General features: G+C 69.5%; 60 protein-coding genes, 3 tRNA genes, 1 pseudogene and 1 riboswitch (1 of these 65 running past the window's edge). Of the genes and pseudogenes, 33 read left to right on the top strand and 31 right to left on the bottom strand.

Going from position 1 to position 53,294, the window contains the following annotated elements; genetic code table 11:
• Positions 1-292: 292 nt before the first annotated feature.
• Complete coding sequence (locus ACYVAP_RS01665) at positions 293-577, top strand: GlsB/YeaQ/YmgE family stress response membrane protein (RefSeq protein WP_498859259.1); 285 nt, start codon at positions 293-295, stop codon at positions 575-577.
• A gap of 94 nt (positions 578-671) precedes the next feature.
• Here the strand turns inward: ACYVAP_RS01665 and ACYVAP_RS01660 are convergent, their stop codons facing one another.
• From ACYVAP_RS01660 to ACYVAP_RS01650, 3 genes are all read right to left on the bottom strand, one after another.
• Positions 672-2,075 carry a GntP family permease gene (locus ACYVAP_RS01660; RefSeq protein WP_498859258.1) on the bottom strand — a complete coding sequence of 468 codons (1,404 nt, stop codon included), beginning with the start codon at positions 2,073-2,075 and terminating at the stop codon, positions 672-674.
• 77 nt (positions 2,076-2,152) lie between these two features.
• Positions 2,153-2,923 (bottom strand): Rossmann-fold NAD(P)-binding domain-containing protein, encoded by a 771-nt coding sequence (locus ACYVAP_RS01655; protein ID WP_498859257.1) that lies wholly within the window; start codon positions 2,921-2,923, stop codon positions 2,153-2,155.
• A gap of 190 nt (positions 2,924-3,113) precedes the next feature.
• Positions 3,114-3,890 carry an IclR family transcriptional regulator gene (locus ACYVAP_RS01650; RefSeq protein WP_498859256.1) on the bottom strand — a complete coding sequence of 259 codons (777 nt, stop codon included), beginning with the start codon at positions 3,888-3,890 and terminating at the stop codon, positions 3,114-3,116.
• Between the two features lie 108 nt (positions 3,891-3,998).
• Here ACYVAP_RS01650 and ACYVAP_RS01645 point away from each other — a divergent pair, with 108 nt between their 5' ends.
• Positions 3,999-4,727: a hypothetical protein gene (locus tag ACYVAP_RS01645; RefSeq protein ID WP_498859255.1), complete on the top strand. Its 729-nt coding sequence runs from the start codon at positions 3,999-4,001 to the stop codon at positions 4,725-4,727.
• Positions 4,728-4,751: 24 nt separating this feature from the next.
• On the opposite strand, the gene ACYVAP_RS01640 is transcribed toward ACYVAP_RS01645, so the two are convergent.
• Complete coding sequence (locus ACYVAP_RS01640; protein ID WP_498859254.1) at positions 4,752-5,414, bottom strand: IMPACT family protein; 663 nt, start codon at positions 5,412-5,414, stop codon at positions 4,752-4,754.
• A gap of 145 nt (positions 5,415-5,559) precedes the next feature.
• Here ACYVAP_RS01640 and ACYVAP_RS01635 point away from each other — a divergent pair, with 145 nt between their 5' ends.
• Both ACYVAP_RS01635 and ACYVAP_RS01630 read left to right on the top strand, forming a co-directional pair.
• Positions 5,560-5,688 carry a hypothetical protein gene (locus tag ACYVAP_RS01635; protein WP_498859253.1) on the top strand — a complete coding sequence of 43 codons (129 nt, stop codon included), beginning with the start codon at positions 5,560-5,562 and terminating at the stop codon, positions 5,686-5,688.
• A gap of 81 nt (positions 5,689-5,769) precedes the next feature.
• Positions 5,770-5,842 (top strand) — tRNA-Lys (locus ACYVAP_RS01630).
• 214 nt (positions 5,843-6,056) lie between these two features.
• Here ACYVAP_RS01630 and ACYVAP_RS01625 read toward each other — a convergent pair.
• The 7 genes from ACYVAP_RS01625 to ACYVAP_RS01595 all read right to left on the bottom strand — a co-directional run bounded on the left by ACYVAP_RS01625 (position 6,057) and on the right by ACYVAP_RS01595 (position 11,727).
• Positions 6,057-6,524: an HD domain-containing protein gene (locus ACYVAP_RS01625; RefSeq protein WP_498859252.1), complete on the bottom strand. Its 468-nt coding sequence runs from the start codon at positions 6,522-6,524 to the stop codon at positions 6,057-6,059.
• A 10-nt stretch (positions 6,525-6,534) separates the two neighbouring features.
• On the bottom strand, positions 6,535-6,981 hold the full coding sequence (locus ACYVAP_RS01620) for a hypothetical protein (RefSeq protein ID WP_498859251.1): 447 nt from the start codon (positions 6,979-6,981) through the stop codon (positions 6,535-6,537).
• A gap of 26 nt (positions 6,982-7,007) precedes the next feature.
• Positions 7,008-8,132: a tyrosine-type recombinase/integrase gene (locus ACYVAP_RS01615; RefSeq protein WP_498859250.1), complete on the bottom strand. Its 1,125-nt coding sequence runs from the start codon at positions 8,130-8,132 to the stop codon at positions 7,008-7,010.
• Positions 8,129-8,314 (bottom strand): helix-turn-helix domain-containing protein, encoded by a 186-nt coding sequence (locus tag ACYVAP_RS01610; RefSeq protein ID WP_181869305.1) that lies wholly within the window; start codon positions 8,312-8,314, stop codon positions 8,129-8,131. Before ACYVAP_RS01610 ends, ACYVAP_RS01615 begins: the two co-directional genes overlap by 4 nt.
• Positions 8,289-9,764: a replication initiator gene (locus tag ACYVAP_RS01605; RefSeq protein WP_498859249.1), complete on the bottom strand. Its 1,476-nt coding sequence runs from the start codon at positions 9,762-9,764 to the stop codon at positions 8,289-8,291. The genes ACYVAP_RS01610 and ACYVAP_RS01605 overlap by 26 nt, the downstream gene beginning before the upstream one ends.
• Entirely contained in the window at positions 9,761-11,200 is a 1,440-nt protein-coding gene (locus ACYVAP_RS01600) for a hypothetical protein (protein WP_498859248.1), read from the bottom strand. Before ACYVAP_RS01600 ends, ACYVAP_RS01605 begins: the two co-directional genes overlap by 4 nt.
• Positions 11,201-11,307: 107 nt before the next feature.
• Positions 11,308-11,727, bottom strand: a complete 420-nt coding sequence (locus ACYVAP_RS01595) for a plasmid replication, integration and excision activator (protein WP_498859247.1) — start codon at positions 11,725-11,727, stop codon at positions 11,308-11,310.
• Between the two features lie 101 nt (positions 11,728-11,828).
• Between ACYVAP_RS01595 and ACYVAP_RS01590 the strand changes: the two genes are divergently transcribed.
• Entirely contained in the window at positions 11,829-12,566 is a 738-nt protein-coding gene (locus ACYVAP_RS01590; RefSeq protein WP_498859246.1) for a hypothetical protein, read from the top strand.
• Between the two features lie 44 nt (positions 12,567-12,610).
• Here ACYVAP_RS01590 and ACYVAP_RS01585 read toward each other — a convergent pair whose 3' ends face one another.
• Complete coding sequence (locus tag ACYVAP_RS01585; protein WP_498859245.1) at positions 12,611-13,027, bottom strand: hypothetical protein; 417 nt, start codon at positions 13,025-13,027, stop codon at positions 12,611-12,613.
• A gap of 462 nt (positions 13,028-13,489) precedes the next feature.
• On the opposite strand from ACYVAP_RS01585, the gene ACYVAP_RS01580 reads away from it, so the two are divergent.
• Complete coding sequence (locus ACYVAP_RS01580) at positions 13,490-13,717, top strand: hypothetical protein (RefSeq protein ID WP_498859244.1); 228 nt, start codon at positions 13,490-13,492, stop codon at positions 13,715-13,717.
• A 128-nt stretch (positions 13,718-13,845) separates the two neighbouring features.
• Positions 13,846-14,400, top strand: coding sequence for a dihydrodipicolinate synthase family protein (locus ACYVAP_RS01575; RefSeq protein ID WP_498859243.1), 555 nt, complete (start codon positions 13,846-13,848; stop codon positions 14,398-14,400).
• Between the two features lie 701 nt (positions 14,401-15,101).
• On the opposite strand, the gene ACYVAP_RS01570 is transcribed toward ACYVAP_RS01575, so the two are convergent.
• Together ACYVAP_RS01570 and ACYVAP_RS01565 are read right to left on the bottom strand one after the other, a co-directional pair.
• On the bottom strand, positions 15,102-16,082 hold the full coding sequence (locus ACYVAP_RS01570; protein WP_443421544.1) for an arsenic resistance protein: 981 nt from the start codon (positions 16,080-16,082) through the stop codon (positions 15,102-15,104).
• Complete coding sequence (locus tag ACYVAP_RS01565; RefSeq protein WP_498859242.1) at positions 16,079-16,528, bottom strand: MerR family transcriptional regulator; 450 nt, start codon at positions 16,526-16,528, stop codon at positions 16,079-16,081. The genes ACYVAP_RS01570 and ACYVAP_RS01565 overlap by 4 nt, the downstream gene beginning before the upstream one ends.
• Positions 16,529-16,719: 191 nt before the next feature.
• Between ACYVAP_RS01565 and cmtR (ACYVAP_RS01560) the strand changes: the two genes are divergently transcribed.
• From cmtR (ACYVAP_RS01560) to ACYVAP_RS01530, 7 genes are all read left to right on the top strand, one after another.
• The gene (cmtR, locus tag ACYVAP_RS01560) at positions 16,720-17,079 is read left to right on the top strand and encodes a Cd(II)/Pb(II)-sensing metalloregulatory transcriptional regulator CmtR (protein ID WP_103384713.1); all 360 of its coding nucleotides are present in this window, start codon (positions 16,720-16,722) and stop codon (positions 17,077-17,079) included.
• The gene (locus ACYVAP_RS01555; RefSeq protein ID WP_498859846.1) at positions 17,037-19,043 is read left to right on the top strand and encodes a heavy metal translocating P-type ATPase; all 2,007 of its coding nucleotides are present in this window, start codon (positions 17,037-17,039) and stop codon (positions 19,041-19,043) included. Before cmtR (ACYVAP_RS01560) ends, ACYVAP_RS01555 begins: the two co-directional genes overlap by 43 nt.
• On the top strand, positions 19,040-19,687 hold the full coding sequence (locus ACYVAP_RS01550; RefSeq protein WP_498859241.1) for a DsbA family protein: 648 nt from the start codon (positions 19,040-19,042) through the stop codon (positions 19,685-19,687). Before ACYVAP_RS01555 ends, ACYVAP_RS01550 begins: the two co-directional genes overlap by 4 nt.
• 88 nt (positions 19,688-19,775) lie before the next feature.
• On the top strand, positions 19,776-20,303 hold the full coding sequence (locus ACYVAP_RS01545) for a vitamin K epoxide reductase family protein (protein ID WP_498859240.1): 528 nt from the start codon (positions 19,776-19,778) through the stop codon (positions 20,301-20,303).
• 67 nt (positions 20,304-20,370) lie between these two features.
• The gene (locus ACYVAP_RS01540) at positions 20,371-20,970 is read left to right on the top strand and encodes a TlpA family protein disulfide reductase (protein WP_239376765.1); all 600 of its coding nucleotides are present in this window, start codon (positions 20,371-20,373) and stop codon (positions 20,968-20,970) included.
• A complete protein-coding gene (locus tag ACYVAP_RS01535; RefSeq protein ID WP_087484033.1) occupies positions 20,967-21,809 on the top strand; it encodes a cytochrome c biogenesis CcdA family protein in 843 nt (280 codons plus the stop codon). Before ACYVAP_RS01540 ends, ACYVAP_RS01535 begins: the two co-directional genes overlap by 4 nt.
• Positions 21,810-22,151: 342 nt before the next feature.
• Positions 22,152-22,979 (top strand): C40 family peptidase, encoded by an 828-nt coding sequence (locus ACYVAP_RS01530; protein ID WP_498859239.1) that lies wholly within the window; start codon positions 22,152-22,154, stop codon positions 22,977-22,979.
• A gap of 95 nt (positions 22,980-23,074) precedes the next feature.
• On the opposite strand, the gene ACYVAP_RS01525 is transcribed toward ACYVAP_RS01530, so the two are convergent.
• Together ACYVAP_RS01525 and ACYVAP_RS01520 are read right to left on the bottom strand one after the other, a co-directional pair.
• Complete coding sequence (locus ACYVAP_RS01525) at positions 23,075-24,007, bottom strand: cation diffusion facilitator family transporter (protein ID WP_498859238.1); 933 nt, start codon at positions 24,005-24,007, stop codon at positions 23,075-23,077.
• Positions 24,007-24,381 (bottom strand): ArsR/SmtB family transcription factor, encoded by a 375-nt coding sequence (locus ACYVAP_RS01520; protein WP_498859237.1) that lies wholly within the window; start codon positions 24,379-24,381, stop codon positions 24,007-24,009. Before ACYVAP_RS01520 ends, ACYVAP_RS01525 begins: the two co-directional genes overlap by 1 nt.
• A gap of 166 nt (positions 24,382-24,547) precedes the next feature.
• Here ACYVAP_RS01520 and ACYVAP_RS01515 point away from each other — a divergent pair, with 166 nt between their 5' ends.
• Complete coding sequence (locus ACYVAP_RS01515; RefSeq protein WP_498859236.1) at positions 24,548-25,213, top strand: copper resistance CopC family protein; 666 nt, start codon at positions 24,548-24,550, stop codon at positions 25,211-25,213.
• Positions 25,214-25,275: 62 nt separating this feature from the next.
• Here ACYVAP_RS01515 and ACYVAP_RS01510 read toward each other — a convergent pair whose 3' ends face one another.
• The 3 genes from ACYVAP_RS01510 to cmtR (ACYVAP_RS01500) all read right to left on the bottom strand — a co-directional run bounded on the left by ACYVAP_RS01510 (position 25,276) and on the right by cmtR (ACYVAP_RS01500) (position 28,564).
• Complete coding sequence (locus ACYVAP_RS01510; protein ID WP_498859235.1) at positions 25,276-27,168, bottom strand: cytochrome c oxidase assembly protein; 1,893 nt, start codon at positions 27,166-27,168, stop codon at positions 25,276-25,278.
• A gap of 437 nt (positions 27,169-27,605) precedes the next feature.
• Positions 27,606-28,208, bottom strand: coding sequence for a cadmium resistance transporter (locus tag ACYVAP_RS01505; protein WP_193866805.1), 603 nt, complete (start codon positions 28,206-28,208; stop codon positions 27,606-27,608).
• On the bottom strand, positions 28,205-28,564 hold the full coding sequence (gene cmtR / locus ACYVAP_RS01500) for a Cd(II)/Pb(II)-sensing metalloregulatory transcriptional regulator CmtR (RefSeq protein WP_006590980.1): 360 nt from the start codon (positions 28,562-28,564) through the stop codon (positions 28,205-28,207). Before cmtR (ACYVAP_RS01500) ends, ACYVAP_RS01505 begins: the two co-directional genes overlap by 4 nt.
• 178 nt (positions 28,565-28,742) lie before the next feature.
• On the opposite strand from cmtR (ACYVAP_RS01500), the gene ACYVAP_RS01495 reads away from it, so the two are divergent.
• Positions 28,743-28,831 (top strand) — tRNA-Ser (locus ACYVAP_RS01495).
• 373 nt (positions 28,832-29,204) lie between these two features.
• Here ACYVAP_RS01495 and ACYVAP_RS01490 read toward each other — a convergent pair.
• Complete coding sequence (locus tag ACYVAP_RS01490) at positions 29,205-29,633, bottom strand: arsenate-mycothiol transferase ArsC (protein ID WP_498859234.1); 429 nt, start codon at positions 29,631-29,633, stop codon at positions 29,205-29,207.
• Between the two features lie 23 nt (positions 29,634-29,656).
• Positions 29,657-30,748 (bottom strand): arsenic resistance protein, encoded by a 1,092-nt coding sequence (gene arsB, locus ACYVAP_RS01485; RefSeq protein WP_498859233.1) that lies wholly within the window; start codon positions 30,746-30,748, stop codon positions 29,657-29,659.
• 81 nt (positions 30,749-30,829) lie between these two features.
• Between arsB and ACYVAP_RS01480 the strand changes: the two genes are divergently transcribed.
• The 5 genes from ACYVAP_RS01480 (at position 30,830) to ACYVAP_RS01460 (ending at position 35,555) form a co-directional block, all read left to right on the top strand.
• Positions 30,830-31,195 (top strand): ArsR/SmtB family transcription factor, encoded by a 366-nt coding sequence (locus tag ACYVAP_RS01480; protein ID WP_498859232.1) that lies wholly within the window; start codon positions 30,830-30,832, stop codon positions 31,193-31,195.
• Between the two features lie 26 nt (positions 31,196-31,221).
• Positions 31,222-31,653: an arsenate reductase ArsC gene (locus ACYVAP_RS01475; RefSeq protein WP_498859845.1), complete on the top strand. Its 432-nt coding sequence runs from the start codon at positions 31,222-31,224 to the stop codon at positions 31,651-31,653.
• A 753-nt stretch (positions 31,654-32,406) separates the two neighbouring features.
• Positions 32,407-33,789: a hypothetical protein gene (locus ACYVAP_RS01470; RefSeq protein ID WP_498859231.1), complete on the top strand. Its 1,383-nt coding sequence runs from the start codon at positions 32,407-32,409 to the stop codon at positions 33,787-33,789.
• A gap of 322 nt (positions 33,790-34,111) precedes the next feature.
• The gene (locus ACYVAP_RS01465; protein WP_498859230.1) at positions 34,112-34,294 is read left to right on the top strand and encodes a hypothetical protein; all 183 of its coding nucleotides are present in this window, start codon (positions 34,112-34,114) and stop codon (positions 34,292-34,294) included.
• 232 nt (positions 34,295-34,526) lie between these two features.
• A complete protein-coding gene (locus tag ACYVAP_RS01460) occupies positions 34,527-35,555 on the top strand; it encodes an acyltransferase family protein (RefSeq protein ID WP_498859229.1) in 1,029 nt (342 codons plus the stop codon).
• Between the two features lie 16 nt (positions 35,556-35,571).
• On the opposite strand, the gene ACYVAP_RS01455 is transcribed toward ACYVAP_RS01460, so the two are convergent.
• Positions 35,572-36,480, bottom strand: a complete 909-nt coding sequence (locus ACYVAP_RS01455; RefSeq protein WP_498859228.1) for a hypothetical protein — start codon at positions 36,478-36,480, stop codon at positions 35,572-35,574.
• Between the two features lie 148 nt (positions 36,481-36,628).
• Positions 36,629-38,635 (bottom strand): alpha/beta fold hydrolase, encoded by a 2,007-nt coding sequence (locus ACYVAP_RS01450; protein ID WP_498859227.1) that lies wholly within the window; start codon positions 38,633-38,635, stop codon positions 36,629-36,631.
• 100 nt (positions 38,636-38,735) lie between these two features.
• Between ACYVAP_RS01450 and ACYVAP_RS01445 the strand changes: the two genes are divergently transcribed.
• From ACYVAP_RS01445 to ACYVAP_RS01435, 3 genes are all read left to right on the top strand, one after another.
• Complete coding sequence (locus tag ACYVAP_RS01445; protein ID WP_498859226.1) at positions 38,736-39,218, top strand: hypothetical protein; 483 nt, start codon at positions 38,736-38,738, stop codon at positions 39,216-39,218.
• Between the two features lie 148 nt (positions 39,219-39,366).
• Entirely contained in the window at positions 39,367-39,993 is a 627-nt protein-coding gene (locus ACYVAP_RS01440; RefSeq protein ID WP_498859225.1) for a hypothetical protein, read from the top strand.
• Between the two features lie 154 nt (positions 39,994-40,147).
• Positions 40,148-40,240: riboswitch (TPP riboswitch) on the top strand.
• Positions 40,223-41,635, top strand: a complete 1,413-nt coding sequence (locus ACYVAP_RS01435; protein ID WP_498859224.1) for an MFS transporter — start codon at positions 40,223-40,225, stop codon at positions 41,633-41,635. (Overlaps the previous riboswitch by 18 nt.)
• 110 nt (positions 41,636-41,745) lie before the next feature.
• On the opposite strand, the gene ACYVAP_RS01430 is transcribed toward ACYVAP_RS01435, so the two are convergent.
• Positions 41,746-42,021 carry a hypothetical protein gene (locus ACYVAP_RS01430; RefSeq protein ID WP_498859223.1) on the bottom strand — a complete coding sequence of 92 codons (276 nt, stop codon included), beginning with the start codon at positions 42,019-42,021 and terminating at the stop codon, positions 41,746-41,748.
• A gap of 42 nt (positions 42,022-42,063) precedes the next feature.
• Here ACYVAP_RS01430 and ACYVAP_RS01425 point away from each other — a divergent pair, with 42 nt between their 5' ends.
• The 4 genes and pseudogenes from ACYVAP_RS01425 (at position 42,064) to ACYVAP_RS01410 (ending at position 45,503) form a co-directional block, all read left to right on the top strand.
• On the top strand, positions 42,064-42,531 hold the full coding sequence (locus ACYVAP_RS01425; RefSeq protein ID WP_498859222.1) for a GNAT family N-acetyltransferase: 468 nt from the start codon (positions 42,064-42,066) through the stop codon (positions 42,529-42,531).
• A gap of 263 nt (positions 42,532-42,794) precedes the next feature.
• Positions 42,795-42,998 carry a cold-shock protein gene (locus ACYVAP_RS01420; protein ID WP_498859221.1) on the top strand — a complete coding sequence of 68 codons (204 nt, stop codon included), beginning with the start codon at positions 42,795-42,797 and terminating at the stop codon, positions 42,996-42,998.
• Positions 42,995-43,690: pseudogene (locus ACYVAP_RS01415) on the top strand (hypothetical protein); the annotation flags it as partial. The gene ACYVAP_RS01420 and the pseudogene ACYVAP_RS01415, both read left to right, overlap by 4 nt.
• A 79-nt stretch (positions 43,691-43,769) precedes the next feature.
• Positions 43,770-45,503: a bifunctional 3'-5' exonuclease/DNA polymerase gene (locus ACYVAP_RS01410; protein WP_498859220.1), complete on the top strand. Its 1,734-nt coding sequence runs from the start codon at positions 43,770-43,772 to the stop codon at positions 45,501-45,503.
• Positions 45,504-45,542: 39 nt separating this feature from the next.
• On the opposite strand, the gene ACYVAP_RS01405 is transcribed toward ACYVAP_RS01410, so the two are convergent.
• Positions 45,543-46,229, bottom strand: coding sequence for a DNA alkylation repair protein (locus tag ACYVAP_RS01405; RefSeq protein WP_498859219.1), 687 nt, complete (start codon positions 46,227-46,229; stop codon positions 45,543-45,545).
• Positions 46,230-46,307: 78 nt separating this feature from the next.
• Between ACYVAP_RS01405 and ACYVAP_RS01400 the strand changes: the two genes are divergently transcribed.
• Together ACYVAP_RS01400 and ACYVAP_RS01395 are read left to right on the top strand one after the other, a co-directional pair.
• Positions 46,308-46,604: a Dabb family protein gene (locus ACYVAP_RS01400; protein ID WP_498859218.1), complete on the top strand. Its 297-nt coding sequence runs from the start codon at positions 46,308-46,310 to the stop codon at positions 46,602-46,604.
• A gap of 133 nt (positions 46,605-46,737) precedes the next feature.
• A complete protein-coding gene (locus tag ACYVAP_RS01395; RefSeq protein WP_498859217.1) occupies positions 46,738-47,838 on the top strand; it encodes a Gfo/Idh/MocA family protein in 1,101 nt (366 codons plus the stop codon).
• A 125-nt stretch (positions 47,839-47,963) separates the two neighbouring features.
• On the opposite strand, the gene ACYVAP_RS01390 is transcribed toward ACYVAP_RS01395, so the two are convergent.
• From ACYVAP_RS01390 to ACYVAP_RS01375, 4 genes are all read right to left on the bottom strand, one after another.
• Positions 47,964-48,116: a hypothetical protein gene (locus ACYVAP_RS01390; RefSeq protein ID WP_168198050.1), complete on the bottom strand. Its 153-nt coding sequence runs from the start codon at positions 48,114-48,116 to the stop codon at positions 47,964-47,966.
• Positions 48,117-48,267: 151 nt separating this feature from the next.
• A complete protein-coding gene (locus ACYVAP_RS01385; protein WP_498859216.1) occupies positions 48,268-48,537 on the bottom strand; it encodes a hypothetical protein in 270 nt (89 codons plus the stop codon).
• 102 nt (positions 48,538-48,639) lie between these two features.
• Positions 48,640-49,464, bottom strand: a complete 825-nt coding sequence (locus ACYVAP_RS01380) for an aldo/keto reductase (protein WP_498859215.1) — start codon at positions 49,462-49,464, stop codon at positions 48,640-48,642.
• Between the two features lie 89 nt (positions 49,465-49,553).
• Positions 49,554-50,768, bottom strand: a complete 1,215-nt coding sequence (locus tag ACYVAP_RS01375; protein ID WP_498859214.1) for an MFS transporter — start codon at positions 50,766-50,768, stop codon at positions 49,554-49,556.
• A gap of 169 nt (positions 50,769-50,937) precedes the next feature.
• Here ACYVAP_RS01375 and ACYVAP_RS01370 point away from each other — a divergent pair, with 169 nt between their 5' ends.
• Both ACYVAP_RS01370 and ACYVAP_RS01365 read left to right on the top strand, forming a co-directional pair.
• Complete coding sequence (locus ACYVAP_RS01370) at positions 50,938-51,399, top strand: MarR family winged helix-turn-helix transcriptional regulator (RefSeq protein ID WP_498859213.1); 462 nt, start codon at positions 50,938-50,940, stop codon at positions 51,397-51,399.
• Positions 51,400-51,465: 66 nt separating this feature from the next.
• On the top strand, positions 51,466-52,290 hold the full coding sequence (locus tag ACYVAP_RS01365; protein ID WP_498859212.1) for an alpha/beta hydrolase fold domain-containing protein: 825 nt from the start codon (positions 51,466-51,468) through the stop codon (positions 52,288-52,290).
• Positions 52,291-52,357: 67 nt separating this feature from the next.
• Here the strand turns inward: ACYVAP_RS01365 and ACYVAP_RS01360 are convergent, their stop codons facing one another.
• On the bottom strand, positions 52,358-52,849 hold the full coding sequence (locus tag ACYVAP_RS01360; RefSeq protein ID WP_498859211.1) for a hypothetical protein: 492 nt from the start codon (positions 52,847-52,849) through the stop codon (positions 52,358-52,360).
• A 218-nt stretch (positions 52,850-53,067) separates the two neighbouring features.
• Positions 53,068-53,143 (bottom strand) — tRNA-Arg (locus ACYVAP_RS01355).
• Positions 53,144-53,216: 73 nt separating this feature from the next.
• Between ACYVAP_RS01355 and ACYVAP_RS01350 the strand changes: the two genes are divergently transcribed.
• Positions 53,217-53,294, top strand: partial view of a nitrilase-related carbon-nitrogen hydrolase gene (locus ACYVAP_RS01350; protein WP_498859210.1) — the 5' portion only. 1,359 nt of this gene lie beyond the right edge of the window; the window shows 78 of its 1,437 coding nt (coding positions 1-78); the start codon lies at positions 53,217-53,219; its stop codon lies off the right edge, out of view.

Raw genomic sequence — 53,294 nt, 5'->3', positions numbered from 1 at the left:
CAGGATGCGACCGGGCGCCGCCCCCGTGCCACCCGCCGATCGAGCCGTTCATCTGCCGTTCACCTTCCACGTGCGGGGATGCCCGCGGGAGTTCGCGAGATCACACGCGCCGTCTCCGCGCCTGCCGGCGTCGGCCCTCCCGCGCGTTGCACAGGAGGGGTGCGCTCTACCGCGCGGTCGCGATGACCGGCGTGTCCGTCCGAACTCCAGGTATTCCGGCTCGTCGGAGGGCACCATGAGAACGGAGGCGTCTGCGCCTCCGCCCTTCCCCCGAACGTAAGGAGAGAACGACATGGGTCTCATCGGCCTGATCATCTCGTGGCTCATCATCGGCGCCATCATCGGGCTGCTCGCCCGCGCCGTCATGCCGGGCAAGCAGGCCATGGGCCTGGGCATGACCATCGTCCTCGGTGTCGTCGGCGCCGTCGTCGGCGGCTTCATCGGCAGCCTCTTCGGCGGTGACGGCATCTCGGGGATCATGAACAACCCCTGGAGCGTCGGCACGATCCTGCTCGCCGTGGTCGGTGCGATCGTCGTCATGGCGATCTACGGCCTGGCCACGCGCAACCGCGCCTGATCCTCCCCGCGCCGGCCCGCGCCGGCGCGGAGGACGTCGAGGCCCGGGACCGATCCTCCGATCGGTCCCGGGCCTCCTCCGTTCCGGGGGCGGGTCAGGCGACCGAGGCGACCCCGAACAGCACGAGCGAGAGCGCGAAGCCGACGACGGCCATCGCGGTCTGGATGAGGGTCCAGCTGGCGAGGGTCTGCTTCATGGAGAGGCCGAAGAAGCGGGAGACCAGCCAGAAGCCCGAGTCGTTGACGTGAGCGACGCCCACGGAGCCCGCGGACATCGCCATGACGATCGCGACGACCTGCAGGGCGTTGAAGTCCCCGGCGGCGACGACGGCCGTCATGAGGGAGGCGGCGGTGGTCAGCGCGACCGTCGCCGAGCCCTGCGCGATGCGCACGATCTGGGCGATGAGGAAGGCCGCGACGATCACGGGCATGCCGAGGCTGTTGAGCGAGCCGGCGACCGCGTCGCCGATGCCCGTCAGGCGCAGCACGCCGCCGAACATGCCGCCCGCGCCGGTGACGACGACGACGGAGCAGATCGGGCCCAGGGCGGAGTCCTGGATCTTCTCGATGAGGGTGCCGCTCTTCCCCGCGCCCCAGCCGAGCACGACCATCGAGACCAGCACGGTGATGAGCAGGGCGATCGGGGTCTCACCGAGGACGCGCAGCACCTGCACGACCGGCAGGGCCTTGAAGGCGTCGGGGTCGTCCTTCGTCGCGGCGAGGGTGTTCAGGCCGGTGTTGAGCAGGATCAGGACGAGCGGCAGCAGCAGCATCGAGATGATCGCGGGGACCGACGGGCGGGACTCGAAGCCCGTCTCCTCGGAGTTCGAGTCGAGGATCGTGGGGACGGGCACCACGAGGCGGTCGCCGACGACCTTGCCGGCGAGCGGCGCGACGGTCGCCCAGATGATGAGCGCGAAGACGAGGCCCACGAGCAGCACGAGGCCGACGTCGGCGCCCATGATGTTCGAGGCGGCGACGGGGCCGGGGTGCGGCGGGGAGAAGATGTGCATCGCCGAGAACGCCACGGCGCTCGGGAAGGCGATCGAGAGGAACGAGGCGCCGGTGCGGCGGGCCACCGCGTAGATGATCGGCATCATGACGACGAGGCCGGCGTCGAAGAAGATCGGGAAGCCCATGAGGAGGCTGGCCACGGAGAGGGCCATGCCCGCACGGCGCTCGCCGAACAGGTCGATCATCTTCTCGGCGAGGACCTGGGCGCCGCCGGAGGCCTCGATCATGCGGCCGAGCATCGCGCCGAGGCCCACGAGCAGCATGACGTTGCCCAGCGTCGAGTTGAAGCCGAAGCCGATCGCCTCGAGCAGGCGGTTGGCGGGCACGCCGGCGACGACGGCGGTGAGCAGGCTCGTGATGAGCAGGGCGAGGAAGGCGTGCATGCGCAGCGCCATGATCATGACGAGCAGGCCGGCGATCGCGGCGGCGGCGAGGATCAGCAGACCGCCCGTGCCGAGATCCCAGTTCAGGACGAGATCGTCCATCGTCGGACTCCTTTGTCGGGGTGAGGGGTGAGGGGTGAGGGGTGTGGTGGGACGCGGAGGCGAGGGCCTCTGGGGGATCAGATGACGGCGGTCATGCCGCCGTCGACATACAGGGTCTGGCCGTTGACGAAGGCGGCCGCGTCGGAGGCGAGGAAGACGAGCGGGCCCACGAGGTCCTCGGTCGCGCCCCAGCGGCCGGCGGGGGTGCGCCCGGCGACCCAGGCGGAGAACTTCTCGTCGGCCACGAGGGCGGCGGTCAGCTCGGTCGCGAAGTATCCGGGGGCGAGGGCGTTGACCTGGACGCCGTGGGGCGCGAGATCGGCGGTGAGGCCCTTGGTGAGCATGACGATGCCGCCCTTGGTGGCGCTGTAGGCGGCGATCGAGGGGCGTGCGAGCTGGGACTGCACGGAGCCGATGTTGATGATGCGGCCGGAGCCGCGGGCGATCATGCCGGAGGCGGCGCGGCGGGCGCACTTGAAGGCGCTCGAGAGGTTCGTGGCGACGAGGTCGTCCCAGTCCTCGTCGGTGAACTCGGTGAGCGGGGCGCGGCGCTGGATGCCGGCGTTGTTCACGAGCACGTCGAGGGCGCCGTGCTCCGCCTCGAGCGCGGTGAGGGCCGCGTCGATCTGGGCGGTGTCGGTGACGTCGAAGGCGGTCGCGAGGGCCGGGGTGCCGGTCGCGGCGGTGATCGCGGCGGCCTCGGCGGTGGTCTGCTCGAGGCTGCGGCCGTGGACGACGACGGTCGCGCCGGCGGCGGAGAGCCCCTCGGCGAGGGTCCGGCCGATCCCGCGGGTGGATCCGGTGACGAGGGCGAGACGGCCGCTGAGATCGAAGGCGGCGACGGACATGGGGCGGCTCCATTGGCGAGGCGATGTCGGTGGTGCTCGTCGACGGGTGACGAGGACCGGCGCCAGACTACGGCACCCGGTCCTCCCTGAAGAACACGGTTCAGCATCCTGAACCGTGAGGCAGTGCGAGAGAGGTCGCCCGCATCCTCGCCCGGAGGAGCGGCGGAGGCGGGGGAGACGGGGAGAGTGCTCAGCGGCGGCGCGAGGCCGCGCCGAGCGGATTCGTCAGCGCCGCGGCCACGCGCCGGACCGCCGCGGAGATCCTCTCGATGCGCGCAGGGTCGAGCTCCGCGGAGGGGATCGCCGTGCCCACGGCGAGCATCGGATCGGCCGGGTGCCACGGCGGCAGCGGCGCCGCGATCCCGGTGACGCCCACCGTCGAGGCGCCCTCGTCGATCGCGACGCCCCGCTCGCGGGCCTGATCGATCTGCGCGCGGATCGCCACGGCGGAGGTCGACGTGCGCGCCGTCAGCGCCGGGATCTCCGTGCGGGCGAGGACGTCCTCGACCGCCGCCTCCGGCATGGCGGAGAGCATCGCGAGGCCCGTCGCGGTGAGCACGAGCGGCAGGCGCGTGCCCAGCGGCGAGCCGAGGCGTCGCTCGCGCCCCTCGTAGCGGACGAGGTACAGGGTGTCGAGGTCGTCGTGCGCCGCGATCTGCACGAGCTCCCCGGCGAGCTCCGCCTCCTCCTCGACCACGGGGAAGAACTCCCGGATCTGGTGGAACTGGAGGGCGAACTGGCCGCCCAGCTCCGCCGTGCGCATGCCCAGCACGTAGCCGCCCTCGACGCGCCGGATCATCCGGCCCTGCTCGAGGGCCGCGCACAGGTTCGAGGTCGAGGACTTCGCGATCCCGAGCTCCCGGGCGATCGTCGTCAGCGTCATCGGCTGCGCGGGGGAGGCGCCGAGCACGGTGAGCACGCGCAGGGCGCGGCTGACGGCCGGGGCGGGATCCTTCACGTCGGGCATCGGTGCCTCTCTCTGGGGTGGGGACTGCAGGGATCCTAGCGGCGGGAGGGCCATGTCCCCGGACCGTGCGGCCCGTCCCGGACCGGGCCGCCCCGATACCGTGGGGGCATGGCCGCCCGCCGACGAGCCCCCGCCCCCGAGGAGCAGCTGGAGCATCTGCGTGATCGCTTCGGCCTCGACGCGCGCCCGGGGGCGAGGCCCCTGGCCCACCGCGAGCACGCGGACCCGGCGCTCGCCGAGGCCCTCGAGGTGCCCTACTACGCGTGGCTGTACAACGCGAACGTCGTGCCCCGGGAGGCGCACGCACAGCGCGGCCGGCTCGAGGGGGCGCTCGCCGTGGACGTCGGCGTGCCCTGGCGCCCGGGCGTGACCGGCGCCGCCGCCGCGATCGAGCGGTCCCAGCTGCTGGCCCGCGTGCTCATGGCGCAGTTCGAGGCGCCCGGCGCGGTCTACTCGATCCAGGCCCTCGCCTGGGAGGAGGAGGCCGCCTCCGGGACGCTCGTCGTCGAGGTCGCGAGCGGCCGCGGCAGCGGGGACAGCCTCGCCCGGGTCGAGGACGGCGACCTGGGGCCCGTGCTCGAGGCGGTGCTCGACGCCGTGCGACCGCCCGGCACCGCCTTCGCGATCTCCCGCGACCCCGTGGACCTGCGCGACGAGCCCGCCTCCCACTGGCGCTGGGTGCACCCGGTGGTGCCGGAGGAGCGGATCGAGGAGTTCGCGACCCTCGCCCGGGACGCGGCCTTCGAGGTGCTCACGCTGCTCGTCGGCTCCGCGGCGGGATCCTGCCGGCCCCTGAAGACCGTGCCGGACTGGTACGTCGACGTGCCCGGGCTCTGAGGCGCGGGCTCTGAGCGGCAGGCGTCAGGCTCCGGCGAGCGGGACGTCGGCGAGGCGCTTCCCGGCCTCCTCGACCCGTGCCCGGCCCGCGGACCACCGTGCGGCATCGGCCCGCAGCTCTTCCAGCAGGGACGGCTCGACGAGCACCGTCAGCACCGCCGTGCGGGACCCGTAGACGGTGGGCTCCATCGCGGCGCCGTGCGCGTCGGCCCAGGTCCGCACAGCATGCTCCCCCGCGCCCGCATCGGCATGACCCACCTCGATCCGCACGACGCTCAGCGTGGTGCGGCGCCGCAGAGTCGCCGCGGCGACCGCCTGCTCCACGCCGGCCGTGTACGCACGCACCAGTCCGCCCGCGCCGAGCTTCACCCCGCCGAAGTAGCGGATGACGATCGCGAGGGTGTCCGTGAGCTCCGCGTGCAGCAGTGCCTGCAGCATCGGCATCCCCGCCGTGCCCGACGGCTCCCCGTCGTCGCTCGAGCGGTGCACGACCGCCGCGGTCTCCGTCTCCCCGATCACGAGGGCCGTGCAGCGGTGCCGGGCGGAGGGATGGTCGCGGCGCGCTGCGAGGATCCGCTCGTCGGCCTCCTCCACCGAGGTGACGCGATGCAGGCGCGTGAGGAACCGGGACCGCTTCTCCACGAGCTCCGTCTCGACGTCGGCGGCGAGGACCAGCGGATCAGGCACGGTGACCGGCTTCAGACATGGTGGTGAGTCTAGGACGGGCGACAGCCTGGGCAGATCCTGGACGGTCCGATGAAGGAGCCCTCATGACCGCCGCGTACCCCGGTGCCCCGACTGCGCTGGCAGCCCCGTCGCCCTCGGCCCGCCGGTGTCCATCGGCGGCATCTTCAGCGGCATCGGCGGCGTGCTGCTCGCCGTGCTCGGCGGCATCCTCGGCTTCCTGCTGCTCCTCGCGAGCATCATCTGGATGGTCGTGCAGCGCGGCCGCACCGCCTGACCGGCCCCTGCCCGCACCGCAGGCCCGTGCCCGCCACGGCCCGTCCCGCCGCTACGATGGGACGGCCCGCCTGGCGGGCACGGGCCTGTAGCTCAGTCGGCAGAGCATCGGACTTTTAATCCGCGGGTCGAGGGTTCGATCCCCTCCGGGCCCACCCTGGTCAGAGCGACTTTCTAGGTTCCGACCTTTGCTCCGAAGTTGGCGATGATAGCAACGCTGACAGCAACGCGGCTGAGCGTGCTGCGCTGGACGCGTCGTGACAGCAGCCGTGCGGCATCGGCCCTTGTGACGGTCTGGACGAAGGAACCCCATGCCCTTCTGGACATGGGGTTCCACTCTCCGCATGAGGTGTGCGCTCGAGGAGTCGACTATGAGGTGACTCCCATGAGCATCGCCCAGGACTCGGCGTACTTGGCGGAAAGCCGGTATCGAGTGGACGACGGGAGCCGGAAGGCGCGGTCTGGGTCGCAGTTCTCCGCGAGGTCAGCTGCCTTCACGACTCGGGCAATCCTGTGCTCACGGATGCGTGCAAAATAGTCGGCACGTGAGGTGCCGTCGCGCTTGGTCAGGCAGTCGACTGCGTCGAGGATGCGATCCGGCATGCCGTGACTGCGCAGATCTTCGAGGGTGACTTCTGAGTCTTCGACGACATCGTGCAGCCACCCGGCGGCAACGCAGTCGAATCGGTCCTTGGCCGGGGCCATGTATAGTGCGCATTCCGCGACGCGTTGTGGGTGGGCGATGTAGTCCTCGCCCAGCTTGTCCGTCTGCCCCTCATGTGCACGCCGGGCGATGGACTGTGCACGTGCAACAAGGTCGAGTCCTTCGAGTTCCAATTTGCCTCTCCTAGTCGATGGGTGGGGTCGGGGTGGCAGCTTCGACGGCGCTGACCCAGGTAGCGATGCCCAGCGTCGAGAGTTCGTAGTAGCCGTCGATCAGAACGGAGCACTTCGTCGCTGCATCGGGGGCAGGGGAGCCCTGATCGATCAGGTAGCGGTACACCACTGCGCTCTCGCCGCCCTCTGATTGAGCCGCGGCAAGAGCTTTCGGGAGGGCGACGTCGAGCTCGTCGTCAGCGTCTAACCACAGCATGCGCCGTTCTTCGTCGTACACCACGGCCATGAACTGCGGGTTGGTCGAGGACTCCGAAGGGAAGCGGTCGACCCAGAAGGCTGGATAGGGGAACTCCGACCAAGGTCCGTCAGAACGACTCGGGCTCCCGAGGATGGTGGCGTCGGTGGGGTCTGATCTCATCTTCGATGTTTCCGCTTTGCTGTTGACAGTGGGGCGCATGTGGTGTATGTACCTCCTTCTGGAGGCTACCGGAAGAGCGCGTCCATCCGCTGCGCGGACTCGTCCTGCAGCGCCGGGATGACGTGCGAATAGGTGTTCATCGTGACCGCGATGGCGGAGTGACCCAGAAGTTCCATGACGACGCGCGGAGCGACACCCTCTGCGAGGAGCAGGGACGCGCAGGTGTGCCGGAGGTCGTGCAGCTTGACCCGGCGCAGCTTCGCCTTCTTCAGGAGCGCCTCGAACGCCCGGTTCACGTTGCGCGGCTCGATCGGTGTTCCCGCCTGGGACGTGAACACGAGCGTCGTCGGGTCCACGGGCAGCCCGAGCGAAGCAAGCTTCACTCGTTCGGAAGACTGGTGGCGTCGCAGAGCATCGATGCAGAAAGACGGCACCACGACCCGACGGCGCGAGGTGTCCGTCTTGGGGCTCTTCAGCCGCAGCTCGCCCCGAGAGCGCTGAAGGGACTGCACGACCCGCAGGCGGCCGTTCTCGAGGTCGACATCGCCCCACCGGAGACCGAGTGCTTCCCCTCGGCGCAGCCCGAGCCCGATATAGAGGGTCCACAAGGCTTCCCGGTCGTGCCCCTTTGCCGCTCTCAGGAGCTGCTTCGCCTCCACCGGGGTCAGCGGTTCGACCTCCTGTCGTGCAGGATTGGAGACCACGACGAGCTTCGCCACGTTCCTCGGGACGAGGTCCTCGCGCATTGCGTGCTGGAGTGCCGAGCGGATGATCGCGTGGATCTGCTTGACCGTGGCCGCGCTCTTGCCTTCGCGGCTCTTCGCGCCGAGGAACTCCCGCAGATCTGATGCGGTCAGCTGACCCAGCGGCTTGGAGCCAAGTGCGGGGACGATGTGGTTCCGGATGTAGCCCTCGTACGTCTGATAGGTCGCCGGGCTCAGCCGCGGTTCCTGGACGTCGCGCATCCAGGACTCCAGGAAAGCCTTCACAGTGAGCCGCCCAGGGGTCGCGGCGATGCCCGACCGAGACGATTCCTGCATCTTCGCCAGCTTCGCACTGACCTCCTTGCGGGTCTTCCCGTACGCCGTCTTCCGCCGACGAGTGCCGTCCGGGGTCAGGACGTACGCCGCACCAGCCCACCGGCCGTCCTTGCGCCGATAGATGCTGCCCTCACCGTTCGCGCGGCTCATGCGACCACAGGGGCCGGTTCGAGGCTCTCGACGTACGCGAGAAGATCAGCGGCCTTGACCAGGCGGGAGCGACCGAGCTTGACGCTGGGCAGCTCGCCGCAGCGCATCAGGTCGTACACACGGGTCTTCGAGACGCTGAGCCGATCAGCGACCTCGTCAGCGGTGAAGCAGAGCTTCTCCATGATTCTTTCCTTTCTCGTGGAGTCGACGGGCGGCGCAGCGAGAGTCCTTCCACTCGCGTGCTGCGTCGGCGGCGGAGCGGGCGAGCTCGGCATCGCCGGGAGTGAGCCAGCCCTGTCCGACGAAGCGGAACTCATTGATCACGACGGTGTGCTCGGTGACGTCGAACGAGTCAGCGGTCCCCGAAGAGCCTGCGGACGTCTCGAGCCGTTCGCGGTCGCGGTGGTACTTGCGCCGCACATCGCGGAGAGTGCCGAGGGTCGTGGAGAACCGGCGGGACTTGCTCGCGAAGTGACCGCGGAAGCCGAGGGCATCAGCCCACTTCCCGAGCAGCGCGTAGGGGCTCGCGAATCCGTCGGCGAGGAGCGCCCGCCCACACAGCTCGAGGCAGGTCTCCCGCAGGCGCTTGAGGTGCCGATTCGGTGCGCCCTCCGCTGCGACATCACCAGCCGCCTTGGTGGCGTACTTGGCGAGGTAAGCCGCAACCATCTCGGGGGAGACGTCGCCACCATCGTCTGTGTGTCGCTGGACGGGGCGCGCATCGACCTGACGGCCGAAGCGGAGAGTACGAGCGCAGTCATTGCCGTCGACCGGCGCTGAATCGACCTCAACGCCCTGCGCGGCTTCGAGACAGCGCTCAGCAAGCCACGAGGCGGGGGCGTCGATTGCGGGGGAGGGGAAGGGCTCCTGGTCCGTCGGAGCCCCATCGAGCCGGACAAGTGCATGCAGGTGGATCGCGCCGCGCTTCTGGTACTCGCCGACCTTGGCGAACTGCACGCGAAGGAGATCCCTCGAGGCCTTCTCGCTCATGCCGAGATGAGTCGCGACCAGACGGCGCAGGCGGATCGTGAAGCGCCGCCAGAGTTCGGGGCAGTGCCACTGCCAGACGGTCTGCCCCTCGTAGTCGTAGCAGTCCGGGCACAGTGGCTGCCCGATCCGGGCGTCGTCGGCATCGTGGTGCTCGGTGCAGCGGCGAGGGCGACCGTGCTCGCACAGGCCCGGCGCAGCGTTGACGGTGCACTGCCGAGGCTGAGCACCGGGACGAGTCGACGAGTGCACAGTGCCGAACGACGGTGCGGTCAGAGTGAGGAACACCAGCGGGTGCGTGGAGACGCTCTCCGGGACCCCCTTGTCCCCGCCGGAGACCCCTGCGGAGAGGAGGTGCCACATGTCGCCCTGGTACTCATGAGAGCACGAGGGGCAGCGGGAGGCCCGCCGGTTGCCGCAGCGGACGTAGAGAACGCTGTCAGGGAGGTCGCGGCTGTCGAACGTGTGGAGGTGCTGGCCGGACCTGCGATCGAAGGTGCGCGCCTGACCGAAGAGGCGCACCGGGCGGGAGCAGAACCCGGTCGAGGCGGCCTGCTTGGACCAGTCCTCGAAGCCGTCGGAGAGCATCCGTGTCAGTGCGGTGGGATCCTCGACGTCGAGGGTGTAGAGATCGGGGTCGATCACGATGCGGCTCCCTCCGAATCCGACTTGCTCCGAGCGCGAGCCCGTGAACTCCGAGGCTTCTCCGTGGGCTCCGGGACGACGACGGGGATCGTCGACGGGGCAGGGAACTGCTCGGCCGCTGCCCGGATCAGGTCGTCATCGACGAACGCAGCGCGCACGCGCATCGGCTCCGAGCCGTCTTCCGGGACCACATAGCCGATGCCCGGAGAGGCGAGCGGAATCTTGTGACAGAGGGCCCCAGATGCCACTGCACCGTCACCAAGGACCATCGAGGTCTCCTCGCGATCCCGCAGACGAAGCCCGACCATCTGGGTGAACAGGCCGCGGTTGGGGATCGTTTCCTTCCGGGGATCCTGGAGGCAGGCAACCACGGTGTAGCCGACGGCGCGCCCCTGGGAGCAGAGCAGCGACATCGCGGTGCGAGCGCGGCTCTTGAGGTCGCGGTCCTCGATGTACGACGTCAGCGCGGCCACCTCGTCGATCAGCACGACGACCAGCGGTTCATCGGCACTCGCGGTGTGCTGGCGGGTATGACCGGCCATCCGTTCGAGGCGAGCACTCATCGCCTCGACGGCGTCCTCGAGCACCACCACGGCTTCAGCAGGCGTCACGGCGTAGCGGGTGAACAGATCCTTGCCCATTCCCAGCTCGACGCCGCCCTTGAGGTCGATCCCGTGTACCTGTGCTTCGCCGCGAGCGATGGCGGGAGCGAGGCCGATGGTGACGCCCCAGACGAGCGATGCCTTCCCGGAGCCCGAGGAACCGGCCACGAGGGTGTGTGTGCCCGCGATACGAAGCCACCAGTCGTCGTCTCTGGTGTCGATGCCCATCCAGACCGAGCGGCTGTCCCAGGGATCTTCTGCTTCCGGGAGCCCGCGGTAGACGACCTCGGAGAGGGCATCGCCGTACGTGAAGATCAGCGTGGGGGAGAGGTCTCCTGTCACGCGAATGTCCGTGGCGCCTGCCGTCGTGCGGAGGCGGTCCGCGACCTTCTGGAAGTCCTCAACGGTCTGGCCAGTGAGCAGTCCGGGCACGACGGCGAGCTCGTTGCGAGTCCACCGCTTACTCACGATGGTGGGGCAAACGAGGCGCTTCTGCCCCTCACGGTCAGTGCTGGACGACGTCAGTCCGCACTCCTCCATCAGCAGCGGCCATGACTCGAGCAGGTCGAGCCACACGGACCGGCGCGTCAAAGGGTGCGAGATGGCCCGGTAGTAGGTGTGGGGCTGGAACCGGGCCCAGAGTGCGAAGTACAGCGCGATGGCTCCGACGACGGCGAAGGGCTTCCAGCTCCCGAGCAGGTCGGCCGAGAGCCAGGTGAACATCGCGACGATGAACCAGAACCGGTGGAACCAGCGCACGTGGCCCCAGAAGCCCGTGAGAATCCACCTCAGCTCGGCGAGGCCGAAGCGGAAGGCGAGGGAGGCGGTGTGCATGGATCACGCACCCCCGAACGCCAGCTGCCAGCCGAGCGGGATGACCTGCCAGAGCAGGATCCCGATCGCGGCAAGGTTGAGCAGACCCATCGCCTTCCGCTCCATGATCACGCCGCCTCGGTGCTCGAGGTGCGAGCGGACGCCTTCGCCTCGGCGAAGCCCGTGGCCCTCAGCGAGTACGCGATCTTCGGGAAGTTCCCGTTCTGGTCGACGTACGGCGTGAGGGTGAGCCCTTCGAAGGCGACGGCGCGGAAGGGGCCTGTGGCCGGCCCCTTGGGCGGCACCGGCTGGTGATCGGAGGAGACCTTCACGGTCACCTCGGCCTGACCCTTCCGGCTCTCGGGGTCCGGATCCAGAACCCGGACCTGCCAAACGCGCAGGCCAGAGACCTTGTCACGGACCTGAGGGTCGACCTCACCGGCCCTCTTCTTGTCGAAGTCCTCGGCGGCGGTGACCTCGCCGATCATGTACGCGCCCTGGGGGAACACGTCCTCCATCTGGACGGGGAAACGAGTCTGCACAGCCATGGTTGGCCTCCTTGGGTTGGGATCAACTGCACGACCAGTGAACACACGTCACGTGACTGCTGTCAAGTGACGGATGTGAACAAGGGTGCTAGCCTCATGCCATGAGCGAGGTGATGCAGGGGCTGGCCAGCCCAGAGGGCGACGAGTTCGCGATCCCAGCCGCGGTGAAGCAGCTGGTTATCAACCTTCAGCAGCGCTCCGAGGCGGCGCTGGGGCACCGCCGAGAGAAGTTGGCCAGCGTAGAAGGTGACGAGCCGTTCGCAGTTGAGGTAGTCGCTCTCTCCACCTACGCCGAAGAGCTCCTGAAGGCATCTCGGACCGTCGTAAATGCATACGCGCACGCCATCGCTAACCCGCGCCCCAGTTTGCAAAGGCTGGCATTCGCGCAGGAGATCACGCCAAGCAACTTGCGTCGACGGTATACATCTGCCCATGTGCTGGGCGTAAATGAGCTCCTACAAGAGAGCCCTTCCATCGATGTTATCCAGTGCGTCTTCCCAGTCGTCGCCGATATGGACCTCAAGGGAATCTCCGAGAAGGTCGACCACGAAGTTTCCATGCGACTCGAACTTCGTGCTGCCTGCATGGCCGGGAGTCTGGATCTGCTCTCGAAGGTTCTAAGCCCGGAGCGGGCGCGTGAAGTACTACTCCGCGAGGGACGCGTGCCTCCCCACTATGGCCCAACTGGCTCGGATGGAGACTTTGAGTTTGAGCGCGTGCCGCTGGGGAGGATTGGCGGGGAAGTCGTCATGAGCGCAGCCGCCGACCTTGGAGCTGAATACGTCGAGTACGCCCGGCGGGAGCTTGCCGCGTACGACCGCGTGTCTGCTGATCGCTGATCGACCTGTCGGTTTGGTCTTCGAGCTACGTCGCTAGCTCGGGATCAACCGCTGTGTGAATCCTGCGTCAGAGCACGTGCGGCACCGGCAACGGCTACGAGCCGCCCGACGCGAATGGCATTGATAGCGGTGTCGTCGTCTAGCCAGGGGTTCGCTCCGGTGAACCAGGCGCGCGCAACCTCTGCACCCTCGGCCTCAGCGACCATCCTCCAGACATCGTGTGCGAAGCAGAGGCGCTTCGAAGCATCAGGCCCAGGCTGCGGGCCATCATGTCCTGCCCACTCTCGAGCAGTCATGGAATCCGAAGCTCCGGCCAGCGCTGCGACGAGCGTGACACCGAGCGAGCCGTTGAGCCGCCGGACGATCTCGCGCACCCCGACGTCGCAAACGTCGTCAAGGGTGCCGAAGGCATCGTCACGGTCACGGGCGGCACCGAGCGGTCCCACTTCCGATGTACTCATCTCGTCCTCACTGCCGATCAGCCTGGTAGGAGAAGCGTACTCCGCAGCGTGTCGAAGCCGAGGCCGTGAGAACTTTCCCTACTCCTTCAAGCGGCGGCTTCGCCGCCGATCGCCGAAGTAGCGTGCGGTCGAGTCCTCGCTACGCTGCGGGCCGACCGCACGCTGCTCCGGCGATTGCTTCGCCCCGCTGTGACCAGGTCCGTGGCTAGCTTGATGCCATGGAACAGAGTGAGTATCCGCTAGAGGCCTACTGTGACGACGGAATCCTCTGGTCGGACCGCAAGCATGGAGACGGTTCACGGGGCGCCGATGGCAGCGTGCCAAGGATGGCGTCATGGCTCCGATTAACGGCAAACCGAATGTACGGTTCACGACCCTTGCCATGAGAGAAGCTCTCGCGGCAACCCGCTCCTCGCAGAGCTGTTCCGAGGAACCGGCGGAATCGAGGAGAGCATCGACAGGGTGCCGCCCGGCGACGAGCACTACTCGGACTTCGTCGCAGTACGCGCCGCGCTCGACGACGCCCACGAGGCCGTCGCCCGCGCCATCGAGAACGGAGGCCCGGACGCTGCAGTGACGGCCGCGACCCAGGCGGTGCTGCTCTCGGAAAAGCTTCCCACGGTGCGGCGACGCATTGCCGCCCCCGCATCCCGTCCGACCTCCGATCCCGAGACAGGGAACCAGGCCTGAACACGGTCACCATGGCAAATCACTGCGAGCGACGCCCGACCACTCTCGCGGCGGGAGAGGCCGATATGGCGCAAGCCAGAGTATGCACTGATATCGATTTTGATAGACCAACTCTGATCGGAAAAAGTATGTTCATTGGCATCAACGCCTTCCCGCTCACTCCTCTGCGGAAGGACTCCCTCGATGAGGCTACGTTCGCGCGATTGATCGAAAGTTTGGCCTCGGCCGGGGTCGATTCAATCACCGCGCTTGGGTCCACGGGGTCCCACATGTACCTCGATCGCGACGAGTGGCGTCGCACGGCAACCCTGGTCGTCCAGCACGCCGGCAACATCCCGGTCATGGTCGGCACCGGGGCGCTGCGTACCTCCCAGGTCCAGCGTTTGGCCGACGACGCGCAGGAAGCCGGCGCAGGAGCCGTCCTTCTCGCTCCTGTCACCTATCAGCCACTGGGAGACGATGAGGTATTCGGCTTGTTCGAAGCAGTTACCGCCGACCTGTCGGTGCCGCTAGTGGTCTACGACAACCCCGGCACCACCCACGTCAATTTCTCGAATGATCTCTACGCACGGATCGCCTCCCTGCCCCAGGTGGCGTCGATCAAGATTCCCCCGTCTCGACAGATCCCACTGAGGCACTTGCTCGCGTCCAGGAAGTCCGCGAGCACCTGCCCTCCTCGGTGACGGTGGGCATTTCTGTCGACAGCTCAGGGGCCGCCGGCCTGAAGGCTGGCTGCGATACTTGGTACTCCGCCCTCGCCGGTACGCTCCCCGCGCCCGCGCTGACGATCACCCGCGCTGCCCTCGAGGGTGACCACGCCGCCGCGACCGCCGAGTCCACGCGCCTGAAACCGCTATGGGACCTGTTTGCCGAATACTGTAGCTACCGAGTCACAGCAGACATCGCCGAGCACCTGGAGCTCGTCGCACCCGAGAGCCTGCCCAACCCGGTACTAGGCCTCAATGCCACCTCTCGGACGCACCTAGCTTGCGTTATCACCGAGCTCGACCTTGCGCGCTGACGGAGGCCCTCTCCGAGTCTTCGTCCCCTGGTCGAGCTAGGTACGACATCTAGGCAAGGAGCAATCGTCAGCATGTGCTGACCAGGTAGTGATCGCCGGCCAGTATCGAGTCAGAGTCACTTGCCTACCTCGTGATGCATCTGGCAACAATGCCCAGAGTGCCGGGGGACGGTATCGTTCAGTTGAGAAATATTCTCGCGGCCGACCCTCGCGCGAAGGTGTTCGGATCTCGTGCCGCAGGTGCACGGTTGGCCAGGGAGTAGGTCTTCCGGATGTCCTGTTGAGGTGTTCGGCGCTGCATGGCAAACAGGTCTGTCACGAAAGTCCCGGCGGGGACAGAGCGCTCAAGTTCGAGGCAGTCGGTTACGGGACGGCCGTTTCTTTGGTCCCCGGGACGATTGCGGGCACGATTCGGACGAGGATGACCATGGCGATGAGTTCGACCAGGGTCTGGGTGACAACTGCGAATGGCGCGATCGCAAATGCGTCTGGGAGGGCCAGTGCGAGGGGAAGGACGACCAGGGAGTTGCGGGTGGAGACGGAGAACATCACCGCCCGCGTCGATGGCGTATCCAGCCTCGTGGCTCTTGAGGCAACCGCACCGATGAGAACAGCCCCAACGACGAATCCGGTGTAGAGGGGGAGGAGGCGTGCCAGGGTCCCGATCTGCGAGCCGACCGCAGCGATCTGGGAACCGATCACGGTCGCGAGGGTGATCATCATCAGCGGAACCATGGCCCGCGCCATTGCGCCTTCGATGGCTCGGCCCGACTGGTGACGGCGCGCCAGCGCCTGCACGGCCGTCGCCGCGGCCAGCGGCACCACGATCAGCAGCACGAACGCTTCCACAAACGGGGCCACGTCGATCACGCCGACGACCTCGCGGCCCGCGAAAACGAACAGGTACAGCGGCAACAACGCCAGTTGGAGGAGCATCAGCAAGGGCGCTGCTGCCAGCAGTTTCGCGTGCGCTCCGCCAGCCAGGCCTGTGAAGACGATGACGTAGTCGATGCATGGGGTCAGCAGCACCAGAAGCACGCCGAGCAGGAGCCCTTGGTCGTCCGCGACGAACCGTGATAGCGCCCAGGCCAGCAGCGGCACGATCGCGAAGTTCGCCACGAGCACGGTGCCTAAGAACCTCCGGTCGCGGAATGCCTGGCCGAGTTCGACCAGGGGCACGCTCAGGAACGTGGCGAACAGCAGCAGCATCAGCACCGGCTCGATGGAGTGCTCCAACGTCGGCGCGAGCCCTGGCGCAGCCAGTCCAAGTGTGGCGCCGGCTGCGATAGCGGCCAGGTACAGGGTGATCTGGTGGGTGTCCCACCAGGAGACAAGGCGATTCACAGTCGGGGATCTCCTTCGTGGGCGTTACGGGAGGTACAGGGCTGGTGGCGGTCATCTAGGAGGATGCATTCGCTGCGGCACGCGGCGCCGCTGTCCGGGCATGCGGTGACGCGCTGGTTCGCAGAGTCGAGTTGATTCCGCAGCCGCTGTAGCGCCGCGAGGTGCTCATCGACCTCTCGGAGGCGGTCGGCCAGCCGGGGAGCCAGGGCCTCACGGACCTGCGTGCAGGTTTCCTCCTCGACCACGACCAGCAGGCCCGCGATCTCGGTGAGCGGCAGTGACAGGGCTTTGGCCGCCTCGATGAAGGCCAGGCGCTCTAACACGGTGTCGTCATAGGACCGGTACCCGTTGGCTTCCCGGCGGGCCCCAATGAGACCGATGGTGTCGTAGTAGCGCAGCGTGGTCGCGGGAACACCCGACCGGGCTGCGACCTCGGAGATTCGCACCACCGAAGGCTAGACCTTCCAGTCGACTCGAAGGTCTAGCTCTATCGCTGTGACCTACATGATCGTCCTGCCCTGCATTGACGGGGACTGATGCACGGTTACGCACCGGCAGCAGTGGAGAGGCCGGTGCGGGAACCCTGGCTCCGGCCATGATCTTCCATAGTGGTCAGCGACTACTGTATGGTCAGCCTGTGCTGACTATTGCTTCTCGTTTGGACATCATGAACCGCCTGGGCCGTGCGATGGCAGATCCGACGCGGTCACGAATCTTGCTGACACTTCTGGAGGCTCCGAGCTATCCAGCAGTGCTCTCACGCGAGCTTGAGTTGACGCGGTCGAACGTATCGAACCATCTAAGTTGTCTACGGGACTGTGGGATCGTGGTCGCCGAGCCGGAGGGACGGCAGACCCGGTATGAAATCTCCGATCCGCACCTCACCGCGGCCTTGAACGCGCTGGTCGAGGTGACTCTCGCGGTCGATGAGAGTGCCGTGTGCCTCAATCCTGCTTGCCCGGTCCCGGGCTGCTGCGATGCGGGGGCTCTCGCGTGAGCGCGGTGACGGATCCGCAGGTGAACAGCGTCGACGTCGACGATCACGACGACGGTGACGGGCCCTGGTGGAAGGACCGCGAGGTGCTCCTTCCCGTGCTCTCCGGGATCGCGTTTCTTACTGGCCTCCTTTGTGAGTGGTCCGGCGCGGAGATACCCGCCCTTGCGTTTTTCTGGAGTGGCCTGCTTCTCGGCGCCTCAACGTTCACGCCCGGCGCGATCCGGGCACTGCTCAAGGGCAGGCTCGGCATCAGTCTGCTGATGACGATCAGCGCGGTCGGTGCGGTGATCCTGGGCTACGTCGAGGAAGCCGCGGCACTGGCGTTCCTCTACTCGATCGCCGAAGCGCTGGAGGATAAGGCGATGGACCGGGCCCGTGGCGGGCTGCGGGCCCTGTTGAAGCTGGTCCCCGACACCGCGTCCGTCTCCATCGACGGTGCGTGGACTTCGATCGCCGCACGGGAGCTGACAGCGGGTCAGGTGATGCTGGTGCGCGCCGGTGAGCGGATCGCGACCGACGGGATCGTGCGCTCAGGGCACAGCAGTCTGGACACTTCCGCGATCACCGGGGAGTCGATTCCCGTCGAGGTCGAACCTGGCGATGCGGTTTCGGCAGGGGCGATCAACAACGCCGGAGCTCTCGAGGTCGAGGCGACCGCAGCAGGGACGGACAACTCGCTGACCACTATCGTGGAGCTGGTCGAGCAGGCCCAAGCCGAAAAGGGCGACCGCGCCCGTCTCGCCGACCGCATCGCCCGCCCTTTGGTTCCCGGGGTGCTGATCCTTGCGACCTTGGTCGCGCTGATCGGATCGATACTCGGCGATCCGGAGTTGTGGATCACCCGCGCACTGGTGGTCCTGGTCGCCGCATCGCCGTGCGCGCTAGCGATTTCCGTACCGATCACCGTGGTCGCGGCGATCGGCTCGGCCAGCAAGTTCGGGGTGGTCATCAAGTCCGGTGCGATCTTCGAACGCTTTGGCGGCATCCGCCACGTCGCTCTCGACAAGACAGGCACCCTGACTCGTAATCAGCCGACCGTCACCGCCGTCCTCACTGCCGATGCAGTCGAAAGCGAGGTAGTGGCCTGGGCGGCCGCGCTCGAGCAGCACAGTACCCACCCGCTGGCAGCCGCGATCACCGCCGCTGCACCCGAAGCACCGAAGGCGACCGAAGTGACGGAGCTGGCTGGTCAGGGAATCCAGGGAGTCGTCGGCGGAGCCGTGATCACGGTCGGAAGCCCGCGCTGGCTGGCATCGGGCGCCCTCGCGGAGCGAGTAGAGGAACTCGAGACTCAGGGCATGACCGTGGTCATCGTGCACCACGAGCATGAGCCGGTCGGGGCGATCGGAGTACGCGATGAGCTGCGGCCGGAAGTTCCCGAGGTGATCCGCACCCTCAGCGAACGAGGCATCGGGATCACCATGCTCACCGGAGACAACCTGCGCACCGCGCAAGCCCTCGCAACCCAGGCCGGGATCAGCGACGTCCGGGCCGCGCTGCGCCCCGAGGATAAAGCTGCCGCGATCAGCGAGCTCTCCCGCACTGCTCCGGTGGCGATGATTGGTGACGGCATCAACGACGCCCCAGCACTGGCCGCCGCGGACATCGGGATAGCGATGGGCGCCACCGGTTCGGATGCAGCCATTGCGTCGGCCGACATCGCATTCACCGGGCACGACCTGCGCCTCCTCCCGGCCGCCTTCGACCATGCACGTCGTGGACGGCGCATCATCACCCAGAACATTGCCCTGTCGCTGTTGATCATCGTCGTGCTCCTCCCCCTCGCACTGAGTGGAGTCCTCGGTCTCGCTGCGGTCGTCCTGGTCCATGAGGTCGCCGAGGTGGCCGTCATTGCCAACGGAATGCGCGCCGCCCGGACACGCAGCCACTCCGCTGCGCAGGAGTCACCCAGCCACGTCCGAGACGATTTGAGAAAGCCGACGACCACAGGAGGACCCGCATGAGCAGGAGTGTCAAGCTCACATTGGGGCTGATCGCCGTAGCCGCCCTGGTCTTCGCGGGGTTCGTGATCTTTCTCGACCCCAAGGAAGATCAGACGGCACCCTCGGAGGCCACGGGAACCGCGACGGGTCAGCTCGTTCGAGAGGACAGCCCGCGGCTTTCGGAAGGTGGCGAAGCCGTCTTCGTGGAGTACCTCGACTTCGAATGTGAAGCCTGTCTATCCCTGTATCCCGCGGTCGAAGAGATTCGTGCCGAATACGGCGACCGGGTGACCTTCGTGGTCCGCTACCTGCCCTTGCACGGCAACTCCGTTGAAGCCGCCAAGGCGGCTGAGGCCGCCGGAGAGCAGGGCGAGTTCGAAGCCATGTACAAGGCGCTGTTCGACAACGCGGCCGAGTGGAGTCACCAGGAGACGTCCCAGCGGGAGGCGTTCTTCGGGTATGCCGAGGAGCTCGGCCTCGACATGGATCGCTTCGAGCAGGTCTACGACGATCCCGCCACCCTCGAGCGCATCGAGCAGAGTGCTGCCGATGCCGAGGCGCTCGGTGTGACGAGCACTCCCACCTTCTTCGTCGACGGGGAGCGCCTGGAGCCCACCCGCGTCGAGGACCTCACGGACCCGCTCGATGCCGCACTCGAAGGCTGACGGCCCGGCCGCCGGGACGGCTCGGGATTCGAGGGCGCCGCGCGGTCTCGGAATGCTCTTCACCGTCATCGGCGCAGTTGGCTTGATCATGGCCGTTGTGCTGCTGGTCGAGAAGATCGCTCTGATCGAGGACCCCAGCTACGTCCCCTCGTGCAGCCTCAATCCAGTGCTCTCCTGCGGCTCCGTGATGGACACCCCGCAGGCCTCAGCTTTCGGCATCCCGAACCCGATCCTCGGCATCGCCGGCTTCGCGGCCGTTCTCGCCCTCGGATTCGCGTTCCTCGCCGGCGCCCGTGTGGCGCGCTGGATGAGTGTTCTCATCCAGGCAGGCGTGACCTTCGCGGTGCTCTTCGTGCAGTGGCTGATCGGACAGAGCCTGTACGAGATCGGGGCACTGTGCCCCTACTGCATGGTTGTGTGGGTAGTGACCATCCCGCTGTTCTGGTTCACCACTCTCCACCATCTCCGCGCTCTGGCAGAGACCTCCACTCCGGCCGTGCGGCGGGCGGTCCGTCTCGTGATCGAGTTCCGCGTCCCGCTCCTTGTGGCCTGGTACCTCGTGATCCTGACACTCATCGCCGTGAGGTTCCGGGACTACTGGTCCACGCTGTTCTAGACACGGAAGAACCCGCATCCTGCCCCTCTCACCCGTCCCCTCTCGATCACCTTGAAGGAGCGAGCACATGCGCGCCCACCCCCGGCGACGGATTCTGTACGCCACCGGTTTCATGGCCGCTACCGGTCTGTTCACTGCCTGCGGCAGCACTGACACCGGCGATCGCTACGACTCCGAGGACGCCGGATACGTCTCCGGCAACGGTGTGACCACAGAGATCGCTCCCGCCGATCGCACAGAACCCGTCGAGTTCACCGGGACCAGCTACGACGGTGCACGATTCGACTCCAGAGACCACTGGGGATCGGTGCTGGTGGTCAACGTCTGGTACGCCTCCTGCCCGCCATGCCGGGTGGAGGCACCGGATCTGCAGGCCATCCACGAGGAGTACGCCGACCAGGGCGTCTCATTCATCGGGATCAACGTCCGCGATTCGGCAGGGCCCGCCGGGGCCTTCGAGGAGACCTACGGGATCACTTACCCTTCGCTGCCGGACTCGGACGCAGAGATCATGTACCAGCTGCGCGGCCAAGTCGCACCCAACGCGGTCCCCACTACTCTCGTCCTCGACCATGACGGCCGCGCCGCAGGCCGGATCTCTGGAGCGATCGACCCCTCCATCCTGAGAGCGATGCTCGATGCCGTTCTCGCCGAAGGAGCCGCGTGAGCGTCAATGGACTCGCGGAGACGTTCCAGTCGATCGCCCTGTCCGGGTCTCTTCTGCTGGCCATCACCGTCGCCGCTGTCGCTGGCCTGATCGCGTTCCTCTCGCCGTGCGTGCTGCCGATCGTGCCGGGCTACCTCGGTTATGTCTCCGGGCTTGCCGGACAAGGACTGAAGACCACCAAGCTAACCCGGCAAACGCCTGAGAATACCGGGACGGCGCGACGACAGGGGACCCTTTTCCGAGAGGGAACTGGGAGAATGTTGGGTGGGAGCTTGCTGTTCGTCGCGGGCTTCGCGGTGGTATTCATGGCGCTGGGCGGGTTCGCTGGCGCGGTGGGATATCTCCTTCAAGCGCACGCAGTATGGATCAATCGGGTCGCGGGCCTCATCGTTATCTTTATGGGGCTCATTTTCATGGGCATGTTCCCTCGATTGACAGGAAATGTCCAGGTGTCCAGGAGACGCCCTGATGCGGGCCTTCTGGGGGCCCCGTTGATGGGCTTCGTCTTCGGGCTGAGCTGGACACCCTGCATCGGCCCTACCTACGCCGCGATCATCGCGCTATCCCTCGACGCCGGCGCCGACGGAGGTTCTGCGGCTCGGGGCGCGATCCTGGCCCTGGCGTACTCGCTCGGACTGGGCATCCCCTTCGTCCTCAGCGCCCTGCTACTTGACAGGGCGATGGGCGTGAGCAGGGCACTTGCCCGCCATCGCCGACTCATCGGAGTCCTATCCGGGGCGCTGCTCATCGCGATCGGCCTGCTGCTACTCACGGGAGTGTGGGCCTCATGGATGGATCAGCTCCAAGGCTCCATCGCCACATTCCAGCCCGTCGTCTGAGCCTCACGAAGGCGTTCTCTCTTGCCGATCTGCTACCGGTGACCGACACGGGCCCGTCCACCTCGACTGCGACTCGTGACCTCGGCCCCATTGCGGCACCGGGGTTTGGTCAAGAGACGGTGTGACCCCGAGGCCCATGGGACGAGAGTGTTCAAGAGAAGGAGAAATCGTCGGTCGGGGTCGCTCATGGCGCTATTGGGAGGGTGTTTGGGTCGGTACGTTGGTCCCACCGGTAACGAGGTACGAGATTCCTTCCCGACGCGTCCTCTGCTGTCGACGTTGCCGCGACCAAATGCCAGACGACCCCGTGGATACATGCGGGGATATTCACGGAGTACATTCATGGCCACGAGCAATTCCCATCGCGCGGCCGGCCGCGCAGTCACCCCCCTTCGACACAGCGGACGCGCCCTGCGTGGCACCGGAGGTGCCGCCGTCCTCGGCACCGTCCTGCTCGGGTCCGCCTTCGCTGGTGGTGCGGCCCAGGCAGCACCCGCAGCTCCTGCGACCGTGCCGTCCGCGGCCACGCAGGCCGCCGCGCCTGCTGCTCCGGCGCCGACGCAGGCACTGCACTCTTCCGAGAAGCTTCGCTGGGGATCCCAGGGTGCCTCGGTCGAGCAGCTCCAGTCCGCGCTGAACGATGAGGGTTCCTCACTCGCCGTCGACGGGAAGTTCGGTCCGCGTACCCATGGCGCGGTGAAGGACTACCAGCAGGCCAACGGCCTGCAGGTCGATGGCGTGGTGGGCCCCGAGACGCGCGGCTCCCTGAACGGTTCGGCCCCCGGTGTCGGTGGTGGTGGTGCGTCGGTTCCTGCGCCCGCATCCTCCTCGAGCAGCACCGGGCAGGCGATCGTCGACGCCGCACGGACCCAGATGGGTGCTGCCTACTCCTGGGGCTCGAGCAACCCGGGTGTGAGCTTCGATTGCTCCGGCCTGACCCAGTACGCCTACAAGCAGGTCGGCATCGACCTTCCGCGCACCTCCGGCCAGCAGGTCGACGCCGGCACCCAGATCTCCAAGTCCGAGGCGCAGCCCGGCGATCTTGTCGTGTGGCCCGGCCACATGGGCATCTACGCCGGCGGCGACAAGGTCGTCGATGCAGGACGCTCTCCCGGCGCGGTCACGGAGCGCACCATCTGGGGCAATCCCACCTTCGTCTCCTTCCGCTGAGCCCAGCGACCACTCGCGGCGCGCACCCCACCATCGAGGGGTGCGCGCCGTTTTTGCTCTCGCCTGCGGTCAGGAGGCGATCGGATCCGTGGGTGCTAAGTGTGCAAGGGACGTTCGGATTCACCTCGATGTACGGACGGGCTCTCCAGTTGGATCGTGGCGTGCTCGAACGCTATCGGGAAGTGCGTCCTGACGCAGACATGGACCTCTTCGAGGATCCGCAGTGCATGGGCCGATTCGAAGCACTCCTCCCCGACGACGACGTGCGCAGAGAAGATCGGCAGATTGCTCCCGATCGCTGAGGCGTGCAGGTCGTGGACGTCCTGGACGTGGTCGAGCGCGAGGATGTGCTCACGCACCTGATCGAGATCCACACCCTTCGGGGTGTACTCCATGAGGATCCGGAGCGTCTCGGCCATGATGCGGAACGCGCGAGGCACGATCAGTGCGGCGATGAACAAACCGGCCAGCGCGTCGGCCTGTTGGAATCCGGTCAGCTGGATCACGATCGCGGCAGTGATCACGCCGAGCGAACCGAGAGCGTCATTGAGGACCTCGAGGAACGCGGCACGCATGTTGAGGCTCGAATCCTTGCCTCCGGCCAGGATGAGGATCGCGGTGATGTTCGCGACCAGGCCGATCACACCGAAGATGAGCAGCTCACCCGAGGGGACGTCCGGGGGGTCTGTCAGTCGCGAAATGCCCTCGACGGCGGTGTAGGTGCCGACCACGATCAGGAGCGTAGCCTGGGCCAAGGCTGCCAGTACCTCGATGCGAGCGAATCCCCAGGTTCTACTGCTGCTGGCCGGGCGCAACATCATGGTCGCCGCAATCAACGCGACCAGCAGACCGGAGGCGTCGACAAGGGCATGCGCCGTGTCCGTGAGCAGAGCAAGACTGCCGGTGACGACGCTCCCGATCGCTTGCGCGAGCACGATGACGGAGGTGATGGCGAAGGCGATGGCGAGTCGCGTCCGGGCCGTGCTCGGCCCGCTACCGCCGTGCGAATGGTCGTGTCCTGAGCTCATCAGAGGCCCCCGTCCTCGAGGTTCTCGTGATCGCGGTGGTTCTTCAGGGACAGGGTGGTCCCGGAGGTGCCGAGCAGGTCGTCAGCCGCCTCGAGTAGGTCGCTCAGTCGGGGCAGATCGGTGAGAGCGAACCACGATGCGCGGCCTTCAGTGCGCGCGGTGACCAGACCACAGTCGCGCAGGCACGAGAGATGCTTGCTGACGGTCGACTGGGCAAGGTGCATGTGTTCGACAAGGTCGCGAACTCGATGCTCACCGGTCGAGAGGTGCTGGAGGAGAGCTAAGCGTGTGGGTTCGGCGAGAGCATGGAAGAGCGCGGCATGACTGTCTGCCACCTCGAACTGCGGCTCGGCCGGGATCGCATCAATCGTCATACGGCTATGATATCGTCGTGTGGGGTTCTGTAAAGGGGTGGGACTGGAAGAGTCGATCCTGGGAGATGAGCGAAGGGGTCGCTCGTGGCACGTCGCTACACTCGATGCGCCCCGGTCACGAGGACAAACCGGCCCGCACGAGAGGCCACCCCAGGAGGAGACGTTCATGACGGCAGACACGACAGCTGCTCGCGGAACCACCGGGACGGCGGTGCGGATCATGCTGGCCAGCCTGGTCGGGCTGCTCGCCGCCGTACTGATCCCGCTGGCGGTGCCCGCATTGTTGCCCGCAGCGTCGGCACACGACACCTTGACCTCTTCGAACCCGGCAGCAGGCGAAAGCCTCGAACAGGCTCCCGAGGCGCTCGAGCTCACCTACAGCGATGAGGTTCTCAACCTCTCTCCGGCCGTGCGACTGACCACCTCCGCCGGCGAGGAGATCTTCACCGAGACACCCGCCGTGTCCGGCAACACGGCCACGATCGACCTGCCGCCGCTGCCCGCCGATGACTATCAGGTCTTGTGGCGTGTCGTCTCCTCGGACGGCCACCCGATCGAAGGCACGGTCGACTTCACAGTCACAGTCGGTGCCGAGCCCACGGCCACAGCGGACTCCGAATCGGAGGAGCCGAAGGAGAGCGAGGAGCCGACCGCCGGGACGGACGAACCGAGCACGGAAGACACCGCTGCCGAACCGGCAGAGGCTCAACAGAGCGAGGGCGGCCTTCCTCTCGGTATGATCCTCGGCGGCCTCGCTCTGCTCCTACTGCTCGCCGCGATCGGTGCGATCATCGTCCGCCTGCGCCGCAGCCCCGGTGACAACACCGACTGACCATCACGAACCCGATCAGGACAACGCATCACGGCACGCCGCGGCGAGCAACAGAACCCGGCTCAGTACCGCGCTGAGGCGGAACGACCTACGGAGAGTCCTTCGCTGCTCCGTCGCGATCGCGAGATGACCGCGCCGTGCAGGACTGCCAGCGTCAGAACCAGCGCAAGCAGGACCCGGCCACCAAGCCTTTGATCTCCGAACGCATCGGGGCCCCAGGTCCGCCCCATGACTGCGAACCAGTCGGGCTCCACGACCGGGAGCGCCAGCACCAGCAGAAGCGCCAGCCCAGCAAGAAAGCCGGCCCCCACAACCAGGGCCACCCAGCGCTCCCGCCCAGCGACCATGCCACCACCCAGCGCCCTACCCTGGAATGGCAGCGCCACAGCAGCACCGGCCACCACAGCGGCAGTAAGCACGACCAGTCGGCCGGGCGCGGTATGCAACCCCGCGCCGAGCGCCGGGGTCAGGTAGATCGCTGCAAATCCCGCCGCGCCGAGCAGCGCCAACACCGCCGGGTGAGCGAGCCACCGACCCGCACGGGAGCGAGGCTTCCAGTCGACGAGCTCGCGCAGTCCCGCCGAACCGTCCGACCGAGGAGCGATCCGATCCCGCACGAGATCACCGAAACGCCCGGCAACCAGTAGAGGCACTGCCACCAGAGCAAGCAGCGCGTGCTGGCTCAGGTGCACGGAGAACTGCACCGGCGCGTACACGCCCGGTGCCCCGTTCGTCACCCAAAAGATGACCACGCATCCCGCTACCCACGCCGAAGTCCTGGCCACGGGCCAGCGTCGCCCGCCAGTGCCCGTCAACGGGCGGCGCAGGTGCACCCAGAGGTAGATGACCGCGAGACCGAGGGCGAGTGCCATTCCGGCGACGTCCACACGCCAGGTCGTCAGCAGCGTCGCCAGCTCAGGCGGAGCAGGCAGTGGATAGTCGGTCAGCGCCTCAGCCGTCGAGGTGACCGGCTCAGGCTCGTCCGGCACCGGAGGCGCCGTGTTCGACAGTGCGGCAGCGAGTCCGGTCGCCGCCGCGATCAGGAAGACTTCCCCCGCGGCGAGCCACAGGAAGTCTCTCCGGCGATCCGAGTCCCGCAGCCGGCCCAGTACCCGTCGGCGCTGCCACCAGCCAGCGCCACCCAGCAGCACCAGCAACACCGTCTTCAGCACGAGCATCCACCCGTACGCGGTGGTCACAAGGTCCAGAGGCGCGGAGAGCCGGACCAGGGCAGAGGCGATACCGCTGGCGGCCAACGCCCCATAACAAGCAAGCGCCAGGACGCTGAACCGTTCGGCGACATCCCTCAGTCGTGCTCCGAGCCGGCCCGCAACCAGCACGAGCAGCGCGAGCCCACCCAGCCACACTCCGGCAGCCACGAGGTGCACGATCATCGCGCTCGTGGCCGCCTCATGGGAGGTCTGCCCCGAGGCGTGGCCCGTCATCGACTTCGTCACCAACGCCGCGAACACCAGACTCAGCGAGATCAGCAGCCCCGTACGGGACCTCACGACGATCAGCATGGTCGAGGCAGCGGCGACGAACACCGCCCCGGCAAGCTGGTATTGACCGAGCTCAAGCCGTGTGATGTACATCAGGAGATCGGAGCCGAACCGCGGGGAGAAGGGTGCCTGGCCCGCCGCCAAAGCGTAGCCAAGCACCATCCGTACGACCAGCAGCGTTGACCACACCATTCCCAGGCCCATACCGATATCGAGCGTCCGCTCGTACGCTGGATGGAACCGAGACACGGCAGCGTGTTCCTGATCAGCCTCCGACGCGGACGGCTCCGCACGGCGGGGCAGCACGACGAGCGCCAGCACGAGGCACGCCACGGTCGCGGCACCGACCACATCACCGATGGCATCGACGATCGGCAAACCCCACCGCACCACCGGGCCGGCATCGACGAGCTCCATCGAGACCGGTGCTCCCGCCATGGCGGCCGCGATCACCGTCCAGAGCAGAGCCCACGGGGCCGCAGCACCCACGATGAGGATTCTGGTGCGAATCGAGCTCACCAGCTCGCCCCGCATCGAATCCCGGAAACTGCTGCGCCGACAGGCGAGGCGGCCGTCTCGGCGTCGTTGTCTGCCACTCTGTTCGCCGCACGGGAAGCAACCCGGCGCGTACCGATCCTCAACATGCTGCCCAGTCTCCCGTTCACTGTTGCGCCAGCTACTCCACTAGCCCCGGTCAGGCTAGCCATCGACCGGTGCGCGCTGGAACTCAGACGAGCTCACCATGAGCAAGCCCTCCCCGTTGAACGGTGGGAACTCGTCGGGGCTCAGATCCGGACTCCGCTCGGACGATGCCGACGCGACGAAGTGTCCCGGGTCCAGGTTCCGGGACCGATCTATCGAGCCCGGGACCTGTGTTTGCTTTAGCTGAGTCAGAGGCCGAAAGCTCCGCCACTGACAAGGATGACGATGCCGAGACCGATAAGAACGATGGGGAAGAGGATGTGCTCCCAGCGTTCGAGGACTTCGGCAATCGGTGGGCGAGTGGCGACGAACTTTGCCAGGGCCACCAGGACCGCGACGAGGGCGAGGAAGACGATGCAGTAGGCGACTACGGCGAGAGGTTCCACGCTGAGGAAGACAGGGGTGTACACGCCGATGTTGTCGCCGCCGTTGGCGAGGGTGACGCCTGCGACTGTCCACACGCCGACCTTTTTGCCGGCGACCTTGGCCTCGTCGTCGTCATCGTCGTCGTCTCCGCGCCAGGCCTGCCACGCGGCCCACAGGCCGAGGCCCAGAGGGATGAGGCCGAAGTACGGGATGGCTGCCGAGGGCAGGAACGCTCCGGCGCCGATGGTCACCAGGACCGCGGCACCGAGGATGCCGGCGAACCCGAGGTATTGGCCGACCAGAATGCGGGCGGTGGTGCCGCGCTGGCCTGCCCCTCGAGCGAAGAAGAGGGAGAGCACGATGATGTCGTCGATGTTGGTCGCTGCGAACAGGCCCATCGCCTGTAAGACCGAGGTGAGGATCATGCGCCCTCCCCAGCTGCGTCGCATCCGGGGAGCGAGCAGGCAGGGTCGATGCACGGGGCGTCTTCGTCCACTGCCAGGGTGGCATCGACCAGTGCCGTCAGGGCCTGCGCCAGGTGCGAATCGGCGATCTCATATCGTGTCCGGCGACCTTCGGGCTCGGAGACGACGATCCCGCAATCGCGCAGGCATGCCAGGTGGTTGGACACGTTCGGGCGTGTCAGGTCCAGATCTCGGGCCAGTTCCGCCGGGTAAGCGGGATGGTCGAGCAGGGTCAGGATGATCCGGGATCGAGTGGGGTCGGCCAGTGCGCGACCCAGGCGGTTCATCACGTCGAGACGCGAAGCAATAGTCAGCATGCTCTGAACTATACAGCGCGCACTGAACACTCGGTCCCAGGCGTCAGGCCAGACTTCATGCCCGCAAGGGGAGACAGTGCGCCAGTGCGAACTATCCGCACATCGAGGCGGCTGCGGATCTGACAGCAGTGCTGACAGCAACGCGCTGGTGTCTGGTCGGTTCACCCGAGTCGCACCGGGGCCATGACCTGCGAAAACGTGTTCGTTCGCGCATGTCCAGGCGGACTTTTAATCCGCGGGTCGAGGGTTCGATCCCCTCCGGGCCCACCCTGCTCGAAGCCTGTCGTCGGCGACATGGCCGCGTCCTGTGGGGAGTCGACGGGAACTTGGTCGCACACCCGGCCCGTATGGCAGGGAGTGCCTGCCGGCTGCGTCCGCGGGACGAGCAGGGTGTACACGGTGCGAGAACCATGTCGGCGACCCATCGGTGTCGAAGCGCGGTCTCGCCCGCGCGAGTGCCCAGGCGGAGGCGCTGGTAGACGCCGCTCTATTGACTGTTCCGCCATTTGGGGAAAGGAGCCGAGAGCCGCGTTCTCAGAGGTGGGCGGTAGTCGCCGGGCCGATGGGACCAGGGTCGATGACGACCAGGGAGGCGAGTTCGATGCGGTGGCGAGGTAGGGCCGTGTCGCTGCGGACGTGGTCAGTTCGCGGTAGGGGTGAGGTCGTTCAGGAGTGCACGGACGCGGGCGTCGATGTCGTCCCGCACCAGGCGCATGCGCTCCATCCCTTCGATGCCCCTCAGGGAGGGCTCATCGGTGTGCCAGGTGGTGACCGGCGCGGTCATTCCGTCGACGGGTTCGATGACGGCTTCGCCGCCGATGACGATCACGTGGTCGACGCTGCGCAGCAGCTCGGAGGTGACCGGCTGCGGGACGGCGGAGGACATGTCCGCACCGACTTCGGCGATCGCCTCCGCGGACTGGGCATTGATGGCGGTGCCGGGGCGGGTGCCGGCGGAGTGCACCTCGACGGCATCTCCGGCGTGATGGCGCATGAGGGCGGCCGCCATCTGGGACTTGCCGCCGTTCTTCACGCACACGAACAGGACTGCGGGGCGTTTCGCGGTCATGGTGACTCGATCTCTCTGCTGGTTCATCGGGTGGGAACGGTCGCGTCGCCGGGGAAGAGCCGGCGGCCCATCGCGAGAGCGACGTAGACGAGGGCGACGAGGACCGGGACCTCGATCAGGGGGCCGACGACACCGGCGAGGGCCTGGCCGGAGGTGACGCCGAAGGTGCCGATGGCGACGGCGATGGCGAGCTCGAAGTTGTTGCCCGAGGCGGTGAACGCGACGGTCGTGGACTTCGCGTAGTTCAGGCCGATCACCCGTCCGAGCAGGAAGGACCCCAGGAACATGACCACGAAGTAGACCAGCAGCGGCAGGGCGATGCGGGCCACGTCGCCCGGGGCGGAGAGGATCGCGTCGCCCTGGAGGGCGAACAGCAGCACGATGGTGAACAGCAGCCCGTATAGCGCCCACGGGCCGATCCTCGGGAGGAACCGCTCCTCGTACCAGGTCCGGCCCTTCGCCCGCTCCCCGAGGATGCGGGTCAGGAACCCGGCGACCAGAGGGATCCCGAGGAAGATCAGCACGCTGAGGATGATCGCGCCGATCGAGAACTCAGCCGACGTGGTCGGCAGCCCTAGCCACGACGGCAGCGCCTGGAGGTAGAACCAGCCCAGGGCACCGAAGGCGATCACCTGGAAGACGGAGTTGATCGCGACCAGCACGGCGGCAGCTTCGCGATCACCGCAGGCGAGGTCGTTCCAGATGAGGACCATCGCGATGCAGCGCGCGAGACCAACGATGATCAGGCCGGTCCGGTACTCCGGCAGGTCGGCAAGGAAGATCCACGCGAGGCCGAACATGAGGGCCGGTCCGACGAGCCAGTTCAGCACCAACGAAGTCACCAGCAGGCGTCGGTCAGCTCCGATTCGCCGGGTCTCGTCGTAGCGGACCTTCGCCAGGACCGGGTACATCATCACCAACAGCCCGAACGCGATGGGCAGGGACACGGACCCGATCTTCACCGCCTCCAGTGCGGTGTTCAGGCCGGGGACGAACCGCCCCCGCAGGAGTCCCACAGCCATGGCGGCCAGGATCCATACCGGGAGCCAGCGGTCAAGGAAGGACATCTCCTTCATCACGCGCGGCTGCTCCACGTCCTTGGTGGTCGTACTCATCAGACCTCGGCACCTTCCATCGACGGTTATCGATGAGTACGCTATGTTCCACATCGATAACTGTCAATGTAAGGTGAGGGCATGACCACGACGACCGACGCCACAGCCACCGGATTCGCGGCGAGGACCGGCTCTGGCGAGTGCTGCACGCTGTCCGCAGGCCCTGTCGACACTGTCGACGCCGAGCGGATCGCCTCCCTGCTGAAGGCGCTGTCCGACCCCACGCGCCTCCGGCTCCTGTCCCACGTCGCCGCCCAGGGCTGCGAGTCGGTCTGCGCATGCGATCTCACCCAGCCGCTCGGCATCAGTCAGCCCACCGTGAGCCACCACATGAAGAAGCTCGTCGACGCCGGCCTGCTCACGCGCGAGCAGAAGGGCCGCTGGGCCCACTACTCCGTCGTCCCGTCAGCCTTCGCCGAGCTCCGTGCGTTCCTCGACATCGCCTGAACCTCACCCCCGGTCGGGAGGCTCCCCTGACCGTTCGCCCCAGCGTCGTGTTCGTCTGTGTCCACAACGCCGGTCGATCTCAGATGGCAGCCGGGTGGCTGAGGGAGCTCGCCGGGGACCGCATCGAGGTCCCCTCCGCCGGGTCTGCGCCCGCCGCCTCGATCAACCCCGCAGCGGTGGAGGCCATGGCGGAGGTCGGCATCGAGATCTGCCGCCAGACCCCGATGATCCTCACTCCCGATTCCGTCCAGGCCTCCGACGTGGTCATCACCATGGGATGCGGCGACGCCTGCCCCTACTACCCCGGCAAGCGGTACGAGGACTGGAAGCTCGAGGACCCAGCCGGCAAGGGCGTCGCGGAAGTCCGCTCGGTGCGCGACGAGATCCGTACCCGCATCGAGGAGCTCATCGGCAGCTTGCTGTCCCGCGAGCCACTCGACAGTCCAGTCCAAGGTTGAGGAAAGCCGAGCGCACGTGTGACGAGGGCTTCTGGAGACACCATCCCCAAGGAACAGATGCCGACTCGTCTCGAACACCTCTCGACAGCAACGCTGCCAGCGACGCGATGGTGTCCGTCGCGCTTCGGGTAGCAGTACCAGCCCTCTGACCTGCTTGTACACGCTCTGCGGCCGATGCTCTGGCGGACTTTTCATCCGCGGGTCGTGGGTTCGATCCCCTCCGGGCCCACCCTGGTCACGCCGCGATAACGGGGTCCGCGAGCGGCGCATCGGCCCGCTCCGGACTGGTTCATGGCGGGAAAAGACTGGTCATCGTGTCCATGATGACCAGTCTTTTCGGGGGAGGCCCTGGCCCTGCCGCCCTCGATCCGCGCCCGGCCCCGTCCCGCGACGATGATCGAGTGCGACCCGGCTGTCTCGACGGCGCAGGCGCTTGCCCAGTCCCCATCGCCGAACGGCCGGTCACCCGGCCTCAGGAGCGTCCCCACCCCCGGATAAACTCCCGCTCGGGGGTACATCACCGCGCCCAGAAGAGTCAGGCACGTGAGAGGGACGCAGATGTCGGAGTGGAATCAGCCCTATGGGGGCAACGGGAGCCCGGCGCAGCCAGGCGGGGGACAGCCGGGACAGTCGCCCGGGCAGCACGGCGCACCGATGCCCAGCGCCTCGGCGCCCAGTGCCGCAGTGCCCAGCGATGCGGAGCCGCAGACCGCTTGGCAGCCGGCGCCCGGGTCGCACCTGTTGACGGAGCAGGTGGGCGAGACCCTGAGGAAGATCGGCATCGGGAACCCGCTGCCCACCTTCATCGCCGGGGCCGTCGCCTACATCGTCGCGCTGCTGGCCTCGCTGCTCGTCATCGCCTCCGCCGTCGCCGCCGCGCTCACCGTGAACACCGACGACGTCACCGGCGGCACCCTCGACCCCACCGGCGGCAGCACCACGCCCCCGAGCACCGACGGTGCGCTCGAGTCGATCGTGGGACTGCTCGGGATCCCGTTCCAGCTGGTCTCCCTCGCCTCCTTCGGCTCCTACGAGATGCAGTTGGATCTCGGGTTCTTCGGCAGTCTGACCATGAGCTGGCGCGGTCTCCCGCTGCTCATCACGATCGCGATGGTCGTCGCCGGCTTCGTGCTGGCGCGCCTCGCGCAGCGTCGGTGGAGCAGCAACGGCGTGCTCGGCGCGGCCCTGTGGTCCGGCATCTCCGGTCTGGGGGTCGCGATCACCGCCGTGATCATCGTGCGCCTCACCGCGTTCTCCTACGCCGACGAGTCCCTCGGGCTGTCGCTGTCGATGCATTCCGCCGGGGCGGACATGTTCTTCGGGACCTGGGCGCTGATCACGGTGCCGCTGTTCCTCGGTCACCTGGCCGGGCTGACGAAGCCGCGCTGGTGGCCGCTCGTCGCGGACCTCGCCGCCGGATTCCGCCTCGCCCTCGTCCACGCGCTCGCCTTCGCGATCCCGGTCGGGATCCTCGGAGTGATCGGCGGCGCGATCGGCCTCACCGTCGACGGTGACGGCGACTCGGTCCTGCCCCTGCTCCTCTCCCTCCCCATCTGGGGGCCGACGGCCCTCGCCCTCCTGCCCGGGCTCGGGATGCTGGTCGTGCCGGTGCGGGTGAGCGCACAGGGCGACGTCGAGAGCCTCGGGCTCAGTCGCAGCGGAGAGTACGTCCGGTTCTACGACCTGCCCTGGTACGTGTGGGTCCCGATGGTGCTGATCGCTCTCGTCGTGCCGCTCCTGATCGCCGTGCTGTGGAATCGCGACCGCGAGATCGAGAAGGGGAACGTCATCGCCCTGGTGGCCTCATGGGCCGCCCTCCCGCTCGCCTACATGGCCTCGTCGCTCGTCCTGCTCGGTCTGGTGTGGACGAGCGCGCAGGCGCACATGGGGATGATGGGCTCGATCGCGATGCACATGGGCCTCGCCCTCTGGATGCCCCTGCTCGCCTTCGTCATCGGCGCGGTGATCGAGGTGGTCTCCCGATTCGGCGCACCGTACGTGGACCGCTTCGTGCCGGGGTTCCTCGTGAACTGGTTCCGCCGCTCCGCGCGGGCCCGTCGCATCGAGCGGGGATCGGGCGAGGGACCCGCCGCACCCGGGACCTCGCAGCCGGCGCCGTTCTTCCCTGGGGTGTGAGCGCCGACCCTGCCGACGGGCACCGCGGCGTTCGTGCTGCTCCTGCTGCTCGAGCGGGCCGGCAGCCCGCCGTGCGGCGTGCGGGAGCTGCTCGTCCCTCCCTCCCGAACGCCCTGCGGGGCCCCCGGGAAAACCTGCACATGGAGGTTTCCGATGGGTCACAAAAGCGACGATGACCTGGGGTAGTGTTTCAAAGTGGTGAAGACGGAAACCTTTACCTGGGCGTTCACCCCAGGGACCCGGGACGTGAGTACTATCCGTCCAACCGGAGACGCCAGATCGTGAACGAGAGTCGGCAGCCGGCGGAGGAACCGGAGAGATCATGAACCATCCCGCACTCGAGCTGTCCGACCTGGACGCCGACGCGCTCACCCTGCATGCCGACCCCACAGGGATCTGGGTGACGTGCACCAGCGGGGAGTCGGAGGTGACCGTCGGCCCGATCCCCGCACGCACCCTCACCGATTGGATCGTTGCGGTCGCCGGCCCTCCCGTGATCGCCTGATCGGTCGCGGTCGCGGTCGCTGATCGGGAGTGCAGGAGACTGCGCGACGCGCACGGGCCGTCCAGGGGGCGGCATGGCCGAGGTGGGGGCCGTCGTGGCCCACAGCGAACGGGCGACGCTGCGGTCCGGGCACTGCCTGTGAGGGGCCGGCACGCCCGGGAGGACCTGGCGCGACACGCCGTGGCGACGTGTGGGGAGGCCCGTAAGCCCGTGGGCCGTACCGTGGACGACCATGTCCACCCTCGTCGCCGATCGCGCCGTCGATCTCGTGCCCGTGCCGCATGCTCGCCACCGCTGGATGGACCTCGTACGGGGAATGGCGATCGTGCTCGTGGTCCTGCTGCACCTCGAGATCCTGCAGGGGATCTGGGACGGCGACACGCCGAGCGCGCTCGTGGTCCTCGCCCAGGCGGCGACCCCGTTCCGGATGCCGATGCTGCTGTTCGTCTCCGGGATGCTGCTGCCCCGCTCGCTGAAGAAGCCGCCGGGCCGCTTCCTGGAGGGCAAGGCCCGCAACCTCCTGTGGCCGTGGCTCGTGTGGTCGCTCGTCCTCGGCGCCACCCAGCTGTTCGAGTCCTCCGCCGAGCCGCTGTGGTGGATCAACGGGATGTACACGTGGTTCCTCATGGCGCTGCTGAGCTACTACGTGGTGGGCCTGCTGCTGAAGCGCGTGCCGCCGGGCTGGGTCGCGATCGCGAGCATCGTGGTGTGGACGGCCGCGCCGCTGCTGGGCGTCTCCCCGGACCTGGACGGGCTGCGCCCGGACAAGTTCGTCTACTACGCGGCGTTCTTCTTCGCCGGTGCGGCGCTCGGCCGGACCCTGCTCACGCGGAAGGTCCCGCTCACGGTGGCCGTGCCCGGGATCGTCGTCGCGATGATCTGGGCGGTCCTCGCCGTGCGGGCGGACGGCGAGCCGCAGATCCCCGTGCTCGACCAGGTCGTCGTGATCATCGGGATCCTCGGGGTGATCGGGGTGATCGGGGTGGCGCAGCGTCTCCCGCGCGTCCGCCCGGTGCGGGCGCTCGAGTGGATGGGCCGCAGCTCGATCGTCATGTACGTCGTGCACCTGCCCGTGCTCGAGATCCTCACCCGCTACCTGCCGCTGCCCGACGGTCTGCCCGGCGCGCTGATCCTCGGGACCGTCACCCTCGCCGCCTGCATCGGCGCGGTCCGCCTGCGGCCGCGCACCCCGTGGCTGTACGTGCTTCCCGAGGGCCTCCGCCTGCCGGCGCCGCGCCGGGCGGCCACCGTCACCGGCTGAGCGTTCGCCTGCGCGCTCAGCCGGTGACGGTGCGGATGCCCACCAGGAGCCCCTGGTCGTTGTCCGCGTAGTTCCCCGGGGCGACCACGAGCGGGTACGAGGTGCCGTCCTCGGTGGTGCCCGTGCAGTCCACCGTGTCGAAGGCGGCGAACTCCTTCGCGCTCATCCCGTCCTCGCAGGTCACCTCCCGGAAGCCGGCATCCGTGAGCGGCACGTACGCGTTCTTTGAGGTGAGCGTGTCCTTCGTGGCGTCGGCGAGCTCCTCGGCGGTGCGGTCCTGCGCGCCGAACATGGAGCCCACGCCGACGCCGGTGAGCACGGTGCCGTTCTCGAGCAGCTGCTGGGAGCCGTCGGTGAGCTGGTCCGTGCTCACGAAGAGGATCGACTGCGTGCTCTCATCGGGGAAGCCTTCCTCGGCGGGGACGGCCGCCGCGTAGGCGGTCCAGGTGATGGTGTCCGCCGTCGGCGCGTCCCCGCTGGGCGGTCCCGAGCAGGTCGCGGCGTTGCCCTCCTCCATCAGGAGGTCGCCCTCGCAGGTGGCGTCGGCGCCGAGGTCGTCGGACAGCGTCGTGGCGAGGTCCGTCGCGGGGACCTCCGGTGCGCCGTCCGTGTGCCCCGACGGGTCCTCCGGCACGTCGAGCACGAGCAGGATCGACACCCGGGTCGATGCATCGCCGACGCCGCCCCCGGTGGTCGCTGTGCTGTCGGAGGTGCCGGTGCCGGTCGTCTCCTCCGTCCTCGTCGGGGACGTTGTCCCCTCGGCCGTCGTCCCCTCGGTCGTGCTCTGCTCCGCGCTGACCGCGCCGCCGTCCGATTCCCCGGCGCCTGCCTCCTCGGCCCCGCCGCTGCTGCAGGCGGCGAGTCCCAGCAGGGCCGCTCCGGCGGCGAACGACAGCGCAGTGCGCGTGATATGCCGCGTGGACATGGATCCCCCTCCCGCGACGTTGCGAGGGGCGCCGTCCGCGCCCAGCGGTCGCGCCGTCGCGTTCCGGGATCAGCATCACAAAAGGGTCAAGGGAAGGTCAAGAACGATCGGTCGGGGCGGGGTCGTGTCGGCCCATCGGCCCCATCGGTCACCAGGGCAGCACCTCGGGGATCGGCTCCCCGCCCCGCACGTGCTGATCGACGAAGGCGAGCACCGTCTCGTTCCAGGTGAGCGCGTTGGACGGCGTGAGCACCCAGTGGTTCTCGCTCGTGAGCTGCAGGAAGCGGTGCGGCATGTCCTCCGGGGCGCCGTCCCAGTGCGAGACCAGGTCCCACCACAGCCGCAGCGCCTCGCTGATCGGCACCCGGTAGTCGCGGCTGCCGTGCGTGACGAGCATCGGCGTGGTGATCGCGGCGGCCGCCGCGTGCGGGGAGCAGGCGCGGTACCACTCGGGGTCCGCGTCCTCGTGGCCGTGCACCCGCATCTTCGAGGCGGCCGCATCGGTGGTCCGGTGCTGCTGCGGCAGCGCCCACAGCCCCGCATGGCTCACGATCGCGTCGAAGCGATCCGTGTGCCCGGCGATCCAGTTGGCCATGAACCCGCCGAAGCTCGCGCCGAGCATCGCCGTGCGCGTCCCGTCGAGCTCGGGCCGCTCGAGCACGAGGTCCAGCAGCGCCTCGCACTCGGCGAGGACGACGTCGGGCCGGCGCGGCCAGCCGCGGTTCAGCCCCGCGTCCCCGTACCCGGTGGACATCGCCGGGTCCGGCATCAGCACCGCGTAGCCGCGGGCGGTGAACAGCCACGGGCACCAGCGCCAGCTCCACGCGTTGTAGGAGGAGTGCGGGCCGCCGTGCACCCACAGCAGCGTGGGCGCGGGATCCTCGGCGCTCGCCCCGGCGGGCGTGCACAGCCACCCGGGCACCTCGACACCGTCCACGGTGGTGCGCACCTTCTCGAGGGTCCCGGGCAGGGGGCCGACGGCGCCCGGCGCGGGCAGCTCCACGACGCCCTCCGCGGTGATCCGCACCGGGCGGGGCGGCGTCGCCACATCGCTGCGCAGGGCGAGCACGGAGCCGTCCTCCGCGGGGGAGAGGGAGGAGAACACGCCGCCGTCGGCGAGCGTGGAGACGGCACCGGTCGCGGGGTCGACCGCGAGCACCGCTCCGGAGGAGTGCAGGTCCCCGCTCACGAGCAGCGTGCCGCCGTCGGCCTGCCACACCACCTGCCCGGCGGTGAGGTCGCCGAGGTCCACCGCGACCACGCCGCCGCCCTCGAGGTCGTGGATCTCCAGGCGCCCGTAGCTCGTGTCCGTCGGGGTGGAGACGGTGGAGCGGGTGACGGCGAGGAGCCGGCCGTCCGGGGACAGCGCGGGGGAGTCGTAGCCGTGCTCGTCCGTCGCCTCGAGCAGCGCCGTGCGCTCGAGGGTCGCCACGTCGATGCGGACCAGGCCGGTGCGGGTCTCGCCGCGGGCGATCCGCTCGGTCCACTCGGTGACGACGGTGCGCCCGTCACGGGAGAGCACGGCGGAGGCCGTGTGCAGCGGCAGGGTGCCGGCGTCCGGTGTGAGGTCCCGCAGCTCGCCCTGCGCGGTGACGATCAGGAGGTGGCGGGAGGAGTCGCCGCGCTCGTGGTCCCACTGCCGGATCGGCATGCCCGTGTGCCAGATCGTCGTGCGCTTCGCGTCCTTCCGCGCCGCGCGGGCCTCGGCGTCCTCCTCGAGGCTCACCCCGGGCAGCACGCTCGTCGCGGCGAGGATCGTGCCGTCGCCGGCCACGTCGAGCAGCTCGAGCCCACCCGGCGCGTGCGCGAGCACCTGCGCCTCCCCGGTGAGCGGGAGCCGCCAGATCGCCGTCGTCCCCTCGGGTGCGTCCCCTGTGGGATCGGGACGGGAGGAGGTGAACAGCAGTGAGCTGTCCGGCGCGAAGCGCGGCGAGGACTCGCCCTTCTCCGAGACCGTCAGCCGCCGGGCCGGGGCGCCGACCGTGCGCTCCCAGATGGAGGGGACCAGGCGGGAGAGGCGCTCGTCGGCCTCCTGCACCACCGCGACCGCCCGGCCGGCCGGGCCCGCGGCGATCGCGGAGACCCGCGGCACGCGCAGGAACGCCTCCACGTCACGGAGGTCGAGGGACGGGGAGGCGTTGACGTCAGCGGTCATCCCTGCACGCTATCGAGCCAGGCCACGGCCAGTGCGCGATCACGGTTGCGATGCGGTCACGGACCTCCTCGACGGTGCCCGGCAGGTGCACCATGGGCCCATGGTCCGCCGACGCACCCTCCTCGCCGCGCTCGCCGGAGCGGCCGGCCTCAGCGGCTGCGACGGCCCGGCGACGCGCCCGGAGGACGAGGTCACCGCCGCGAGCTGCATCGACTGGATCTCCCTGGAGACGCCCGAGGACGCGGCGGCGGAGTCCGATGCCGTCGTGCGCGGCACGGTCGACGGTCCGCCCGCGACGGGTCGCTACGAGCTGTACGACGTGCCGCTGTGGACCGTGCAGGTCGCCGAGTGGGTCTCCGGAGCCCCGGCGGATGGTGAGGGGACGAGCATCGAGGTGCTCTCGTTGCCGTACAGCTGCGGGGAGAGCCGCGACGCCCTCACCGGGATCGAGGACGCCGGTGAGGTCTACCTGTTCCTCCGTGCCCGCGGAGACCGGTGGGAGACGGTCACCGGCTACCGCGGGATGGTGCCCGCTGCCGAGGACGGCTCGATGCCGGGGAGCTGGCCGGACGAGATCGGCTGAGGGCGGCGAGTGGGGAGCTGGGCGGCAGGCCACCATAGGACCTGCATCGTCATGAGGTGGAGAGCGGGAGGTCGTTATGGGGAGTTGGGCACACCGCGTCGGCAACTGCCTTTTCGACGCGGTCCTGGCCGTTCTCATGCTCGGCGCGGTGATCGTGATGCTCCCGATCGTCCTTCCGGTCCTCCTGGTCGTCTTCGTCGTCTCCCTGGTCCTCTCCGCGCTGCGCGGTGAGCCTGACGTCGAGCTCCCGGACGTGGAGCTCCGACTCTTCGCCGACGACGGCGAGGATCCCCTCGACCCCCTGAGCGAGTCCGAGGTCATCAGGCGTCGCAGCGGCCCGGAGTCCAATGTCATCGAGACTGCCGAACACGAGGTCCTCATCAGCTCACCCGCCACCGCCACGTGGCCGATCCGCATCCGGATGCTCTCCTGCCCTTCGACAGCGCCCCGAGACGGTGACGAGGCGGAGATCCTCATCGGCCCGTGGGAGTACACGGGATGGGAGATCCTGGACTACGGCAATGCGGGGGAGGCAGTCGCCGCAGCCGTCGCGTATCTGGAGAACGGGATCAAGGTTCGCGTCATCAAGGAGCGGGCGGAGGCGTTCCTGTTCCATCGGCTGTCGGGATTCTGGTGGAAGCCGGGGGAGAAGCTGGTCAGCACGCTGCGCCAGGAGTGGTTCCGGGAACTGCCGGGGCGACCGGCGACGGCGGCGGAGGAGAAGGCTTTCATTGCTGGGGCGATGGAGTGCGCTGAGGGCCCGCGGCTCTGCTGACGCCGTTCAGGGCAGGCAGGCGTCAGGCACTCGCCCGTGGTCGGCGTCCAGGGCAACCGGGCGCCGGCTGCACGGCGTCCCCCTGGTTCCGTGGCCCTGACCTCAGATCTCCGTGGACACGTCGACCCGGCGCGACCCGCGCCTGGGATACTCGATCGCGGACACGGGGTGCGCCGCCGGCGCTGAGATCACACCCGTGGAACCTGATGCAGCTCGTACTGACGAAGGGATGTCCGCCATGCGCTCGCGCCTGCCCGCGACCGATGCACCCACCATCGACGAGGTCGAGCACCCCGGCCCCGTCGGCCCGCCGGACCGTCTGCCGCCCTCGGGGCGTGCCGCGCTCCGCGCCGGCGTGGTCGGGAACTTCATCGACAACGTCCACGTGTTCCTGCCGCTCACCGCGCTCACCCCGGCGCTGGCCACGGTCGCGGGCCCCGGGGTCGCGGCGGCGACCGGCGCGATCGTCGTCATCGCGATGATGCTCGGCCGGCCCGTCGGCGGGGTCGTCTTCGGCCGGATCTCCGACCGCCTGGGCCGCACCCGCACCACGCAGGTCGCGATCGCCGGCACCGCCGGGTGCGCGCTGCTGATCGCCGCGATGCCCACGCACGAGCTGCTGGGCGCGGGCACGATCGCGCTGATCCTCGGTCTGCGCTTCCTGGGCGGCATCTTCGTCGCCGGGGAGTACTCCGCCGCGATCCCGCTCGCCATGGAGTGGTCGCCGCCGCGCCGCCGCGGCCTCATGAGCGGCCTGATCCTCTCGATGGCGCCGTGGGCGCAGGGAGCGATCGCCTTCGCGACCGCCACGCTGCTGCTGGTCCTCGGTCCGGAGGAGTACGCCGTCTGGGGCTGGCGACTGCTGTTCGTCGTCGGCGCGCTGCTCTCGCTGGGGATGCTGCTGTACTACCGCTCGCACGTCGTCGACGCGCCGATCACCCGCCGCGCCGGGCCGGACGGGGACGCGCCGGGCACGGAGACGACGCCACCGGTGCGCGGCGGCGTCCGGCAGGTGCTCGCAGGCCGCTGGTCCGGCGCCTTCCGGCAGGCCTTCGTCATGATGACGGGGCTCTGGCTGCTCACGAACACGACGGTCCTGCTGCTCACCGCGCGGCTCGGGGAGGGCGGCGCCCTCGCCGCCACCGAGGTCGCGCTCGCCATGGGCATCGCCTCCGTCGCCCAGGCGCTCGCGATGGCGCTCGCCGGGCACCTCTCCACGGTGGTCGGCCGGCGCCGACTGCTCACGCTCTGGGGGATCGCCGCCCTGCTCCTCGGGCCACCCCTGTGGTGGGCGGCCGTCGGCTCCGGGAGCCTCGCCCGGGCGGCGCTCTGCGCGGCGCTGCTGCAGGTGGTGACCGTCGCCGCCTACGGCCCGGTCTCCGCGTACCTCTCCGAGCGGTTTCCCACGGTCGTGCGCTCCACCGGGTACGGCTCCGCCTACAGCCTCTCCCTCGTGCTGCCGGCCCTGTACCCCTTCTACCTGCCGCTGCTCGCCGGGATCACCGGCCCCCGCGGCTCGGTGCTGCTGCTCATGGTGCTCGGGGCGGCGCTGCTGATCCTCGGCGCCCGGCTCGGCCCGCGCCTCGCGCCCGCGGACCTCGACGGGGACCTCGACGCGGTCGCGCTCGCCGAGGAGCGGTGACGGCGCTCAGCGGCGGGCGATGACCTGGTAGGTGTTCCAGTGCTTCGGCCCGGAGAAGGAGCCGCCGTCCCGCTCCTCCTCGACGATCTCGATCACGTCGAGATCGCGGGTCATCGCTTCGGCAGCGTCTGTGCGAGCGCGTCGAGCACGGGGCGCACGCTCGGATCCCTGTCGATCGCCAGCACCTCGCACCCGTTCTCCGGGAGGAACCGGGACTCGATCCCGGCGCCGCAGCCGAGGTCGATGGCGAACGGTCGCCGCGGCGCAGGCACCCGCTCGCGGAGCGCGGCCAGCGCTCGCCGGGCCAGCGGGCGTGGCGGGCGCCCGGCCTGCGCGGCGTTGTACGCGCTGAAGTCGCGATCGGAGTCCCGAGATGGAAGCGCCATGACGGCACCGTACGACGGGCACACCTCCGGGATGATGGACGGATGGAGATCCCGGTCCAGATCAGTCGCTGCACCCCGGCCGACGTCGCGCTGCTCGCGGCGCGCGAGCCGCCGGGACGGGGCTTCGCCCGCCATGCGGCGGCGCGCCAGGGGCGAGGGGAGAGCACCTTCCTCATCGCCTGGAGCGGTGAGGTCCCCGTCGGCTCCTGTGAGGTGGACGAGGGGGAGCTCCCTCTGCTCAAGAACCTCAGCGTCGATGCGGCGGCACGGGGCCGAGGCGTCGGCAGCCGGCTGATGGAGGCGGCCGAGGAGCTCGCGCGGCCCCGCGGACGGATCGCCTGCGCCGTGGGGCTGGACAACCCGCGCGCCCGACGGCTCTACGAGCGACGCGGCTACCGTGGGACCGGCCAGCTCGAGACCGTCTCCTACGAGTACGTGGACGACGGGGGCGTTGGGCGGACGGCCACCGAGACCTCGGAGACGCTCGTCAAGGGCCTCGGAAACGCCTGAGCTGGCCGTCGCAGGCGTGCGCCGCCACTCTGTTCGGATCGGTCGCTTCCGAACGGTCGGGACCGAGCGATCGGTCTCCTTCGATGAACAATCGGGGAATCATGCTCGCATCCGGGGCAAAAGTCTGCGAACCTAGTGCTCGGCACATCGTTCGCGGCGTGTCGCCGGACCCTGATCGGGGTCCACGTCGTCGGCGGAGCGTCTTCCGGCGGCAGGCATCATTGGCCGAGACCCGGCCGACGACATCGAAGGATTACAGGAACATGGCAACTGGCACCGTGAAGTGGTTCAACGCCGACAAGGGCTTCGGCTTCATCGCCCCCGACGACGGCTCGGACGACGTCTTCGCCCACTTCAGCAACATCACCGGCTCCGGCTACCGCAACCTCGAGGAGAACCAGAAGGTCTCCTTCGAGGTCGAGCGCACCGATCGCGGCCTCACCGCCGTGAACATCCAGGGCGCCTGAGCCCCGGAGCCCCACAGCTCTCGGAGCGCCCGTCGGAACGATCCGGCGGGCGCTCCGTCATGTCCGGAGGGAAAACCTCCGGACCTCGTCCTTTCCTGACCGCCGGGGTCTCGGTCCCCTTCAACATCGCCTGCGGCCGCTGCCGCAACTGCAAGGTGGGCAAGACCGGGATCTGCCTGAACGTGAACCCGGACCGCCCGGGCAGCCCCTACGGGTACGTCGACATGGGCGGCTGGGTCGGCGGCCAGGCCGAGTACGTCCTCCCCCCCGTACGCGGACTGGAACCTGCTGACATTCCCCGAGCGGGACCAGGCCCTCGAGAAGATCCTCGATCTCACGATGCTCTCGGACATCTTCCCGACCGGCTTCCACGGCGCCTACAGCGCCGGCGTGAAGCCGGGCTCGACGTCACCGGAGACCCCGGCGGTGTGGACGCCGCCGCCCAGGAGGGGTCGCTCTCGATCCGCCTGGGGCTCGGGTGGGCGAAGTCGCTGTCGTTCACGACCGGGCAGTGCCCCGTCATGAAGTACCACCGCCAGCTGATGCAGGCGATCCTCCATGACAAGGTGCAGATCGCGAAGGCCGTGAAGGCCACCCCCATCCCGCTGGACGAGGCGCCTCAGGCCTACGCGGACTTCGACCAGGGCGCGGCGAGGAAGTACGTGCTGAACCCCAACGGCTACATCACGTCGTCGGCCTCGTCGCCTTGCGCCCGGACCGTGAGCGGTCCGGGCGCCCGGCGGCGTCGGGGACCCGCAGTACCCTCGGCACATGACCGCCGCCCCTCGCCTCACCACATGCGTGCTGGGACGCCTGGCCGGCGGCCGGGTGGCGCTGTGCGAGATCGGCGGGGACGGCGAGCCCGGCCCGCGGCAGGAGTTCGACGAGGAGCGGCTGGCGGAGGTCGTCGCCGGGCACGAGGCCGCGGGGACCCCGCGCTGGGTGTGGAGCGACACCGCCACCTGGTACCCGGGGCTGCTCGCCGCCGGGGTGCGCGTGGAGCGCTGTCACGACCTGCGCCTGGTCCACACGATCCTCCAGCACGCCGCCGCGGTCACCGACGGCGCCGCGCTGCGTGCCGCCACCGCCTGGGAGACCGGCCCCGTCGTCCCCGCGGAGGGCCGACCCCCGGCCGCGACCCTCTTCGACGTCGCTCCCGCGGCGGGCTCCGCCGTGCCCCACGACCTCGAGGAGACGCTCGCCGAGCACGCCCGGCAGCAGGCGGCGATCGCCTCCGCCGCGGATCCCTCGCCGCTGCGCCTGCTCGCCGCGGCGGAGTCCGCCGGCGGGCTCGTCGCGGCGGAGCTGCAGGCGGCGGGCATGCCCTGGGACGTGGTCGAGCACGACCGGATCCTCGCCGAGCAGCTGGGCCCCCGGCCCGGGCACGGCCAGCCGCCCGCCCGCATGGTCGAGGTGGGCGCCCAGGTGCGGGCCGCGCTGGGCGATCCGATGCTGTCGCTGGACTCGCCGCCGCGGGTGCTGAAGGCGCTGCGCCGTGCCGGGATCGACGTCTCCTCGACCTCGCAGTGGGAGCTCGCCGAGCACGACCACCCGGCGATCGAGCCGCTGCTGCGCTACAAGAAGCTCTCGCGACTGCTCACCGCGAACGGGTGGGCGTGGATCGACGAATGGGTGCACGAGGGCCGCTACCGGCCTGTCTACCTGCCGGGCGGCGTCGTCACCGGGCGCTGGGCGTCCAACGGCGGCGGTGCGCTGCAGATCCCGCGGCAGCTGCGGCCCGCGCTGCGCGCCGATCCCGGCTGGATGCTCGTGGGCGCGGACGTCTCCCAGCTGGAGCCGCGGGTTCTCGCCGCGATGGCGGGGGACCGGGCGATGGCCGACGCCGGCCGCGGCAAGGACCTCTACTCCGGCATCGTCGAGGCCGGGGTCGTCGCGACGAGGGCGGAGGCAAAGGTCGCCGTGCTCGGTGCGCTCTACGGGTCGACGACGGGGGATGCGGGGCGCCTGGTCCCGCGGCTGCGGCGCACGTTCCCGCGCGCGATGGCGCTCGTGGACGAGGCGGCGGCGACGGGGGAGCGGGGCGGGATCGTGCACACCTGGCTCGGGCGCACCTCCCCGCCGCCGGGCCCGGAGTGGGTGGCGGTGCAGACCCGCGGCGGGGTGGTCGACGCGACGACCGCCGACGAGGAGCGGGCCCGCCGCGCCGGGCGCGACCGGGGCCGCTTCACCCGCAACTTCGTGGTCCAGGGGACCGCCGCGGAGTGGGCCCTCGCATGGCTCGCGGACCTCCGCCTGCGACTGTCCCGGATCGCCCCCGTCCCCGAGGAGCACGCGGCGACCGCCTCGGGGCCGGCGCTCGGGAACCGTCCCCACCTGGCGTTCTTCCTGCATGACGAGGTGATCGTGCACGCCCCGCGCGAGCATGCGGAGGAGGCGGCGCAGGCGGTCCGCGACGCCGCGGATTCCGCGGGCAGGCTGCTGTTCCCGGGCAGCCCGGTCGACTTCCCGCTGGACCTGACGATCACGGAGCGCTCCGCGAAGTGACCCCGGGGACGGAGCCCACGGCAGACGGGGCGCGGAGGCTCAGGCCTCCTCGCGCCGCGCCACCATCTCCGTGATCCAGATCGGGGCGAAGGGCGAGATGCAGCCCGCCGACGTCGGGTAGTCCCGCAACACGCCGAGCCGCTCACCGATCGCGAGGGCCCGCTCGCGCAGCTCCTGATGCTCGATCCCGATCGTCGCGAGGGTCTGGTTCATCGCCCACTGGAGGCGCTCCGGCGCGGTCGCCATCCGCGCCTCGACGTCGTCGAGAAGGACGGTCAGGTCGAGCACCTCGGGGCGCTTCGCGACGGCCTCGGAGGTGAGCGCCCAGCCGGCGCTCTGCACGACCGGGTCCGGGTCCCCCATCCAGCGTCCGCGCAGCACCTCGGCATGCATGGACTTGCGGACCATGTAGGTGACCAGCCAGTCCTGCACCTTCGGGGTGCCCGCCTCGCGGAGCATGGCGTCGAGCTCCTCCGGCGAGAGCAGGCGGGGCTTCGCGATGAGCAGGGCGAGCAGCCGGGCGTCCACCTGACCGGTGGCCCACAGGGCGAGGGCGAGCTCGTGGTCCGAGCGCAGGCGCTTCGCGACGGCGCGCAGGGCGGAGAGGTTCACCGCGTGCTCGTCGCCGTGGCGCCGGTTGACCTCGAGGATGCGCGGGTCGGCGAGGCCGTCGAGCTCCTCGAGCAGGGCGGGGACGGTCCGGGCGGGGTCGTCGGTCGCGGTCATGTCGTGCTCCTCCAGGGCGGACCGCCCACGATATGGCTCGTGCCAAGCGTGGGGGCGGCAGGCGGCTACGGTGCCTCCATGATCCGCCATACCGTGTCCTTCACGCTCGTCCACGCCGAGGGCTCCGCCGAGGAGCACGACTTCCTCACCGCCGGGCCCGCCCTGCTCTCCGCGATCCCCGGCGTGCAGGACTTCACCGTCTCCCGCCAGGTGAGCGCCAAGAGCCCCTTCCGCTTCCAGTTCGCCATGACCTTCGCGGACCAGGCCGCCTATGACGCCTACGACGCCCACCCCGACCACCGCGGCTTCGTCGCCTCCCGCTGGGCCACCGAGGTCGCGGACTTCGCCGAGCAGGACTTCGTCCCCGTCGCCTGAGCCGGAGCCCCGTCGGCGGTGCACCGCGAGCGCCGTCGCCGGGGCGGCGGTCCCGGGCACCGACCCGCCACGGCGCGGGGGCCCCGCAGCCACTAGGGTTGCCGGGCGCCTCCACCGATGAAGGGACCTCCCGATGACCACCGCCACCCCCTCCACCTCCGCCCCGCGACGACTCCGCGCCGGCGTGATCGGCCTGGGCTGGGCCGGCCAGCAGCACGTCGCCGCCTACGCCGCCGATCCCACCGTGGATCTCGTCGCGCTCTCCGCGATGGAGGACCATCTGCTCACCCGCTTCGGCGACGAGCACGGCGTCGAGCTGCGCTACCCGGACTGGCAGGAGATGCTCGAGAAGGCCGATCTCGACATCGTCTCCGTCGCCACGCCCACCTTCCTCCACGCGCCCATGGCGATCGCCGCCCTCGAGGCCGGTGTGCACGTCCTCACCGAGAAGCCGATGGCGCAGTCCGCCGAGGCCGCCCGCTCGATGGTCGAGGCCTCCCGCCGTACCGGGCGCATCCTCGAGGTGTCCTTCAACCATCGCCGCCGCGGCGACGTCGCCGCCCTCGCCCAGGTCATCGAGTCCGGCGTGCTGGGCGAGATCCACTACGCGAAGACCGGCTGGGTGCGCCGCGCGGGCATCCCGGGCCTGGGGACCTGGTTCACGCAGGCCGAGAAGTCCGGCGGCGGCGCCCTCGCGGACATCGGTGTGCACATGCTCGACATGACCCTGCACTTGCTGGGCGAGCCCGCCGTGCGCACGGCCTCCGCGAGCACCTACGCGGACTTCGGCCCGCGCGGGCGCGGCGGCTCCGGCTTCGGCATCTCCGACGTGGCCGACGGCGTCCCCTTCGAGGTCGAGGACCTCGCGACGGCCTTCCTGCGACTCGAGGACGGGGCGACCGTGCTGCTCGAGGCGAGCTGGGCGCAGATGATCCCCTCGGACCGCTGCTCGGTGACGCTGTACGGCACCGAGGGCGGCGCGGAGCTCGTCTTCGGTACGCCGGAGGGGGACCACCTCACCGTCTGGACCGAGGTCGCGGGGCTCCCCGCGGAGGTCAAGCCGGCCATCGGCCCCGACGGCCGCCATGCCGCCGCGGTCGCGGACTTCATCGAGGTGGTGCGCAACGGCGATCCCGCCGAGCACACCGGGGAGATCGCGCTGCGCCGCGCCGAGGTCCTCGAGGCCTGCTACCGCTCCGCCGCCGCGGGCGCCGAGGTGGGCATCGGCGCCTGAGCCCGGTCCCTGCCGCGCGCAGGGATGCAGGGAGAAGCCGCGAGCGGTGGACCGCCCAGGGGGAAGGGCGGCCCACTGCTCGCGGTGGTGCGGAGACGGGGTGGAGCATGCTCCGCCCCGTGCCGTCAGGCGGAGCGCCTGTCCTGGAGCTCCTCGGAGACGGAGCGGCGGGAGCTGCCGGCAGTGCGTGCGATCAGGTCGGCGTCGCTGTCGACCGTCTCCTCCGCCAGGTAGTCGAAGTGCTCGGCTGCGGTGTCATGCGTATCGGTGATCTTCATCGAGTCCTCCTCGGGAAGCAGGGGGCTGTTCATCGCCGGTTCACCCGGTGTGATCCACAGCATGGCACCGGAACCTCGGAGATTCGGGCACGACACCTGGAATGTGCATGACAGACCGTTCGGGAGGAACGATCCGCGCTCCCGCCCCCGCTCAGTCGTCGCTGCGAGGATCCCGCCGGCGGGCGGCCTCGCGCTCGGCCGCGTCGATGATCGCGTCCTCGCTCTCCTCGGCGCTCGGACCGTGCCGGCCGCGCAGGCCCAGGGCGATCCCGATCGCGAGGCCCAGGCCCACGCCCACCGCGCCGCCGGCCCAGATGTTGCCGAGCACCTCGATCCCCACGCCGATCCCGAGCATCGTGCCGATGAGGATGCCGAAGGGCAGCCAGGTGGCGTCGAAGGGGCGGCGCGGTCGGTCGGTCACGGGTCTCCTCAGGGCGAACGGTCCCGGACAGCGTAACGGGGGACGCCCGGCCCACCACCGCGCGGGTGATGGGCCGGGCGTCCCCGTCGGCCGTCGAGGGGATCAGCCGTTGAACTCGGCCGGGTGGGGGCCGGTGCGGCCGTCGCGCTCCAGGGCGTCGATCGCCGTGAGCTCCTCCGGCGAGAGGTCGAAGCCGAACACGTCGAGGTTCTGGGCGATCCGGGTCGGGGTCACGGACTTCGGGATGACCACGCGACCCTGCTGGAGGTGCCAGCGCAGCACCACCTGGGCGGCGGTGACGCCGTGGGCCTCCGCCGCGTCGAGCACGGCCTGGTCGGAGAGCACGGCGCCCTGCGCGAGGGGGCTCCACGCCTCGGTGACGATGCCGTGGCGGGCGTTCGCCGCGACGGTCTCGCGGTTCTGCAGCGCCGGGTGCAGCTCCACCTGGTTGATCACGGGCAGCTCCCCGCCGAGCTCGGTGAGTCGGTCCAGGTGCTCGGGCAGGAAGTTCGAGACGCCGATCGAGCGGGTGAGGCCCTCCGCGCGGAGCGCCTCGAGGGTCTGCCAGGCGCCGAGGTAGGCATCGGTCGCGGGGGCCGGCCAGTGGATGAGGAAGAGGTCCACGTGGTCCAGGCCCAGCTTCTCGAGGCTCGCCGCGAGCGCCGCGCGCGGGTCCTCGAGGTCGGCGACCCACAGCTTGGTGGTGACGAAGAGCTCCTCGCGGGGGAGGCCCGCGGCGGCGATCGCCCGGCCCACGCCGCGCTCGTTGCCGTACACGGCGGCCGTGTCGATGCTGCGGTAGCCGGCCTCGAGCGCGTGGCCCACGGCGGCGGTGGTCTCGTCGTCCGGGACCTGGAAGACGCCGAAGCCGAGCTGCGGGATGGAGCTGCCGTCGCGGAGGGGGACGGTGGGGACGGAGGTGGTCATGAGGGGTCCTTCCGGGTGGTGGTGCCGGCCGGGGTCGGCCGACGGGAGGTGGGTGAGGTGAGGGGAGCGGGTGGGGGGGGGCGCTGGGGTCACCGGGTCGCGAGCGCGGGCTCGGTGGCGGGGGTGACCTCCGCCGTGCCCCGTCGGCGCAGCTCGCCGCCGGGGGCGAGATCCGCGACGAGCAGGATCGTGAGGCCCGCGAGGGTGATCGCGGCGCCGGCCCACAGCGGGGAGGTGTAGCCGAGGCCCGCGGTGATGGTCACGCCGCCCACCCAGGCGCCGAAGGCGTTGCCGAGGTTGAACGCGGCGATGTTCGCGCCGGAGCCGAGCGTGGGCGCCGCGGACGCGTGGCGCATGATCCGCGTCTGGAGGGCCGGGACGGTCGCGAAGCCGAGGGCGCCCATGAGCACGAGCGCGACGATGGTCGCGACCTTGCTCTGCGCGGTGAGCGCGAAGATCACGAGGACCGCGGTCAGGGCGGAGAGCGCGACGACGAGGGTGAGGCTCACGTGCTTGTCCGCGGCGCGGCCGCCGAGGATGTTGCCGATGAACAGCCCGCCGCCGAAGAGCACGAGCAGCCACGGCACCGAGGAGGAGGCGAAGCCGGAGACCTCGGTGAGGGTGAAGGCGATGTAGGTGAAGGCGCCGAACATACCGCCGTAGCCGAGCACGGTCACGAGCATGGAGGCCCACACCTGGCCGGAGCGGAAGATCGTGAACTCGCGCAGGATGCTCCCGCCGTTCCTCTGCGGGGCGGCGACGCCGCGCGGCACGAGGACCGCGATGCCGATCAGGGCGAGGATCCCGATGAGGGTGATGGCCCAGAAGGTGGAGCGCCAGCCGGCGGCCTGGCCCAGCAGGGTGCCCAGCGGCACGCCGAGCACGTTGGCGATCGTGAGGCCCGCGAACATGAGCGCGATCGCGCCGGACTGCTTCTGCGGGGCGACCAGCGAGGCCGCGACGACGGAGCCGATGCCGAAGAACGCGCCGTGGGTGAGGGCGGCGATGATGCGGCCGGCGAGCATGGTCGCGTAGTCGGGGGAGAGCGCGGAGAGCAGGTTGCCGGCGATGAAGAAGGCCATCAGGGCCAGGAGGGCGCGCTTGCGGTCCACGCGGGAGAGCGCGACGGTCATGAGGATCCCGCCCACCGCGACGGCGAGGGCGTAGCCGGAGATGAGGCCGCCGGCGGTGGCCTCGGAGACGCCGAGGCTCGTGGAGACCTCGGGCAGGAGGCCGGCGATCACGAACTCGGTGAGTCCGATGCCGAACCCGCCTGCGGCGAGGGCGAGGAGTGCGAGGGGCATGAGGGGTGATCCTCCTGGTGTGCGGCGCGGGATAACCTGCGCCAGACGATGAAGCGCGTCTGCAGTAGTTGCAGACGCAAGGGAATCTGACGGACGAGATCGTTGCACACGCGCGCTATCGGCGCAAGGAGGGTATGCTGGGTGCGTTCGTACGAGTAAGGGAGGCCACATGGGCATCGCGGACGACGCCGTGGAGATCCGGGCACGGGGATGGCGCACGCTCGCCGCGCTCCACGGGCTCATCGAGGGCGAGCTCGAGCAGGCGCTGCAGAAGGAGCACCAGCTCTCCGTCGTCGAGTTCACCGTGCTCGACGCGCTGAGCAGGCAGGACGGCTGGCACATGCGCATGCGCCAGCTCGCGCGCGCCGCCGCGCTCTCCAGCAGCGCCACCACGCGCCTGGTCACCCGCCTCGAGGACCGCGGCCTGCTCGTGCGCATCCTCTGCACCGACGACCGCCGCGGCATCTACACAGAGCTCACCCCGCCCGGCCGCGCACTTCTCGAGGCCGCGCACCCCACCCACGACCGGGTGCTCGAGAGCGCCCTCGCCGAGGCCGCCGAGATCCCTGAGCTCTCCGACCTCGTCCGTGCGCTGCACGAGCAGGTGCCGGAGCCGGCCCCGGCCGGCTAGGTGGGCGGTGACCGGAGGGAGCCCGGTGGGTCCGGCGCTCCGCGGCTGAGCCTCGCGGCCCGCCTCATGCCGGCCGCCATGCGCGTGCGCCGCGCGGACCGCCACCACCGCACCCGCGAGGACGTGCGGCGCCGCCTCGCGCAGCTGACCCTCCGGCCCGAGCGGACCGACCGCCGCCCGGCCCACTGGCGGCTCGCCCAGCAGCTCGCCGTCGAGGCGCGGGTCGAGGTGCTGCTGCCCGTCTACCCGCTGGTCCAGCACGGCGGCACCGCGGAGACGGTCGTCCCCGTCGTCGCCCGCCTCGCCGAGGAGGCGGCGCGCCCGCTCGTGCTGCACGGCGATACCGCGGGCGGCACCATCACGCTCTCCGCGGCGCTCCTGCTGCGGGACAGGGGGAGGGCGGCGGATCTCACCGTCCTCATCGCCCCCGCCCTTGACCTGTGGATGCAGAACCCGGAGATCGACGCCGTGCAGCCCCACGACCCCTGGCTCGTGAGGGCCGGGCAGCTCGAGCTCACCGAGCGCTGGATCGGCGAGCACGGCGAGGATCCGGTGCTGAACCCGTTCCTCGGCGACCTCCGAGGACTGGGCCCGCTGCTGCTCTTCAGCGGCACGCGGGACCTGCTGAACCCCGACACGCGGCTGTTCGTGCGCCGCGCACGGCGCGAGGGGGGCCGATCGAGCACCACGAGGCGCCGGGCCAGATCCACGTCCATCCGCTGCTGCCGACCCCGGAGGGCCGTGAGGCGCGGGCGAGGATCGTCCGCGCGGTGCGGGAGGTGGCAGGCCGGGAGTGAGGTAGGCCCTGCCGGCTCTCAGCTGACCGGACGAGGCTGTCCGACGACGACGGCCACGCCGCGAGCGCGCAGCAGCTCCGACGTCCCTCGATGACCCGTCCTCGAGACGGTCGCGGACCGGGATGTCTTGCGGGGGCGACGCCGCAACGGAACGCCGCCACTCATCTCATCGACGTGCGCACCTCTCGGGCGATCACCGCCCCCGCCAGTGCGAAGAGCGAGACCGCGCTGACGCTGTGCAGGATCGTCGCCCATGGAGCGTGATCTGCGCCGCCGACCATGAAGGTGTCGGCCAGGGTCATCCCGGCCGGGAAGGACGCCACCAGGTAGCCGAGTGAGCCGAGCGAGAGCAGGCCGAGCATGATCATCGCGACGGTTCCGGCACTCACTCGCCCGCGCACGCCGAGGATTGCCACGATCACCGCGGTGACAGGTCCGATGAGGAGGGTGACCGTCATCAGTCCCCAGCCCATGGTGTCCTCGGAATCCCTCCCGTCGATGACGTCGTGGATCTCCTCCAGCGTGAGGTCGGGCATCGTGGCGAGCGGGTTGAGCACCTGGATCTGCAGTGCTGCGAAGGCCGCATAGGCCAGCACGGCTGCCGCTCCGACCGGGCCGACGAGGCGGGCGGGGAGCGAGGCGGAGGAGGTCATGCGGCGAGTATGCCGCCGCCGATCATCCAGTTCGTGGGGGTTCTGTGTCGAAAGCGGGGAGGTCCGCGATGGGTGTGGTGATGTCGCGCGTGCTCGTCATCGTCGACGGCTTCGCTCGCGGTCTGCTCGGTGGACCCTGACTCCTGGGCGTCACCCTCGCCGCGCCGCCGACGGCGTCATCCGGTGGGCCCCGTCGGGGAGGAGCAGTACGGCCGTGATGGTGCCCCCGGGCAGATTCGAACTGCCGACACCCGCTTTAGGAGAGCGGTGCTCTATCCCCTGAGCTACGGAGGCGTGGGCGCCGGCCCCGAAGTCGGGGCGTGACGCGGACCTCGGTCATCGTAGCGGGCCGTGGCAGGATCGCCGCATGCCGCACGCACACCGGGACCACCCTCACACCCCTGCGCCGAGCACCGCCGCGATCGTGCTCGCGGGCGGCGCCGCG

The sequence above is a fragment of the Brachybacterium horti genome (assembly GCF_054777615.1).
The sequence above is the reverse complement of the archived record's forward strand: the minus strand, read 5'-3'. Positions and strand labels throughout refer to the sequence as shown.

Excerpts from the sequence above, each read along its gene's own strand:
- ACYVAP_RS01540 (WP_239376765.1), top strand. The coding sequence starts at position 20,371 with ATGCGCGCCCACCCCCGGCGACGGATTCTGTACGCCACCGGTTTCATG.
- ACYVAP_RS01585 (WP_498859245.1), bottom strand. The coding sequence starts at position 13,027 with ATGAGTACATCGGAAGTGGGACCGCTCGGTGCCGCCCGTGACCGTGAC.
- ACYVAP_RS01370 (WP_498859213.1), top strand. The coding sequence starts at position 50,938 with ATGGGCATCGCGGACGACGCCGTGGAGATCCGGGCACGGGGATGGCGC.
- ACYVAP_RS01525 (WP_498859238.1), bottom strand. The coding sequence starts at position 24,007 with ATGAGCTCAGGACACGACCATTCGCACGGCGGTAGCGGGCCGAGCACG.
- ACYVAP_RS01410 (WP_498859220.1), top strand. The coding sequence starts at position 43,770 with ATGACCGCCGCCCCTCGCCTCACCACATGCGTGCTGGGACGCCTGGCC.
- ACYVAP_RS01520 (WP_498859237.1), bottom strand. The coding sequence starts at position 24,381 with ATGACGATTGATGCGATCCCGGCCGAGCCGCAGTTCGAGGTGGCAGAC.
- ACYVAP_RS01615 (WP_498859250.1), bottom strand. The coding sequence starts at position 8,132 with ATGAGCCGCGCGAACGGTGAGGGCAGCATCTATCGGCGCAAGGACGGC.
- ACYVAP_RS01645 (WP_498859255.1), top strand. The coding sequence starts at position 3,999 with ATGGCCGCCCGCCGACGAGCCCCCGCCCCCGAGGAGCAGCTGGAGCAT.
- ACYVAP_RS01380 (WP_498859215.1), bottom strand. The coding sequence starts at position 49,464 with ATGACCACCTCCGTCCCCACCGTCCCCCTCCGCGACGGCAGCTCCATC.
- ACYVAP_RS01375 (WP_498859214.1), bottom strand. The coding sequence starts at position 50,768 with ATGCCCCTCGCACTCCTCGCCCTCGCCGCAGGCGGGTTCGGCATCGGA.
- ACYVAP_RS01465 (WP_498859230.1), top strand. The coding sequence starts at position 34,112 with ATGAACCATCCCGCACTCGAGCTGTCCGACCTGGACGCCGACGCGCTC.
- arsB (WP_498859233.1), bottom strand. The coding sequence starts at position 30,748 with ATGAGTACGACCACCAAGGACGTGGAGCAGCCGCGCGTGATGAAGGAG.
- ACYVAP_RS01515 (WP_498859236.1), top strand. The coding sequence starts at position 24,548 with ATGACGGCAGACACGACAGCTGCTCGCGGAACCACCGGGACGGCGGTG.
- ACYVAP_RS01360 (WP_498859211.1), bottom strand. The coding sequence starts at position 52,849 with ATGACCTCCTCCGCCTCGCTCCCCGCCCGCCTCGTCGGCCCGGTCGGA.
- ACYVAP_RS01450 (WP_498859227.1), bottom strand. The coding sequence starts at position 38,635 with ATGACCGCTGACGTCAACGCCTCCCCGTCCCTCGACCTCCGTGACGTG.
- ACYVAP_RS01610 (WP_181869305.1), bottom strand. The coding sequence starts at position 8,314 with ATGGAGAAGCTCTGCTTCACCGCTGACGAGGTCGCTGATCGGCTCAGC.
- ACYVAP_RS01660 (WP_498859258.1), bottom strand. The coding sequence starts at position 2,075 with ATGGACGATCTCGTCCTGAACTGGGATCTCGGCACGGGCGGTCTGCTG.
- ACYVAP_RS01405 (WP_498859219.1), bottom strand. The coding sequence starts at position 46,229 with ATGACCGCGACCGACGACCCCGCCCGGACCGTCCCCGCCCTGCTCGAG.
- ACYVAP_RS01545 (WP_498859240.1), top strand. The coding sequence starts at position 19,776 with ATGGCCGTTGTGCTGCTGGTCGAGAAGATCGCTCTGATCGAGGACCCC.
- ACYVAP_RS01595 (WP_498859247.1), bottom strand. The coding sequence starts at position 11,727 with ATGGCTGTGCAGACTCGTTTCCCCGTCCAGATGGAGGACGTGTTCCCC.
- ACYVAP_RS01425 (WP_498859222.1), top strand. The coding sequence starts at position 42,064 with ATGGAGATCCCGGTCCAGATCAGTCGCTGCACCCCGGCCGACGTCGCG.
- cmtR (WP_006590980.1), bottom strand. The coding sequence starts at position 28,564 with ATGCTGACTATTGCTTCGCGTCTCGACGTGATGAACCGCCTGGGTCGC.
- ACYVAP_RS01445 (WP_498859226.1), top strand. The coding sequence starts at position 38,736 with ATGGTCCGCCGACGCACCCTCCTCGCCGCGCTCGCCGGAGCGGCCGGC.
- ACYVAP_RS01480 (WP_498859232.1), top strand. The coding sequence starts at position 30,830 with ATGACCACGACGACCGACGCCACAGCCACCGGATTCGCGGCGAGGACC.
- ACYVAP_RS01460 (WP_498859229.1), top strand. The coding sequence starts at position 34,527 with ATGTCCACCCTCGTCGCCGATCGCGCCGTCGATCTCGTGCCCGTGCCG.
- ACYVAP_RS01455 (WP_498859228.1), bottom strand. The coding sequence starts at position 36,480 with ATGTCCACGCGGCATATCACGCGCACTGCGCTGTCGTTCGCCGCCGGA.
- ACYVAP_RS01400 (WP_498859218.1), top strand. The coding sequence starts at position 46,308 with ATGATCCGCCATACCGTGTCCTTCACGCTCGTCCACGCCGAGGGCTCC.
- ACYVAP_RS01550 (WP_498859241.1), top strand. The coding sequence starts at position 19,040 with ATGAGCAGGAGTGTCAAGCTCACATTGGGGCTGATCGCCGTAGCCGCC.
- ACYVAP_RS01435 (WP_498859224.1), top strand. The coding sequence starts at position 40,223 with ATGTCCGCCATGCGCTCGCGCCTGCCCGCGACCGATGCACCCACCATC.
- ACYVAP_RS01530 (WP_498859239.1), top strand. The coding sequence starts at position 22,152 with ATGGCCACGAGCAATTCCCATCGCGCGGCCGGCCGCGCAGTCACCCCC.
- ACYVAP_RS01505 (WP_193866805.1), bottom strand. The coding sequence starts at position 28,208 with ATGATCCTCACCTCGGTCTTACAGGCGATGGGCCTGTTCGCAGCGACC.
- ACYVAP_RS01575 (WP_498859243.1), top strand. The coding sequence starts at position 13,846 with ATGTTCATTGGCATCAACGCCTTCCCGCTCACTCCTCTGCGGAAGGAC.
- ACYVAP_RS01590 (WP_498859246.1), top strand. The coding sequence starts at position 11,829 with ATGAGCGAGGTGATGCAGGGGCTGGCCAGCCCAGAGGGCGACGAGTTC.
- ACYVAP_RS01365 (WP_498859212.1), top strand. The coding sequence starts at position 51,466 with ATGCCGGCCGCCATGCGCGTGCGCCGCGCGGACCGCCACCACCGCACC.
- ACYVAP_RS01395 (WP_498859217.1), top strand. The coding sequence starts at position 46,738 with ATGACCACCGCCACCCCCTCCACCTCCGCCCCGCGACGACTCCGCGCC.
- ACYVAP_RS01665 (WP_498859259.1), top strand. The coding sequence starts at position 293 with ATGGGTCTCATCGGCCTGATCATCTCGTGGCTCATCATCGGCGCCATC.
- ACYVAP_RS01620 (WP_498859251.1), bottom strand. The coding sequence starts at position 6,981 with ATGCGCCCCACTGTCAACAGCAAAGCGGAAACATCGAAGATGAGATCA.
- ACYVAP_RS01655 (WP_498859257.1), bottom strand. The coding sequence starts at position 2,923 with ATGTCCGTCGCCGCCTTCGATCTCAGCGGCCGTCTCGCCCTCGTCACC.
- ACYVAP_RS01430 (WP_498859223.1), bottom strand. The coding sequence starts at position 42,021 with ATGGCGCTTCCATCTCGGGACTCCGATCGCGACTTCAGCGCGTACAAC.
- ACYVAP_RS01420 (WP_498859221.1), top strand. The coding sequence starts at position 42,795 with ATGGCAACTGGCACCGTGAAGTGGTTCAACGCCGACAAGGGCTTCGGC.
- ACYVAP_RS01600 (WP_498859248.1), bottom strand. The coding sequence starts at position 11,200 with ATGCACACCGCCTCCCTCGCCTTCCGCTTCGGCCTCGCCGAGCTGAGG.
- ACYVAP_RS01390 (WP_168198050.1), bottom strand. The coding sequence starts at position 48,116 with ATGAAGATCACCGATACGCATGACACCGCAGCCGAGCACTTCGACTAC.
- ACYVAP_RS01490 (WP_498859234.1), bottom strand. The coding sequence starts at position 29,633 with ATGACCGCGAAACGCCCCGCAGTCCTGTTCGTGTGCGTGAAGAACGGC.
- ACYVAP_RS01650 (WP_498859256.1), bottom strand. The coding sequence starts at position 3,890 with ATGCCCGACGTGAAGGATCCCGCCCCGGCCGTCAGCCGCGCCCTGCGC.